The following is a 56,250-nucleotide window of genomic DNA, read 5'->3' on the forward strand; positions in this document are numbered from 1 at the left end:
GACCACGAAGGTCCCTCGGACGTTGGTCCGATGCATCCGATCGAAATCGTCGAAGTTCAGTTCTGCGACGGTGGAGAGAATCATGATTCCGGCTGCATGGACGACGACGTCGATGCCCCCGAACTCCTCCTCGACCGTATCGAACAGGGCCGCGACTTCACCTTCGTCGGCGACGTCGGCATGCACCGCGATGGCCCGACCGCCCGCTGCGACGATGGTGTCAACTGTTTCCTGGGCGCGTTGAAGGTTTCCTGAATAGTGCACGGCGACAGCCATTCCGTCGGCGGCGAGCTTCTCGGCAGTCGCTCGCCCGATGCCGCCGGAAGCTCCGGTGACGATGGCGACGCGGATGGTGGTGTCAGTCATGATGTAACTCCTGAACTGGTTTCGGGTGCATCGGACAGCTTGCGTAGCCACTCGCGTAGGAGGCCGACTTCGTTGGTGGAGAGGGAAGTTGAATCTACGGCGGCGAGTTGGGCATCGAGAGTGGATGCAACTCTGTTGAGGGAGGCGTCCGGGTGGGCGTCGGATTCGTCGATGATGGACGCGAAGATTCCGTCGCGAACTCGCTGTGACAGCGTCGGATCGGGGTACTGTTCCGGCCTTACGACGAGCATCAGAGCGACGCCCGCATTGGCGGACATCACCATCTGCGTAGCCACGTCGACCGACACGGTCAGAACGCCTGCCGCAGCGCATCGTTCGAGAACGGATCGAAGTAGCGCCTGGGCTTGCAAGGCGGTGTCGGCACTCTGGGCGGAAGGTGAGTGCATCAGTCGGTAATGAGCGGGATGTGCGAGCGCGAAGGCGGTATGCGCATCCCAGCCGGCCCGTAGATCGGCAACTGGGTCATCGGAAGGTGTTGCAGCGCGTTTGCCTTCGAGGTATTCGAAGAAACCTGCCTCGACGACGGCTGCGAGCAGTCCGTCCTTGTCGCCGAACTGACGGTAGAGCGCGGGGGCGCCGACGCCGGCCATCTCGCACACGGCGCGGGTGGAGATGTCACCGTTGGGGGAGGTGTTGAGCAACTCGGTTGCTGCTGCCAGAATCTTTGCTCTCGAACTCATGAAAACAACGCTAACATAAATGTGTAATCGTTGCTATCGCCGGTTTGGTCGTGCGAACGAACTACAGACACAGGCACCAGAACTTGATCAGATGAGTGAGCCGGTCCGGCCACGGTTCTGTGTGGAGTGACGGCTAGAGCCGTTCTGTTGTCACACTCTGAACGAAGGAATCCTGGTGATCGACTCGGAAACTACTGTTGCGCCGAATAATTCGCATTCCGGTTATCTGGGGTGGATTCTGCGGGTCGTCAGTGTCGTGGCGTGTGTTGCGGTTGCAACGGTCGTTGCCTCGCTGACGCTCGGGCCGCCATTCGCACGGGCCTGGGCACAGTGGGTTGCTCGTCATCTAGGTGGGGACTTCGAGACGGGAGTCGTTGTCGGATTTGTGACTGGGCTTTTAGGCATTGCTGTGACTTTGTTCGCAGCGCTGATGAGTTCGTTGGCGTGGCGGCGCCGAGGTGGCCCGGCATTTTCGCTTGGTATCGGTGCTATTGCCTTGCTTGCCGTTCTTCCTGGCGCAGTGAATTTGAGTATCGCGGTCGGTGCAGCAGGATCCGGGGTAAGGGCGGCGGGGAGGATCCTCGACGTCGACGGGCCGGCGTTTCGTGGAGCCTGGGTAGCCGGATCAGTGGCGGGACTGTCGCTGTATATGGTCGGGGCGCTGCTGTTAGGGAGGAGCCTTCGTTCGGCATTCGGGCCTGTCAGGCAGGTGGTGTCGCCGCCGCCAGGGGTGGTCGGCGGTACGAATGCCTTGGCCATCGTCGCACTGGTACTTGGAATCTTCGGTGGGGTTCTTGCTATTCCCGTGGGCCATGTGTCGCTGAACCAGATTCGCCGTTCCGGCGAAAGTGGGCGCGGATTGGCAGTGGCCGGCCTCGTTCTCGGCTATCTGTCGCTGGTCGTCATCGTAGGTGTCGTACTAGTGGCTGTGCCCGCGGCCTTTCGATAATTTGGGTCGCGCGTCAGAGTTGGGTGGGCTGGAGTGGCTCGATGTCGTAGGCGCGGGGTCCGAACAGGCTCGCCGTCCGGGTGCGAATGGACGGAAGTGCTTCGTAGAGGCTCCCGCCGAGGCGGTGGAGGGAGTTGAACGATCGCGATTCCCAAACCGGAAACTCTCCGTCGGTGTCGCGTGATGCTGTGTCCCACAGGAGGGCGTCACCGTTTTCGCTCCATCCGAAAACCTGCAGCGAGTCGGGGAGTGACCAATCGCCGTCGGGTTCGATCATCCAATCGAACTCGTCATCCTGTCCTTCTGTGTAGACCGAATGAAGATGAGCGGTGAGGTTGCGGGCGCGCCCTTGCCAGCCGTCGGCAAATCCGGGAAGGACGGGCGGATAGATGAGCCAGAGTCCGAAGGTCCGCGCCCACCCTGCGTGCCGGATGAATGCGCGATATGAATCGGGGAAGCCCTGCCGGTCGGGAAATCGAAAAGAATCCAAAAAGGTGAAATCTATGTGTTGAAGCGTCGGTTGGCCTTTTACCGTCAGCGCGTTGGGTCCCGTGGCAAACACGTCATCAACACTAGCAATGCGAGTCCGTGGGGGATCTCGGGCGGGAGGTCTTGGCTGGTTGTTCCCCGAGTTCGTCGGATCAAATACCTTCAATGACCCGCAAGATTCACCACCAATCGAATCACCAACTCGCCGTCCACCTCTCGGGTCCGTTTCTCGCAGATCACGTTCATCAATGCGGTGCCCTCATCGATGCCGAGTTGGTGTGTGAGTAGCGTGTCGATCGTGTCGTCGGCGCTCGTCAATGCAGCTGCAGCGGAGGCGAGTTGGTGGTTCGTGACTCCTCTGTTGCCCGTCAAGGCAACGCGCAGAGAGCCCCTGGTGAACGTCGTGATCGCGGGTGGTGTCGGTCCACCCGTGTTGGCTTGTCGCACCCCRGCGATGTCCACCCCGGGTAACAAATCGGACGTGGCCTTGGCCGGCACTCCACCAATCGGATGCACGGAGACAACTCGATCGCCGAGGCGTTCCAGAGCGGTGTCGATCGACGCTACTGTGCCGGCGCGGTGAGTCGCGACCAGCACGGCGACCGAGCCTGTGGTTTCGCGTACCCAGTTCTCGGTAGCGAGCGAGTTGACCACGGATGGAAAGTGATTTGTCGTCCACTCCATGCCGAGTTCGGTGCGGTGGACCATTACTACTCGGACGGTTGGGAAGAGAACGGAGGGTGCGAGGGCCGCAGCCAGATTTCCGATGAGACCGTCGCCGAAAATGAGCAGCGTCCCTGGTGACTCACGGGAGAGGCAGGAGAGCGCATACCTGACGACGGCGTACGGTTCGACGAGAGTAGCGCGTGCGCTGGAAAGTTCCAGTGGCAACGGCGTGACCAACCCTCCACTCACCGCGGGCACGCCGATGATGACGCGTTGTTGAAACAACCCCTCGACGTTGTGGCCGAGAAGAAACGATGAATCATGCGGATGCGTCGGGTTGACCACGACTCGATCACCTACCTCGAAGCCGGTGACGCCGTCGCCCACTTCGACGACGCGGGTAGCGCCTTCGTGGCCGACGATGGGCGAGGGGTCGTCCCTGTCTCCGCGCACAATCTGAATGTCAGTCCCGCACAGGCTGACTTTCTCGGGGGCGACGAGAAGTTCGCCGGGTCCGGGAGTTGGAGTCGGCCGCTTTTCGACGCTCGACCGACTGCCCCTTCTCACGATTGCGCGATGGGTGAGTTGCGTTGTCATGAATCCTCTTTCACAGCTTGCTTACGCGGAGGCGACCGGCGGCAATATCGTCGGCACCGGACAGGGTGTCGATGTCGTGAGGACGGCACAGGTATATCGTCTTACGGATTCTCTCGGGAGTCAGTGACGTGTCCGCGTACGATCGCACCGAGGCGAGTTGGGAACAAAGTTCCCTCTCGTACATCTCGGACAGACCTTCGGCGAGCCCGCCACCGATCCCGATGCGATCCAGTCGTGGATCGAGGGCGATCATCGTTCTGACCAGCTCGGCGATCGGCTCGACGACCACGCTCAACAGAAGTGATGCACCAGGGGCGCCTGACTCGAGTGCTGGACCGAACGAATCTCTGTCATAGGGCAATTCGAGAGCCGAGGCGACAGCAGCCAACGCCGAGCCGGACGAGATCGCCGCGACATGTCCGATGCCTCCACATGCGCAGGGCAACTGTCGCACTGTATCCGGCCCCGACGTCACTGCACGAAGGTGGCCGACCTCACCTTGCAACCCCAATGCGTCCACTGGAATCACTCCCTCTCTTGCATCAGCTATCCGCAGTGCGATCCCGCTGCTGATGGTGAGGTAGGCGATGCGCCGATCGGTGGGACGTGTAAACCCACGAGCGAATGACGCCAACCCTGCCGTCACGTCGTTCACGAGTGTCCATCGAACGTCCGGGCGGTGGGATTCGAGGAGGCGCAGCAACGGAATCTCACCGGCAGGAGTGCCGCCCCACAATGGGCCGGATCCATGGGCGACGCCCTTCTGTTCGTCGAGCGCGGCCCCGCACGCCATGTTCACTGCGGCACCCGGCGGTAGATATCGATCCAGTGTCTCGATCAGCTCGCGCAGGAGTTGATCGGGAGTGGCAGACGGTTGTCGGAGCACGCTGGGCGATGGCAGCCGTTCGGTTCGCTCACCGCTGCGGATGCGTAGCCACGTACCTCCCAGATCGACCGATACGGTATCCGTCATAGTTCCGGTACCACGTCGATTACGAGCTCCGATCTCTCTCGGGAGAGTCGTAGTGAAGTAAAATTATTCACTCTCAAAAGGTTTCGTCCGGGCTCGGCTCCGATTGCAACGCATGATGCGCCGGAATCGGCCGCAGCAGCCATGCCGGCCGAGGAGTCTTCGAATACGGTGCAGGAGTCGGCGGAAACCTTCAAGCGCGCCGCCGCTGCAAGAAAGCCCTCGGGATCTGGCTTGCCGGCGCGCACGTCCTCAGCGCATACCGACGCGTGTGGAAGCGGGAGGCCCGCTTCAGTGAGCCTTCGCACCATCATCGATCGAGGGGCCGACGTGACAATCGCCCATTGCTCCCGGGGCACAGACGCCAGAAAGTCCTTGGCGCCGGCGATGGCGCGAACTGGATGCGAGTTCTGCTCTTCGCTTTGCCTGATCCAGTTCAGTTCGGATTCGACGTTTGCTCGATTACCGAGAACCCGAACGATGATGTCGGAAGCGATGCGGCCTGGAAGTGCCTGCGCTACCACCGCCCGATCAACGCCGTGCCGGTCCGCGAATTCGAACCAGACAGCCTCGATCGACGCCTGCGAATCGACGAGGGTTCCGTCCATGTCGAACAGCAGTGCCGAGGTCGAAATGGATTGTCGAATCAAGCTGGGCCGCAGAGTCATAAGACGGCCACCCGACTCATTCCCAAACTTTCGCCGGCAATGCGAATCAGATCGAGATCGTGGTCGGTTGAGCGGCGCAGTCGCTGGTCGCCAGGATCGGTATCGAGCACAATCGTCTGTGCACCGATCTCAGACAGAAAATCGATGTCGGCACGTATCTGGTTGATGGTTCCGTACCCGAGTGGACGGTTTGGTGATTCGACAGATCTTTCGGTGGGGAGAAAGTAGATGCGGGGGACGAACTCACGCCCGGGGGCGAGTGAAGCGACTCCAGCGATGCATAGGCCCCGGGTAGGGTGCAATGGGTGCCATGCAGTGCCTAATCTGTTGGTTCGGTCGATCGCAGCGGGTCCGTTGCCGCCGATCCACAACGGAGGGTGTGGTTGCTGCAGCGGTAGAGGTCCGTTGTGCACGCGATGTGTTCCGGCCGAGCCCGGTGCGTCGTATGTCTCCGACGTCCACGCTGCGATCAGGGTTTCGAGAGTGGTATCCGTCAGTCGGCCTCGACGTGTGAACGGAACGCCGAGGACGTCGAAAGCCTGTGCAGTCCAGCCGACCCCGATGCCCACGATCAACCGTCCGCCGCTGAGTCGATCAATCGTCGCGGTCGCGTGGGCGAGGTGGGCCGGGTGTCGGTGACTGCCGATCAGCACGCCGCTGCCCAGGCGAATCGACTCGGTACCCGCTGCGAGCCAGGACAGCGTGGCCAGGCACTCGTAAAACGGAGCGGGAGAGCGGCGATTCGCGTCGTCGGTCAACACCACGTGATCCGAGAGTAGGACATTGTCGAATCCGGCAGCTTCCGCTGTCCGGGCCCACGCGAGAATCCCCTCGGGGTCGATCTGCGGCCCGAAGTTGGGGAGATTGATTCCGTACTTCACAGCGAACTCGGAATCAGTCGCGCGGCGCCCCCGTGGCGGAACGTCAGGAAGTTTCCCCCGTTGGCGGTCAAAGGGCGAGGGGCCTCCTGCCGGCCGATGTGGTGCTCGAACAACTCGATGTTCAAGTCGCCGACGGATACCATCGCCATCCGGGACGTTCCTTCGACGTCGAGATCGAACTGTGCCGTCATGAACCCGCGATCCGCTGCGATGTCGGTGCGGAGCACCTCGGTTCCCGAATGGGCGGTCACCAGACGCGCTATCGCGGCGTCGAGGTCCGGGACGCTGTAGCCCGTGTGATCCAAACCGCGGCAGGTCGGGAGAAGGGCTGACGCGATGTCCTCTCGTCTGTGGTGGAGTCGGGCCTGGGTCTCGTGGAAGTATCCCGGCTCCTCGGGCCACTGCTGAAGTTCGAAGAGATCGCCCCACGGCGACCGGAAGTACACCCACTTGTTGCCCGCAATCGGACCCTCGGGTACCTCGATCACGTCGCCGAGGACTGTCACGTCGCTTCGCGAATCAAGGTAGCTCACAGCGAGTTCGATATCGCCGACAGTGAAGCAGAGATGGTTGGTACCGATGTCGACCAACCGCGGTGGGGGTTGATGGGGCCAATCCGCTGATACGAAATCCACGACCCCCGACAATCCGATCGGTACGGAGACACGTCCGGGGTATCTTACGACGCGGTTCGCACCCAGGAGTGAAGCGAAGAAGTTGGCGGCGGCGTCCGCATCGGGAACGGTGACACCGACTGTGGACAAGGCATCTTCGACATTCGCGGTCACGGTCATGGGATCAGCAGTACCTTTCCTCGGGTTCCGCCCGCGGCCAGCAGAGCGTGGGCTTGGGGTGCTTCGTCGAACCGGAATGTTCGGGCGACAGGGACGGTGACCGAACCGGTCGATACCAGTTCGGCGAATGATTCGAGGCCCGAGCCGTCCTCGTCGACATAGCTTTTCGCCGGTGTGATTCCACGTTGCGGTGCGGGTTGCTCGTTGTCGTCGATGGAGATGAAGGCGCCGTCGTCTCGCACACTGTCGACGGATTCGGCAATACCCGCCGTGTCGACGATGGCGTCGTACTCCTTCTGCGGCAGGTCGACGGGACTCGCTATGACCCGGCTGAGGCTGAGGGCCAAGAGTTCGTCAGTGTCGCTCTCGCGAGCGAGGGCTTCGACGCGGTGTCCCCGCGAGATCAGCAGCGCCGACGCTATTCGGCCCACCGCGCCGGCAGCACCGGTCACCAACACCGTGGATTCTGGTGCAAGGTCGAGTTTCTCGAGGCATTGCACAGCGGTGAGCGCTGCGAGTGGGATCGCAGCAGCGTGCTCGAGGGTGACGTTCGACGGAGCGGGTGCGAACAAGGACTGGTCGGCGGTGACGCGTTCGGCATAGGTTCCGTAGCGGTGTGCCGGTTGCGCGATCATTCCGATGACGCGGTCTCCTGGCGTGAAGCGTGTTACCGCGGATCCGACTGCGATAACAGTTCCGGAGACGTCCCATCCCAATACGGCTGGGAAGTGCAACTCGATGGGCAAGAACCCCGAACGGGTCTTCAGATCGACAGGGTTGACGGCAGCGGCTGCAACGGAAACAGTGACGTCTCCGGGGCCGGATGTCGGCTCGTCAACCTCGGTGAGAGTGAGAACGCTTGGGTCGCCGATGGCTTCGATTGCGATGGCTTTCATGCGATTCCTTTCATGAGACCTTGCGTTGGAGAATGATCGACGGCGTAGCGGGCATTCGCTTCGGCTGCAGTCAGAACCAGTCCGCCGTCGACGGTAACGGTGGTCCCCGTGAGATAGCTCGAACCGGACCCGGCGAGGAACGCCGCGGCTGCTGCGACCTCGTGCACACCGGCCGGACGCCCCAACGGGATAGCGGGGCGATCGATGTCCGCATACGAGGATTCGTCATCGATGCCGTTCATCGCGGTGGCGGTTTCTCCCGGTGCGACGGAATTGACGCGCACTCCGTGGGGCGCGAATTCGAGGGCGAGGACACGACTCGACGCCGCCAATGCGGCCTTGCTGGCGCAGTAGATTGCACCGCCGGTGATGGGGACCGTGTCATGGATCGATGTGATGTTGACGATCGATCCTGCGATACCTCGCGCGATCATCCGGCGCCCCACCGACGAGGCCAACGCAAGTGGGGTGATCGAATTGACGGCCATGACCTCGCGCATTCGATCGATGGCGAGTGCATCTGCGGGTGATCGATCGTTGATTCCGGCATTGTTTACCAGGCAGTGGATCTCACCCAGTTCATCTGTGCATCTCAGAACGGCGTCGACTGTCGATTCGGCATTGCGCAGGTCCAGTTGCAGGGGAACGACGTCGATGCGGAACTGCGCATTTAGTTCGCTCACCAACCGTGCGATGCGATCGAGACCATTGCCGTATCCGAGGACGAGGTTGTGACCCTCTTTCGCAAGCGCGAGCGCGATTGCCCGGCCGATACCACTACTCGCTCCGGTTATCACTGTGTATTCGAGCTCACTCAACAGAGATCACCACCTTCGGCCGTGTCCTGTGGCCTTCGAGACGATCGAATGCGGACTGTGCGTCGGTCAGAGGAACCACACTGTCGATCAATGCGGTCAATGCCGGGCGAATCAGCGGGAACAGTTCCGCGGCTCGGCGGTAGTGATCTACCCCGTGACGTACTCCGATGATCGAAATGCCGGCCAGCGCAACCGCTCCGGGATCGATCGATTCCGTGTGCGCCGCGACGCCTACGAGGATGCACTTGCCTCCCGGACGGAGAACGCGTACGGCGGTACCCAGCGCACCGGCGCCGCCAGACGCCTCCACGACCACGTCGTACTGCCCGGTCAGGTGTGTGGCATCGGTGAAACTGTGTGTGACGGTGCCGGAGTCGAGGTGTTCGATCGACCGGGGTTCGAGAACGTCGACGGTGATCGGGTATCGACTCAGCATGGCGATGGACAAGCTGCCGATCGTGCCCGCGCCGACGACGAGAACCCGATCACCCGGCGACACCGAAGCAGCGTCGAGCGCCTCGAGCACCGTCACGAGCGGCTCGATGAGAACGTGCTCCGGTTCGACTGTGACGCGACCGAGTGAAACGACCGTGCGCCGCGGCATGCGGAGGAATTCGGCTGCGGCACCAGGATGTTCGTATAGCCCGACCTCACGCAGATCGGAGCATTGGTTGCGTCGTCCGGCCCCGCAGGCCGAACACGCCTGGCAGAAAATCATCGTGCTCCCGGTGACTACGTCACCCGCCGACAGATCGTGAATATTCGGGCCGGTCTGCTCTACGGTGCCCACCCATTCGTGCCCGAAGTGATGCGGAAACGACGTAAGGCCATCAGTGAGGTATGACGACGTGCCGTGCAACAACTCCAGATCCGTACCGCACAGACCGACATAGGCAACCTTGACGACGACATCGTCAGGCCCGCAGTTGGGACGGTCGATCGTCACGATCGACACGGAACGGGGAGCGTCGATCATCGCAGCTCTCATGGCTTTCACGTCACGCTCCGAGCAGTGCGCCGACTGACGAACAGCAGCAGTACTGCGCCCGCCGCGAGGACTGCCCCGATAGCAGGCAGGACTGCAACGCTGTTGCCGCCGGACAGAGCGATCGAGCCGATCCACGCGCCGGCAGCATTCGCAAGTTGGAATCCTGCAATGTTGACCGTGGCAGCAAGGTGCGGGGCTTCGCTTGCAGCACCGATGAGTTTCGAGGCGAGCGGCGGAATAATGGAAAAACCGGTAGCACCGAGTACGAACATCCAGGCGAAGGCAAACCAAGACGTTGCGCCGAAGACGAAGAGAGCGAGAAGTGCCAACGCGAGCGCGGTCAACGCGATGTACAGCGTTTTGTCCAGGTCCTTGTCTGCGTAGTAACCACCGAGTTGATTGCCGACAACAGACCCGACGCCGAATACGAACAACACCACCGTCACCGTCGACACCGAGATGCCGGCATGCTCGGTGAGATACGGCGAGATGTAGGTGAACACCACGAAAAGCGCTGCCTGACTGAGAGCGGTCAGCCCGATCGCCCACAGAACTGGGCCCCGGGTGAACACCCGTAGCTCTGAGCTGACGTTGCCGGTCTGGTGCGAGGGAGCGGCGTTGCGCGGCGAGGCGATCAGCGCAGCGGTGACCAGCAGTTGGAAAACGGCGATGATCGCAAAAGACCAGCGCCAACCCAGTTGTGTACCGATGAGAGTTCCCAAGGGGACGCCGAGGACCGTCGCCAGGTTCAGTCCGAGGGTGACGCGGGCGATCACACGCCCTTGGAATTCAGGCGCCACCAACGACGTCGCCAGCACCAGGCACAGAGCGAAGAACGTCGCGTGTGGCAGAGCAGTGATGATCCGAAATATCACCATGGTTGCGAAGTTCGGTGCCAGCGCAGTTCCGATGTTGCCGATGACGAAGAGAGCCATCAGAGCCGCGATGAGAGGTGTCCGCGGCACCCTGGTGGTAGCGATCGTCAGTAGAGGGCCACCGATGACCACTGTGACGGCATAGATGGTGACGAGCAGTCCGGCTGTGGAGGTGCTGACCTCGAGGTCGGTGGAGATGTCCGGAAGTACGCCGGCCACAAGGTATTCGACAGTGCCGACGCCGAACACTGCCAGGAGCATCCAGATTATTGCGGCATTCGCGTTGGTAGAGCGAGCCGTTGTCGTCAATTCGTGCGGAGTTTCGACCACCATGGCCTATCCCTTCTCGTATCCGGTGTATTCGACGACTGCGCATCCCCATGTGAACCCGACGCCGATGCCGGTGAGCATGATCCGGTCTCCGGGGTGCAGGGCCTTGCTGCGGCGGAGCAGGTCGAGGCCCAGTAGTGGGTCGGCAGCACCGGTGTGGCCGATGGTTCTGCCGAGTTCGACCAAGGTCTGCTCGGCGCGGATCTTCAGCGGCTCGAAACATTGTTTGCGGAGTAGGACGTTGCCGAAATTCGGTACGATCCAGGTGGCGATGTCACCGTGATGAGTGGCGGCATCACCCAAAGCTGTTTCAGCGCATCGAGACAGAGCGGCCGCGTTGCGTGACCAGAACTCGTCGATGGAGTGAGTCTCGGTGAAGCCCCCCACCCGTGCTCGGAGATCGATCGGGTCGGCGGTGCCGTAGACAGGCATGCTTGTGCGCTCGTGCCCGCGGTGCATCTGCTCGAGGTGTGCATCAGTGACTACGGAAGTCGAAAGAATACGAAAGGGACCCGGATCCGGGCCGATGACAGCAGCGGCCGCGCCGTCTCCGTAGGCGAGACCGCTGTCGGAATTCCACCGGTCGAACAGGGGGAGACGCCAAGCGTCGGATGCAGTTACCAGGCCTTTGCCGTGTCCGTCGAACCAGCGGCCGATCAGTTCGATTCCGACGATTGCTCCGGCGCAGGCTGTTCGGATCTCGATCGGCAGGCAGTCGTCGATGCCAAGTTCGTTCTGAATGTAGGCGCCGCAGTTCCACGCCTCCAGGCCGTTGTGCAGAACCACTGCATGCACGAGTAGGTCGATTTCGTTGCTGCTGATTCCGCTGTCGGCCAACGCAGCTCTGCCTGCGAAGACTGCCATCTCCGGCGCGGATTCGCCGATATCAGGGTCCGACACTGCAACCGAAGTCTGTCCGGTCTTCTGCTGTTCGACGGGATCGAACCGTCCTTCGGTCACCATGTCGGAGGCTTGTTCCCGCCTGTCCGGTAGGTATGAGCCGAAGCCTTCGATGTAGAGGCCGCCCCACCTCATGACGCGACCTTCGTCACCGACGTCTCACGGACGCGTAGCTCGTCGCTCTTCCTGTTCAAAAGGGCGGAGGCAGAGTTGATTCCGTCGATCGTGACATCATTGACGAAGTGGTGTCCACCGATCCCGACCGGCAAAGGCAGCCGTTGCCGCCCGTCCCGATGACGCACTGTGTCGGCCAATGCGGCGCCGAGGACGCCCGGTGTGGACAAGACGTCGTTCCAGGTGGGAAGGCCGAGGCGCCTCATTACAGTCAGGACGCGATCAAGTTCAGCTTCACTGATACTTCCCCGCAAATAACCCAGTGCAGACGTCAATGCCATGTCGACAGCTACGGCTTCACCGTGCAGAAGTTCCGGTAGTGCTTCCATCTCGAGCGTGGGCGAGAATGTGTGGCCGTAGTCGACGCAGCGTTCGAGGCAGGATTCCCACAGATTGGGCTGCAGTTCCTCGAGCATCAGGTGGATCGACTCGGCGATGACTTGTGTTGCTGCTGTGTCGAGTTCGTCGGAAGAGCCCTGAAACCTGTCATCGATCAATCGTTCCCCGAAGATTTCCAGCAGTTCGAAGAGGTCGAGGGATTTGATCAAGGCCATCTTGAGTATCTCGGCAAGGCCGTTGGACAAGTGTCGGTTGTCGAGGGTACGCAGGAATGCTCGGTCGACAAAAGTTGCCAGGGCCGGTGCATACGTCCCCAGTCGATTCTTGCCCATGCCGTAGTTGACTCCGGTCTTGACGCCGACCCCGGCGTCGACGAGGCCGATCAGTGTGGTGGGGACCCGGATGTACGGCGTTCCGCGGCGGTAGACGCTCGCGGCGAAACCGACAATGTCGAGTAGAACACCCCCGCCGATCGCGATTACCGGCTCCCTGCGTCGGTCGATGCCGAATCCGTTCATCGCGTCGACCACCCGCACCGCAGAACCCCACTCTTTGACCGTCTCGTCGGCTCGCATCGGTACGAAGGATGCTCGTATTCCGTGGTGTTCGAAGTAGCCTCGAATTCTATCCCCGTGAATTCGGTCGACGTTCGCGTCGATGATGATCAAGCGTCGGTCTCCGCGGTGTAGCGACGCTGCGCTGCACCCGTCGAGTAGTCGAGTGCTGTCCTTGGCGAACAGATTTCGTGCGGCAATCACGTGATACTCGACCTGTTTGACCGCTTCGACCTTCCATGTCGAATCGGTGGCCGCGCTGTGGCTGAGACCCAGTTTGAATGAAGCGGCACTACGCATGTCGATCCCCCTGGACGGTGTGAAAGAGCGTTCGCGAGCTGTGTCAGCAGTACGGCGGTACTTCAGTGAACGAAATGAACTTTCGAGGAGAACAGTAGGACATTCGCATAGTGATCGCTACAAGAGTAGAATAGATCACATTTGGATCGGTAGATGCTGCGGAATTGGGAGGTTGCATGGCCGGGGTGCCGGGACAAGGGCGGAAGTTCGACGTAGACGCGGCCTTGGACAAGGCGATGTATGCCTTCTGGGAGCACGGCTACGAGGGGACATCCGTTGCCATGTTGACTGCTGCGATGCAGATAAATCCACCGAGTCTCTACAGTGCTTTCGGCGGCAAGGAAGGAGTGTTCTTTGCCGCCGTCGATCACTACAACGCGACTCGCGGCGACTTCATGGACCGGGCGTTCGCCGAAGAGCGCGAGGCATCCGAATTGATTCGCCGCCTCTTGAACGACGCGGCGTCCCATTACGCCGACGAGTCTTGTCCGGGTGGTTGTCTGATCATCAGCGCGGCGGTCAGCGTGACCGACGCCAACAGTCACATAGCAAACCGATTGCGCGACATGCGAAATGCCAACGTGGTGTTGCTGTCGCAGAGGATCGCAGCCGATATCGCCAACGGACTCATGCCCGCTGACTCCGATCCCGAGGACCTTGCCGAGTTCATCGGTGTAGTCATCCAAGGCATGTCTCAGCGCGCCCGAGACGGTGCAACACAGAGGCAATTGGAACTCGTAGCGAACAGGTCTTTCGACTCGCTGAACTTCTCGAAAGACCTCATCGGCTGAACAGATTTCAGTTGACGGTCGGGGGTCGAGCTGGATTGGGCGATGGAGAGCATCGAGGTCGGTCCTAGTGACCTTCTATCCCAATGTAATTCGTCACTGACCGTGATGGCTGTCGGTTCGTTGGAGGAAGGGGCGGGGCCAGGCGCCGAGTGCGAGAACGGCGAGGATCGTCTGGGCCAATCCAGTGGTGAAGAAGATGCCTTGCAGCGGCGACCAGACGAGGATCATGGCGATTTCGACGAAGATCCAGATCATCATCGTCAGGCCGGCGGCGGCGTGCAGGCCCCATGCCAGGCGGAACCTGTTGTGCTGAGCGAAGAGCGCGGCGGCTTGGATGCCTCCGACGACAACGCCGAGGAGGATTCCGGGCCAGAAATATGAAGGGAAGACGGTTCCCTCGATCCACTCAGGAGGCAGGCCCATCCCGCCGCCGATCGTCAGGCCCGCCATTCCTACGAGCGCAGAGAGCAGGTTTAGCCACGCGATGGCGGACAGACCGATCCGGAGACCCCGTGGAGGGAGCGATGTGGACGTCATGCCTGACAACGATAGAGAGGGTCAGTCGAGCCCGTCCATGTTCCTGCGCGTCGCCGCGCTGGCAGCGTCGGCATCACCCGCGACGATGGCTTCCACTAGATCTCGGTGGGCAGCGGCTTCGTCGTCGATCGATTCGGGGTCTCGCGCCGCGACGTCGGTGATCACGTCCAGGGCCGAGTTGCGGAGCGTTTCGATGAATGAATCGAATACCATCGACAACACGCTGTTGTGCGCAGCATTCACCACGGCGCGATGTAGTTCCATGTCAGCGTCGACAAATTCTGTTGGTGTCGAGGCATTTTCACGGGCTTTGAGTGCTGCCCGTAACAGGTCGACGTCGGCAGAGGTCCGACGCATCGCAGCCAGGCGGCCAGCTTCCACTTCCAGAAGTCGGCGTACTTCGTAGACTTCGCGGCGGTCCGAGCGTTTGAGTTCTCGCTCGAGTTCTGTGACCGGAGTCGAGGACATGACGTAGGTGCCGGATCCTTGATGAGAGTAGAGCTGTCCTGACGCGATCAGTGCACGCACGGCTTCCCTGCCGGTCGAACGCCCGACTCCGAGGAGCGTGCTCAGATCCTGCTCGTTCGGGATTTTCGTCCCGACCGGCCACTCGCCGTCGCCGATGAGGCGCGCAAGTTCGTCTGCGGCTTTCTGTACCAGTGACTGCTGCTTGACCTGGCGCACTGCCATGTGTCTGCTCCTGACTGACTCGGTGAACCGCCGTGGAGCGGCCCACCGAGTGACACTTCATGTCCTCCGATGAATCTTCAGACTACGGGGCTGTCTTCGGGTTATCGAAGGGCGATGACGTCCAGTTCGCGCTCCGTCTCGTCCTCCGGGTCGAGGCGTCGATCGCGCAAGGTGAATGCGATGACGGCTCCGACCAACAGCACTGCAGTTGTCGCCCCGATCGCCATGCGCGGTCCGAAGTGATCTGCCAGGTAACCGAACAGCGGAGAGGCGATGCCTCCCACTGACATTGCGAGTCCGAGGGTCACCCCACTTGCCGTGCCTGGGCGGTTCGGTAGGTAGTCCTGCGCCAATGTCACCTGTGGCGCGAAGGGCAAGAACATCGCGAATCCGAGACAGACGATTCCAAGTTCGGCAATTGCCACGTTCGGAGCCGCGGCGAGCAACGCCAGTGAAGGTACCGCAAGCAGGTAACCGAGTCGGATGGATGCACGTCGACCTCGACGGTCCGCGAGGACTCCGCCCAGTAGCGTGCCGGCCGCTCCCGCCAAGGTGAAGGAGGACAACACGATTGCTGCACTCGAGGATGATCCGTTCAGTCCGTTGAGTACGTACGGTGAGACCAACGACAGCGTGGTCACATATGGAATTGACCAACACACCGTTACCAGCACGAGTCGGGTGAACGAGCGCCAATCATCTGACACGGGGCCGTTCGCTGCTAGCTGCGAACTCAACGACTGGGCTGATTCGGCGTCCGTGCCCGTGCCGGCCGATCGTGATTGGGCGACGATCCACCAAATAGCCGCTACCACTGCAGGAACTGCGAGCAGGTAGCCGCCGGACAATCCGAGCGAGCCGACCACGAGCGTGACGAACGGTGGCGCCAGTGAGGCTCCCAACGTGCCGCCCACGGAGAACACGCTCATGGCCTTCTGCGAGTGACCTCCAGCTCCGCGTGCCAAATTTGTGGCGGGCGGATGGTATGCGGCAATGCCGATGCCGGCCAAAGCAATTGCCAGCCAAGTAACGATGTAGGTGGTGCTCATCGCGGCCACGACAATTCCCGTTGCGGCCGTCACAAAACCTGTGGGTACCAGCCAATTCCGGCTCTTTCGATCGACCAGCATGCCGAATGCGGGTTGCACGACACTGGATAGTCCGGTCGCGGCGAGCGTGATTCCGGCAACCGCGGAGTAGGAATATCCGCGTTCCAGCATCATGAACGGCAACAGTGCAGGTACAGCCCCCTGGTACAGATCGTTCACGACGTGTGTGCCGGTGAGAAACGCAACTTGCCCCTTCTTCATCTCCTTGGGCATCCCTTCGTTCAGGTCTTCAAGTCCTCAGGTCCTCTGAGGACTTGAAACCTACATGAACCCACGGACGCACGGTTGTGTTGGAGACCTGGATCTCATTCACAACGACTGCCTAACTCGCAGCAGTCGCGGCATTGCGGGCGGCGAGTTGTGCGAAAGCGTGGGTCAGTTCTGCCGGGCCGACGACATCGATATCGGTGTCGAATCGGTTGAAGGAGGCTGCCAGCGCCGCCCAGGACCATGATCCGGCTTCGAGGCTGCACTGGTCGGGGCCAAGATCTTCGACGGCGCCGTCCTCGACAAAGGGAAGAACATAACTGGCTGGTCGATGGAGAACGACCTTGCCGTGGCACGGCCATTTGTTGATATGTTCCGATCCCTTGAAGCGCGCGGCCACGTATTCGCTCACGTCACCGCCGGGGATCCCCTTCGGTGTGAACCGCGGGCCGTTCGGGGTGCGTGGAGTGATGCGATCGGCGCGGAAGATTCGCCAGTCGTCTCGCTCGAGATCCCACGCGACGAGGTACCAGCGACGCTTGGAGGTCACCAGATGATGTGGCTCCACGCGGAGGGGGGGTGTTATTTCGATGTTGTCAGTTGAGCGGCCGTTCGAGTAGTCGAAGCGGAGCACCTCGCGAGCGCGCACCGCTGCGGAAATCGCTACGAGCACCTCAGGGGACACCGAGTCTGCGTCGCTGGAATCGGTCGAAATCGTGGTGAACGTGAGTGCGTCGAGGCGATGACGCAGGCGCGACGGCATCACTTGTCGCACGGTGGTCAGCGCACGCACTGCGTCCTCTTCGATGCCGACGCCGGTCAGCGTCGCCGCCTGCAGAGCGACTGCCAAGGCGATGACCTGATCGTCGTCGAACAGCAGGGGTGGTAGCTCGCTGCCGGCGTCGAGTCGGTATCCGCCGTCCGGGCCCATGGTCGCCGCAATGCTGTAACCCATCTCCCGGAGCCGGTCGATGTCGCGGCGGACCGTGCGGTGGCTGATGTCGAGCCGCTCGGCGAGTAGAGCGCCCGGCCAGTCGCGCCTCGTCTGCAAGAGGGACAGCAGATTCAAGAGCCGAGTGGTGGTCGCCATGTCGTGAGACTACGACGAGTCTAGGACGAAAACAGTCCTATACGGCTGTGAGAGTCGACGTTGTCAGGGAAAACCCGGGCGACGTTCGTACTAGGAGCAGACATGAGCATCAAGACAACGACCCACCTCAACTTCCGCGGAGACGCCCGCGCGGCTCTGGAGTTCTACCAGTCCGTCTTCGGTGGCCAGGTCACGATCGCAACCTACGGCGACTTCGGAATGCCCAAGGATGTGCCTGGCGCTGAGAACATTGTGTTCGGCCAAGTCGAAACCGCGGACGGCTTCAGCGTGATGGCGTACGACATCCCAGGACAGTCGGGCGGTTCGACCGCCAATGCCGGCACGACGCACCGTGAGAACGGCACCACGATCACCGACCAACCGTTCTTCGTCTCGGTTCGCGGTGAATCGCTCGAAGAGGTGCAGGGTTACTGGGCCAAACTCTCTGTCGGTGGATCCATCATCGAGGGTCTTGCCGCGGCGGCGTGGAGCCCCGGATTCGGCATGCTCACCGATGCGTTCGGGGTGACGTGGATCCTCGACGTCGCTGCCGGCGAAAACCCGGCCTGATCATTCAGACGACAAAGCCGCTGGCACCGAAAGGTGTCCAGCGGCTCCAGCGCGTCGGTGCCCGTCTTGCGCCTCTCGGCAAGTGGCCACTCGAAGTGGCAATTCTGGGGTGGTACCCGGGGCAAAGAACCGAACACCGACACCATCTACAACGAACCTCTGCGGAGAGTTATTCCAAGCTGACTTGTGCCGCGGTCAATCGTGGTCCTGCTCATCGCTCAGCTCCAGCAGAGCTGGCGACAACGGCTTCGATTCTCTGAGGTGCGCGTCGTAGCACCTCGAGGATTGCCTGGGTATCGAGATTCCCTGGTCAGTAGGCGAAGCACGAGAACGGCTCAGGCCCTCATCTCGGTGTGAGATGGGGGCCTGAGATGAGGATCTGAATCAGCCGGTGACACCGGTCAATTCGTTGGGGGCGTGATCGAGGGTGGTCTCGGTCAGGATGCTGCCGTCTTCGAGGTCGACGGCGATCAGCTTCTTCGACGTGGGATCGGTGACGTACGCGGTGTGGTCTTCCACGAAGAGTGCCGGCCTGGGCTCTTGCCACTTGGTGGGCTCGGTCCATGCGTCGATGACGGCGATCTTCTTGGTGACGACGCCGGTGTTCGGGTCGATGACGTGGATGGCGCCGTCGGTGCCGAGCACCAGTGCCTCTCCGTGCGGTCCGCGGCCGAGTGAGCGGAAGGTGTAGCTGGTGCCGAGGTCGACGAGCTTGAGTTCGGACGTCGTCGTGTTGGTCAGCGAGACCCGTTGCGGACGTTCGAGTTCGGCGTCCTTGTCAGTCTTGTAGTCACCCAGGACGATGTCCGACTCCTCCGAACCTGCTTGATTTCCGATGCGGCCGTATGCATCCGGACTCTGGACCTTGGTGATCGCTCCGTTCTTGTACACGAGCAACCCGTCCTGGCAGCCCAGTACGATGGCTTCGCCGGCAGCGACTGCTTCGCCGTGGACACCGGGGCACTGTTCGTTGCGCAGGATTTCCTTGCGGTCGGCATCGAGGATTGCAATGCCGTTGCGGGACTCCGAATTTCCGATGGTCGTCAACAGGCTGCCGTCGGCAAGTGCGACCGCAACGCCGTGATGGGGTTCTGGCGTGGTGTACGTCTCGACGCGAGGTTGGCGCTTTGCCAGTTGCGCCGGATCGAAGATCTCGACGAGTCCCGAGCCGTCGTTGAAGAGGACAGTCTTTCCGGCATGGCGTACAACGTGTCCGGGTTCGTTGGCTGCGAACTCGACCTCGGACATCGCGGGATCGGCTGTGTAGTAGTGGGAATGGTCGCCGTGGGCCGAGGACCACGTGCCGGTATCGAGCACCTTGAATGCCTCACCCGACGAGATCATGACGTGGCGACCGTCGCCGGCCGGGTTGAGTCGCGTGAAGCCGTCGATCTTGGTCTCGCCGACCACGTCGAGCGACGTTGCATCCAGCACCAGGACGCCACCGTCGTAGGAGACTGCGAGACGCGGTGTTGCCGAGGCTTGTTCGGTGGGTGCGGACGCGGTTGTCGTGGTGGTCTCCGGCGGGGCCGAGTCCTTGTTGTCGGACGAGCAGCCCGTAACGAGGGCGAGTGAGAGGCCAACTGATGTGGCAAGGGTGAGGCGCCGCGACATGCGGGTGTTGAGGTGCATGGGTATAGATCTACTGCTTAATGTAAATGATTGTCAAAGTCGAGTATGCGAATGTTCGCATGTCGGGCGTGGGCACCGCGCTCGAGCATTCGCGAGCCGATGACCCCGAACACGAGTTCCCAGAAAGGGCGTTCCGATATTGAGCGGTTGAGAACATGCCTGCGATTCTTTTGCCGCGTACGGAATCAGCCGCGTCGAACGCCTCGACATTGGATCATGGCCGTCGGCGTCAGTCATGACCCAGGATTCCAGGGCTGGCAGCAGGCCTGGGCATAGTGTGTATTCCCGCCCAGGTCGGCCGGTGTTCGAGTATGTGGGTCCTGATGTCGGCCTGATGCCGAGGACTCCGAATTCGGTGTTGATCAGGAATCCGGAATCGCTCAGTATCGATCCGAAGGTCTCCGTCAGCGAGTGCATGGTCGAAGGGCATTCCATGCGCCACAGCGTTGTTGGCTGCCGCGCACGCGTAGTAGCCGAAGGGGCTGCGTCCGAAGGATGGCGCGTACGCGACGTAGCGACGGCTTAAAGGACCATGTCTTTGGCCCACTGATCCAACTCGAGCAAATTGGCGCCGACGGCGCTTCCGCTTTTAGTTCCAGTGCAGGTTGGGCGGCGTGGTTTTCATGCTCCAGTGGGCCCGTGCCTCGCGACGGGGAAGCCGGTTTGGTGGCTTGAATTTGAGGTTCGTCTACTGCTCTCGGGCCGTCGCTCGTTCCGAGTTCAGGTGAGGTGGCGGCTGGGAGGCGTCAGCGTGGCTTCGACGCCCCATCAGGTAAAAGGCGATAGTGGCCGGCGTGATGGTTGCGAGCGCAACGTAGGACATGGCACTGACTGGAGACGGTGCGGGGAAGAAGATTCCGTTGAGATAGATCCATGAGGTTGCGACGGCACCGGCGATCAGTGCTGCGATTGTCACGGCGGTGGCTGCGCGCTCGCGGAAGAGGAGCATCACGGCGCCGATGCTGATGACGACGTATGGGCTCACCCAGAAATAGACGACCAGAGTTGACACTGCGTTATAGATGGAAGGAAGTGGGCCCGTGGCGCCGATCACCAGAGTGCAAATGCCGAAGAGGCCACCGAGAATGATCAGCAGGATTGCGGAAACAGGACTGTGGAATCGAGAGTGTATGCGTGTGAACCTTTGTGGTAGAAGCTTTTCGGCTGACAGGGTGGCGACGAAGCGGGATCCGTAGTTGACGAATCCGATCAGTGCGGCGAAGGTCGCTACGGCGACAACGAGGTCCGTCATTTGTCCCATTGCGGTCGGTAAGCCCGCATTCTCGGCCAGGGCGGCGGGGGATGATGTGCCGGAAAGGATTTGGTCGGACGTCTCCGTGATTCCTGGTGCCTGTAGGAAGGTTGCGATCACGTACAAGGTTCCAAGCACAATGGGGACACTCATCACGGCGGCCGGCACATTCTTCTTCGGGTCGCGGGTCTCGGCGGCCAGGGCCGCGCTCCCCTCGAAACCGACCAGGAACGCAGTTCCGGATGCGATGCCGGCCACGATCCCGCTGACGGACGCGCCCTGAAGAGTCAGTTGTTCCTGCAGATGTAGACCAGTGTGAATCGCACTCGCCCCGGTAATGGCCAGCAACAGTGGAAGACAAATCGCAGTGAGTAGGACCGCGATTACGATCGAAACATCTAGGCCGCGACAGGTGATCGCCGCGACAATTGCTGCGGAGGCGAGGTAGATCGCGATTTGTGCAGGGCGATCGAGGCCGCCGTTGATGCCGATAGATTGCAGGAAGCTACCGCTGTACGCGCCGATGACCAGCAAAATGCTTGCGACCATCGCCAGATACCCGAGGAACAACGAGGCTGCGATCAGTGACTGTGCCCATCGCCCGAATACTTCGCCGGCGTAGGAGTAGAGCGATCCGGAGGCGACATACCGGCTAGCGAAGACGGTTACTGCTCTGCCGACGCAGATGACTGTCAGCGCTGCGAGCAGAGCAGCGACCCAACCACCGAGTCCTGCGTTGAGTACCAGCAGCATTGGAAACGACGCCATGCCGACGGCAGGGATCATTGACGAGATGGCCAGCGAGGTCAGTTGAAGGCGGCTGAGATGGCCGGATTCAAGGTTGATGGACTCCGTATCAGTCTGTGCTACAGCATTATTCGACGAGTGATTCATGTGTGCGTCCTTGAATTTGTGCACTGTCGAGTGCGGGCAGGGGCTGTATGCCGGGATCGGCCGCGATCGCGCGTGTGAGGATCGGGATAGCCCTCAGGAGATGGTGATGTCAGTCACATGACTGAGTCGATCGACTGAGATTAGCTTCGCCCTTGCTGTTCGTCAATGAGTTCCGGGAAATTCCTTGAATGCAGCTGCGGGATTCGGATGATGACGGGCACGACTGCGGCCCGGCGCTGTCGATTGCAACGCCGGGCGGGAAACGGGAAAACTCTAGTGGGGCGGGTGGATCGAATCGATGATGCCGACGATTGCGGACGAGATGGCGTCGAGTTCGGGTGCGCTCACTCCGGTCGCGCCAGTTGCGAGATTTTGCATGTAGATTCCGTCGATTGCGCCGATCGTGTAGCGGGCGAGCAGTGTGGCGTCGCTGCCGGCGATGTCGGTTGCGTGCCGAAGCTCATCGGCGAAGGCGGATATGTACGTCGTGTAGCTGGCTCTGGCGAGTTCGGCCTTGTCCGGATTGCGCAGCGCCCACAGCAGCAGCTCGTATTGGGCGATCGGGACGTCCCGATCGGCGTGGAGAAGATCTTGGAAGCGTTCGAGCAATGAACGGATGATCTCTTGACGTGTCCAGCCAGTTGTCGGTACCAGGCGTGATCCCACTGTGGTGGCACGAAACATGTCGTCCACGGCGGTATAGATCTCTCCTTTGCCGTCGAAACTGTAGTGCAACGCAGCGAGGTTGACTCCGGCTTCGTCTGCGATGCGGCGGGTGGTCGCCGCGGCCAGTCCGTCGCGAATGATGACTCGGGCGGCGGCCTTGACGATCGCAGTCCGCCGCTCGGATGCTGTCAGATACGCCATTCGCTTTACCGTTCACCTTCTCGTTGTCGTGGGACTCCAGGGGTCGAGCGTATCGATGTCACTCAGCGTGCGTGACACCCTGGTCGATCCTTTATCTGCCCGGTGCGTTCCGGGTGCGTCGTTGCCACTCTTCGGGATCTCTTGCAGTTTGCCTATTGACGCTAGCTCCGATCCGCCATAATCTCAGTCACATGAGTTAGTCATGTGACTGACTTCATTGCTCGACTATAGCGCTTGGCAGATCACACCAGGGCGAGAGCTGCGACATCGCACAAAACCGCGTCTCTCTGACGCGCAACCAAATCGCTTGCCCCATGCCCCGAAACTGGAGGGACCACCCCATGACCGACATCCGAGAGCGGGTGGATACAGATCCACCGCGACCCGATGAATCCCATACCCGGTGTGCGCCCGACGTCGCCGTCACGATGGAGTTCGACCCACCCCCGTTGGTACGAGCTGTCGTGACCCGCCTGCGCGTTGCTCTCGATTCCGACTCAGGCAGGAAAGCTCTCGAGGCAATGCCCCCCGAGGTCGACCTGCAGTCGACCAGTGATCCGCAAAGCGCGCGATTGACTCGAACAGCAACCGGCGTGCACGTCAGTAGCCCCGAGGGGTCGACAGTTCCTGTTGTCGGAATCAGCGTCGACGAACTGGCGATATCCGAGGACGAGCCCCTGGCGGGCACTGCGAATGTTGCCGCGTTAACCCCTCTTATCGAACCAGAGCCACCGACGCTGGACATCGCAGCGTGTGAATTCTGGGAGAAAGCTTCGGGCCTGCCTGGAATGCCCGGATTGTCATTGGCTGCTCTCGACACGGGCGCAGCCGTGCACGTGGGGCCGACAACGGATGCGTATGAAATTCACGGGCTCGAGATGGATCTACGTCGACTGCTAGCGGGTTTCGAGTTGTTCGTCTATTCCCTGCGCGCAGGGAAGTTCTACATCAAAGGCACGAACCGACAATTGTCGGTCGTCGCGGGAGCATCAATGAAGGCGGTCCTCCATGTCTGACACGACGAACCTCGGTGAATGGATCGGCAACAATTCCGTTCGCACGATTCGCGCACAAACCGTGACGTTGGATGGTGCCTTGGTCGGAAAACATCTGTCACCCAAAAAGTTTGAGTCCGGAGCGCAATCGGGCTGGGGATTCGCTGATATCGCCCTCGCAGTCGATCTCGGGAACACCGCTCAGCTCGGATTCGATTTCGGTGATTGGCGCGGTGAGATGCACGACGTCTTCCTTCGTCCCGACCTTACGACTCTGTCAACCGACGCATCACTACCAGGTCTCGCCACGGTGATGTGTGATCTGGTCGATCAACACGGGGCACCGCTTCCGGTGTGTTCGCGATCCACGCTCGCACGTGTGGTCAAAGAGCTTGCCGAGCTTGGATTTACAGGTAAGGCGGCCGTGGAGATCGAGGCCACGGTGTTCGAAGAGTCGATCGAGCAGGCCCGCGAACAGCGTTTCACGAACCTGCATCCACTCGGCGGTACCCAGGGCGCGATCTACCTGTTGAGCAGATCACGGGACTACACGACGCTCATGGACGCAATAGCTGACCGCATCGAACGGGCCGGAATCCCTTGGGAAGGCTGGGCAGACGAGTCCGCGCACGGCCAAATCGAAGTAAATCTCCCACCGACCGACATTCTCACCGCAGCGGACTGGTACGTACGAACGAAGCAGATCATGCGGGAAGTCGCCTACGAGCACGGTCGCACCATCACCTTCATGGCTCGGTGGTCGCCGGACCAGTTCGGGCAGGGCGCTCACATCAACCTTTCGCTTCAACAGGACGGACGGAACGCCTTCTTCGATGAAGTTGAGCCCTCGCGCCCGTCGGAGACGATGCGGAACTTCATCGGTGGCGTCCTCGACACAATGGCGGCGGCCAGTTCTTTCCAGTATCCGACCGTGAACTCATACCGCAGAATCGCAGAATTCGACGGACCTCCCACCACCGTCACGTGGGGTGTTGACAACAAGAGTGCGGCCGTTCGAGCCGTCTGCACGACCGAGAAGCTCTCTCGTGTCGAGTATCGCGTCCCGTCGGCGGACGTGAACATCTATCTGTCGATGGCATCGTTCCTTGCCGGCGGTCTGATCGGTCTGCGCGATCACAGCGATCCTGGCCTCGAATGCACCGTCATGGCCTGGGGATTGCCGCCGGGAACCCCGAAGTTGCCAGCCAGCCTCTCTCGAGCGATCGCGGAATTGAGTGGCGATGTAAACCTGACGGAGGTTTTGGGGCGAGAGCTGGTGGAGTACTGGATCGGCACGCGCCGGTGGGAATGGTTGCAGTTCTTCACCACTGGGGGAGACCCGGCCGCAGGAGTCTCCGACTGGGAGCTCGAACGCTACTTCGAGCACGTCTGACAACGAGGACAGGTCTGAAGATGAAAGCAGCAATACTGAACGCTGCCCCTGGTCGGCTCGAGTTCGAAGAACTCGACATCGACGTGGCCGGACCTCGAGAAGTTCGCATACGTACAGCAGCCGTCGGGCTGTGTCATACCGATCTGCACTACGTGGACGCGCTCTGGCGAACAGAACTTCCGGAGGTGCTCGGTCACGAGGCATCGGGCATCGTCGAATCGGTTGGGTCAGACGTCACGGCTGTAGCGCCTGGCGACCACGTCGTGACGTGCATGACAGCTTTTTGTGGCCGATGCCGATACTGCATTGCAGGTCGACTCACCCTCTGCTCCAATCATTCCCGCCTCCGCTCGCGGCCCCAGCCGGCGTTGACGACCAAGGCCGGGCGCGCAGTGGGACGAATGGGTGGCATCGGTGGATTCGCCGAACAGATGCTCGTGCACGAGAACAGCGTCGTCCGCGTCGACGATTCGGTACCTCTCGATCGCGCGAGTTTGCTCGGGTGCGCCACCATCACCGGCGTCGGGGCGGTCTGGCACAGTGCTCGCATCGAACCAGGGTCGTCGGTTGCCGTCATCGGTTGTGGAGGCGTGGGGCTTTCGGTAATTCAGGGCGCCCGGCTAGCCGGCGCGGCCCGGATCATCGCGATCGATGTGGACCAGCGAAGTATCGATCAGGCTCTTCGAGTCGGGGCGACTGCGTCAGTGAACGCGGCTGAGATCGAACCAGTCGACGCCGTACGCGCGTTGTGTCCGGGTGGGGTGGACTACTCATTCGAGGCGATCGGCCGCAGAGTCACTGTCGAGCAGGCATTCTCGATGCTCGCTCCCGGCGGAGTGGCCACGGTCCTCGGCATGGTTCCTGATGACGAGCCGCTGCGGATCACAGCGTCGGAATTGTTTTTCCAGGAGAAGCGATTGCAAGGCTCCCTCCTCGGGTCGAACCAATTCCCGACCGATATTCCGCGATTGGCCGAGCTGTACGTCCAGGGCCGACTCGAACTCGACGAGATGATCTCGTTGCGAGTCCCCTTCGGCGAGATCAACACAGGAATCGCAGCGCTTCGTGAAGGAGGGGTGAATCGTGTCGTCGTCGAATTCGCCTGAGCGTGCGCGTCGCCCATTGATCGGAGCGACCGGTCGGCGCTCGAGCGCGGAACGCCTGGCCGTCGAACCTCGGTACCGCCATCTCGAGTTCGACATGCACTACTCCGATTTTCCCACCCGGCTGTCGTCCGAAGGCGCCCTGGTCGTCCAAATTCCCTATGAGGCAAGCGGAATCGACCTGATTGAGCGGCTCGACGGAATAGTCATCTCTGGTGGGCAGGATGTTCACCCCGAAACACTGGGTATCGACGCCGCGCCCACCGACCCGGACAGTGACCCGCGTCGAGATGCGTATGAGATCGAATTAATATCGGGTGCAGTAGAACTCGGTACTCCACTGCTGGGTGTCTGTCGCGGGATGCAGATGCTGAATGTGGCATTGGGAGGCACGCTCGTGCCTGATCTTCCGACCATAGACATCAACCACAAGTCACCAGGACTGGGCATAGCCGAGGAGACCCACCCCGTACGGATCGCCACTGATTCGACGGTGTTCGAGATATACGGCGCACACGTAGAGGTCAACTCCTTGCACCACCAAGCAGTGGACCGGCTCGGCCCGGGCCTCACTCCCAGCGGGTGGGCTCCGGACGGTGTCGTCGAAGCGGTGGAGATGCGCGGGAGACCGATCGTCGGCGTCCAATGGCATCCGGAATGGCGCCGGAAGGACCCCGTCTTCGCTTGGTTGGTCCAGGTCGCTCTCGCGCGAAAGGAAGTGCTCGATGGAGTTGCATGAATACTCGGACATGGACGCCACGGATCTGAAATGTCGACTCGACCGGAAAGAAGTAACCCCTGCTGAAGTGCGCGAAGCCGCACTAGCTGCAATCTCCCACGTCGACACGCACCTCGGTGCCACCGTCGGTCCTCCACTCGACCCACCACCGACGTATTCCACATCCGGTCCTTTCAGCGGAGTTCCGTTCGCGCTCAAAGATCTCCTGTGCACTGCGGCGGGGATAGCGAACGAGAACGGTAGCGCAGCAACCGCAGGCTATATCGCCACACGTGACTCCGATCTGATGGCTAGGTGGCGCGCTGCCGGACTGTCCGTGACCTGTCGCACTGCCACACCAGAATTCGGATTCAGCGCAACGACGGAATCGGCAGTGAACGGTCCTACCCGCAACCCCTGGAACCCACAGCGGGTCGCCGGTGGATCCAGCGGTGGCTCCGCGGCGCTCGTTGCCGCCGGGGCCTTGCCGTGGGCGCACGCCAACGACGCCGGCGGATCCATAAGAATCCCTGCCGCACTGTGCGGGGTGGTGGGACTCAAACCGACCCGCGGGCTCGTTCCACCCGGCCCGGATTCGGATGAACCGCTCTTCGGCCTCACGACTGAGTTCGCGGTCACCCGGACAGTTCGCGACGCCGCCGCGTTGATGGACGTAGTGCACGGCAGCGCACCGGGGGACCGGTACTTTCAGCCGCGTCGAAGCCCCGGCCACTACAGCCGAGCAGTCGGCCGGCGACCGAAAGGCCTCCGGATCGCTGTGTCGACCGAATCACCTGGCAGTCGTCACGCTGCGGACCCCGCCGTGACAGCCGAGGTGATGCGCATCGCGCGCTTGCTCGAACAGTTCGGCGGCCACGTCGAGATTGCGGCACCAGATGTTGACCCCGAACTGTTTCGGGATCTCAATCTCACTTTCTGGTCTGCGTCGATCGCAGAGTCCATGCGCGCACTGACCGGAGTACGCGCCATCGAGGACATGTACTCCTCGCTGGAGAGCTCGACTGCCGCCATGGTTCGTCACGGATTCACCGTGGAATGGGCGGACATCGCCCGCGCCCGCCGCTACCAGAATCACCTGACCCGTGGCACGGCGAGCTTCTTCGAATTCTTCGACCTCACTCTCACGCCCACCACACCGACGACCGCCTGGCACGTCGGCGAACTCGACTCCAACCGGCGGGGTATCACCGCCGGCGAGTGGGTGGACACCTTGGCGAAGTACTCGCCCTTTACTGCCATCTACAACGTCACGGGCCAACCGGCTATCTCCATCCCCACAGGAATGTGTGACGGACTGCCGATCGGAGTGCAGCTCGCCGCAGCTCCCGGCCGTGACGATCTGTTGCTTGCCGTGGCCGCGCAACTCGAGGAAGCCGTCCCATGGGCAGGCCGCGTCCCACCGATTCATGCCGGCAAGCCGCTCCTCCCAGAAACGGAAAAAATGCCGACCCTCTACTCGGAAACGGAACGCACATGAACACCCGCGAGGAATGGACACGATTCGCGACGTCAATCGAAGCGCCATCGGCTATGTGGCTGAACGGTCAATGGTTCAACGGTGACGGGAGTGAGCGCCACCATGTCTTATCCCCGCATGACGACACCGTCGTAACCAGTGTCCCGCTGGCCACTCACGCCGACGTCGACAGAGCCGTCGAAGGTGCTCGCGCGGCGTTTCTCGATGGCCGGTGGGCGAGGATCAGTGCGCGCGAGCGTGGTGCGGTACTGCAGCGGTGGGCAGAGCTCGTCTACGAGCACCGCGACGAACTCGCTGCGCTCATCACACTCGAGATGGGTAAGCCGATCCAGATGGCACGTGATATCGAGCTGCGCGCCGTCGAGAACACCTTCCGCTGGTATGGAGAACTGGCTGACAAACTCTACGACGAGTCGCCACGCGGCCTGATCGATGCGGTCGCGTTGGTGAGCAGTGAGCCGGTGGGGGTGGTCGCGGCGATCACCCCATGGAACTTCCCACTCACTCTCAGTAGTTGGAAAATCGCCCCTGCGTTGCTTGCAGGCAACAGCATGGTCATCAAGCCCGCTACACAGTCACCGTTGTCCTTGCTTCGCTTGGCTCAGCTGGGTTCGGCTGCAGGACTTCCCGACGGCGTGCTGCAAGTTGTCACAGGTAGCGGTGGACAGGCCGGAGCTGCCCTTGCTCGCCACAACGGCGTCGACTGTCTCACCTTCACCGGATCACCGGACGTCGGCAAACAGCTGCTGATCTACGCGGGTGAGTCGAATGCGAAACCCGTGCATCTCGAACTCGGCGGCAAGAGCCCACAGTTGGTATTCGCCGATGCTCCGGACCTCGCCGTTGCAGCGCGCACCGTGGCGTGGGCAATTACCTTCAACGCCGGACAGATGTGCACTGCAGGTGCTCGCTTGTTGGTCGAGGAAACGATCGCGGATCAATTCGTCGCCGAGGTCGTTTCGGAAATCAAGCGCTGCACTGTCGGTGACCCTTTCGATCCCGATACCCACATCGGGCCCGTCGCGAGTCGGGCGCATCGCGCGGACGTCCTCGAACACGCGAGAACTGCTCACACAGAAGGCGCAACGCTCGCCCACGGTTCGCTGCAGGAACGAGCAGGTTCGGGGGCGTACCTGGATCCGATCGTGTTCACCGATGTTCAGGCCGAGCACCGCCTGTTCCTCGAAGAAGTTTTCGGACCGATCCTCGCAGTCACCCGTTTCACTGACGACGCTGACGCCGTCAGGTTGGCTAACGCCACACCGTTCGGTCTCGGAGCGGGGGTGTGGACGTCGAATCTCACACGAGCCCACCGGCTCACGCGCGAAATCGACGCAGGTCTTGTCTGGGTGAACTGCTACGAGGAAGGGGATCTCTCCGTCCCCTTCGGCGGTCGCAAACTCTCAGGCCACAGTGTGGACAAGAGCATCCATGCACTCGACAAATTCACGTCGACGAAGTCGACGTGGATCCATCTCTGAACAAAGGCACAGCACATGTCATCACGGGTCAACGACGGCCACATCGCGATCATCGGAACCGGGTTTTCCGGGCTGTGCATGGCGATCGAACTGAAGAAGAAGGGCATCGACGACTTCGTCCTGTACGAACGCGCCGACGATGTCGGCGGAACCTGGCGCGACAACACATACCCAGGGGCAGCCTGCGATGTGCCCAGCGTGTTGTATTCCTACTCCTTCGCTCAGAACCCGAACTGGACCCGTATCTTCCCGCCATGGTCGGAACTGCTCGACTATCTCAGATCTGTTGCTGCGCAGTATGATTTGCTGCCGCACATCCGCTTCGGTGTCGAGGTCTCCGAAATGCGGTTCGGCGAGGACCGGCTCCGGTGGAACATCCAGTTCGCATCCGGCGAATCAGTGACGGCTGCCGTTGTCGTCAACGGCTCAGGGGGCTTGAGTAATCCGTACATCCCGCAGCTACCCGGACTGGAATCATTCGAGGGTGCCGCATTCCACTCCGCCAAGTGGCGACATGACCTCGACATGTCGGGAAGGCGTGTCGCGGTGATAGGTTCTGGCGCCAGTGCGATCCAGTTCGTCCCCGAAATCGCCCCGCACACCGAGACCCTGCATGTGTTTCAGCGATCACCCAACTGGGTCATGCCACGTGGTGATGCCGCGCTGTCGCCCGCCACCCGCGAAAGATTCTCACGGCGTCCTTATCGTCAACGGTGGCTGCGATGGCGGACCTACTGGGCATTCGAAAAGCTCGCCAGCGCCTTCCTCGGAAATCGCAAACTCGTCGAACAGTACCGATCCCAGGCGCTCGCCAATCTTCAACAGCAAGTGCCGGATTCGGACTTGAGGCAGAAGGTCACCCCAGATTACGATCCCGGCTGTAAACGTCGCTTGATATCCGACGACTGGTACCCCGCGCTGCAACGGGAAAATGTGCACTTGAACACCTCGGGGGTTTCCGAGATCCGCCCGCATTCGATCATTGACTCAGAGGGAGCGGAACACGAAGTCGACACCCTGATCTTCGCGACCGGATTCCAGGCAACCAGCTTCCTGGCACCGATGAAAGTATTCGGCCGCGAAGGAGTCGAACTCTCCGACAGTTGGCGCGAGGGCGCCGCAACAAAGCTCGGGCTTGCATCCGCCGCGTTCCCGAACCTGTGGTTCCTCAACGGCCCGAATACCGGTCTCGGTCACAACTCGATCATCTTCATGATCGAAGCACAAGCCAGATACATCGCTTCGGCAGTGCAGTACATGCGCCGAAAAAGTATCTCTGCCCTCGAACTCGATCGCACCGTCCAGACAGGCGGCTACGCCGCCATCCAAGAACGCATGCGCCGAACTGTATGGGCATCGGGTGGCTGCGACAGCTGGTATCAATCCGCTGACGGTCGAATCGACACCCTGTGGCCGGCCAGCACAATCGAATACTGGTTGCGCACCAGGCTATTCCGCAAGTCCGACTTCCATGCACTGACGACAGGCAAAGGATGAACAACATGGACGTATCAATACTCGGCACCGGCTTGATGGGAACAGCTCTCGCTCAGGCGCTCATACGCAGCGGGACAAAGGTGACGGTGTGGAATCGAACCGCCGACAGAGCGTTACCCCTCGCTGCGGCTGGAGCTACAGTCGCCGAATCTCCACAATCTGCGATTGCGGCCAGCCCGCTAATCGTCATCAGTCTCCTGAACTACGAGATCGCCAAAGATGTCGTTACAGAAGCAGATTCGATTGCCGGAAAAATCATCGTCAACACCGCAACCGGTACGCCGGAGGAAGCGAACCAGTTCGCCGAGTGGATCGCAGGACGAGGCGCTCGGTACCTCGACGGAGCCATAGCTGCATACCCGGAGGACATCGGAACCGAAAGTTCAGGGATCAACTATTCCGGAGACGAGGACGTGTGGGAGGACGTCCAGAGCCTTCTGACACCCATCGCCGCCCAATCACGATATGTCGGAGCCCGTCCCGGTGCCGCCAACGTGATCGACGCGGCCATGGCAGGCGCATTCTTCAACGTCGCGCTCGGTGCCTTCCACGAAGCAGCAGCGTACGTGCGGTCCGAGGACGTCGCGATCGCGGAGATGCGCCACAGTTTGCACCTGTGGACCGACAAACTTCTCGAACTCCTTCACGAAGCACTCAAAGCGTTCGAATCCGGAGAGTACGAGACCGATCAGGCAACCTTGAACGTATACGCAGCCGCAGTAGAAGCCTGGCAACAATCGATGCAGCGAGCAGGCCAACGCGCCGCTCTGATGACGGCGAATCTCGACAACTTGCAACGTGCATGCGCAGCCGGGCACGGGGACAAGGGCATCTTCGCCCAAATCGAAACACTCTCCGCCAACCCTCAATCCGCAATCTAAGGAGACATCAATGACAACCATGGCCAATCACCTCACCGCCCTGCCCTCGACAACAACAGTCGACGAGATCGTCGACGTGATCCACCGCGACGGCGGTGTCATCGTCGAAGATTTCCTCGACACCCCCCAGCTCGACGAGCTGCGCGCCCAACTTGGCCCCGTCCTTGAAAGCACCGGCTACGGAGAAGACGAATTCTTCGCCGGAACCCAAACGCGAAGAGCAGGAGGGCTGTTCGGTCGGATCGACCTCATGCCCCAGATCGCGCTCCACCCGCTCTACTACGGGGCCGCCAAGAAGATCCTTCAGGTGCCCCTGTCCGTCTGGGTCGGAGACGACCAGATCGAAATCACGCCTGATATCCAGATCGGTGTCACTCAGGCAATCGAAATCCACCCTGGGCAGGGTGCCCAGCGTCTTCATCGAGACGACACGAGCTTTCTGTGGCGCCACCCCGACTACGGACGCGAGGGCCGACTGCAGATCATGGTGGCGGTCAGCGATTTCACAGCAGAAAACGGCGGCACCCTCGTCATACCCGGAAGCCATCGGTGGGACGACCAACGAGGCCCGAAACAAGCCGAAGCGGCGCCGACCGTGATGCGGGCCGGTGCTGCCCTCATCTGGACCGGTTCTACGTACCACGGCGGTGGTAACAACTCGTCCGAGGCGCCACGGACCGGCTTGACGATGGCATTCGACCTCGCCTGCTTACGTCAGGAAGAGAACCAATACCTGTCAATCCCGCGTGAAAAACTGCTTGATCTTTCTGAAGAGGTACAGCGACTGCTCGGCTGGGGGTCCGGAGCGAACCTGATGGGTTACGTCGAACGGGGCGGTCAGATGATCGACGCACACGTTCTCCTCGAAAACGGCGCCGTCGAACTCCCGACTGCCCGCTGAACCCTCGATTCTGCACGTCGCTTGCCACCCGCAACCCAACTCGCACAGTAGTTTCTGGGTTTCGAATCGAGAAACATATCCGTCATGGGCGTACTCCAGCTGATTCACCTTGACATCGTGTGTCTCAGGTCAGGACTAGGCAATTGCCTAGTCCTGACCAAGGGTGCAGTGTTCGTACCGCGTGAGCTACCGGTTCTTGAAGAACGAGACGTCGTCGTTGCCGATGAGGTCAGGGACCGTCCAGCCGTCGAGGTCGTATTCACTCAGACACTGCTCGGCCAGTCCCTTCATGGAACTTGCGTGTCCACGATTCTGGGCTGCGAACAGCAGTTCCGCCTTGACGTTTTCGTGGTTGCCGGAGTAGTTGCGTTCGTAGAGTTCGTGGCGCCCGCCGAACTCGGTGCCGATCGAATCCCACAGCGCCTTCATGACTTTCACCCGGTCGACGGCGGTGATGCCGTCCGAACCACGAACGTACTTGTCGAGGTACGGGCGTACGTCCGGGCTCTTGAAGTCGAGTGAACTCGAGGGCAGGTAGATCAGGCCCGACGCGACGTCCTGTTCGATGATCTCCTTGATCCGCGGGTACCCCTGGATCATGAACATTCGATAGGTGAGGCCGTACTCGAGCTTCGGTATCACCGAATCGCCGACCCACTGTTCGGGATCGCGTGCCATCGATTCGGTCAACGACCAGAAGAGGTTTCGCCACCCGATTACTTCACCGACACGGGTCTGAACTCCGCGGAAGCCGCCGGCGCCGGTGGCTTCGAGTGCTTTCATCAACAGGCCGGCGATGAAGTCGAGCTTGACGGCCAGGCGAGTGCAGCCCTGAAAGGTGAAGCGCGGCAGGAAACCCGATTGAGGGAAGAATGCGTTGATCCGGTCGACGTCGCCGTACATGAAGACGTTCTCCCATGGAACCAACACCTTGTCGAAGACGAAGATGGTGTCGTTCTCGTCCATGCGGCTCGACAGCGGGTAATCGAACGGACTGCCCATCACCGCAGCATGTTCGGTGTACGAGGTGCGGCAGATCAGCTTCACACCCGGGGCGTCCATCGGTACCGTGCAGATCAAGGCGAACTGCTTCTTCTTGATCGGCAGACCGTAGTGAGCGATGAAGTTGTAGTTCGTGATCGCCGATCCGGTGGCGACCACCTTGGCGCCGCTGACGATCAAACCGGCGTCGGTTTCCTTCTCCACCTTCATGAAGACGTCGCCGACTTCGTCCGGTGGAAGTTGGCGATCCACCGGGGGATTGATGATCGCGTGGTTCCAGTACAGAACCTTCTCCTGCGATTCGCGGTACCAGCGCTCGGCGTTGTCCTGGAACGGTGCGTACAACTCCTTGTTGGCGTGGAGGGTTCCCAGGAAACTTGCCTTGTAGTCGGGGGAGCGGCCCATCCAGCCGTAGGTCATACGTGCCCACGTCGCGATGGCGTCGCGTTCCTTGAGTAGATCAGCCGACGACGTCGGAGTGCGGAAGAACGGCATGGTGACACCGCCGTTGCCCGTGTCCGTCGGAACGGTCAAGGCGTCCACGTGCTCGCCCGTGTGCAGAGCGTCGTACAGCCTTGCGGTCATGCGGATCGGATTCCGGAAGGCGGGGTGCGTCGTGACGTCCTTGACGCGATCACCGTGAAGCCAGATCTCGCGACCGTCCTGCAGGCTCGAGATGTACTCGTCGCCCGTCATCGGCCGGGTGGCGAAGTTCTTCGTGCGGTTGGCTTCGCTGTCGGCGGCCGGATTGACCTGTGGCGCTCCGGAATCTGCGGGGTCGACGCCGGTGGGAGGAATTTCGGTGGTCGTCATGGCAAAGCCTTTCAGATCGTTTGGGGTGCGGGCTGAAGATGAATCGGGGTGAAGGAAGTGGTGGCGTCGAACCATCCGCTGTGGGGGTCGTCCTGACTGCCGTTCCAGACTGTGGTCGACGAGGTGGTGCCTAGGTCGTGAAAAGTGCTTCGGTAGAACAGAAGCGGATCCTTGCCACTCGACTGCGCATCGACGATCTCACCGATGAAGATGATGTGGTCACCACCGTCGTACTCCTTCCACGGGACGCACGAGATGGTTGCTGCGGCGCCGTCGAGCAGGGGAGCGGTCGGTCCGTCGATCCACTTCGGTTCGGTGCGCTGCGGTCGGCCGGCAAAATGCATGGCCGTGTCCACTTGGTCGGCGGCAAGGATGTTGACGGCAAACGGCGCGTTGCCGAGGTAGCCGCACGCCTTGGACTTTCGCGTCATCGTGATCTGGCACAGGCGTGGTTCCAGGGAGATTGCCGTGAATGCGGTGACGGTGGCTCCGTGTGGTTGACCGTCGGCATTGGTACAGGTGATGACGGTGACGCCGCTCGCGAATTGGCCGAAGATGCCTCGAAGCTGATTTTGTTCCATGACCGGACCTCCTTGTCGGATGGCTGGTGAGTGAGGGTGCCGCGAAGTGCGGGAGGCGGAGGTGCTGGACGACTCGCGCCGGGAGTGAAGACGAACGTACGGCGAGCGCGGCGTTCGGTCGATCCGTACAGCGCGGTGTCTATCCGGATTGCGCACCCGATCGAAGCCTGTATCCGTTTCCTCTTGGAAGTGACCGGGGACACAGTGTTCAATGATGTTCAGCGCTCATGCTCGGCAATGTGGCTGGTCACGGGTTTGGAAGGTGAAGAAGGACGATGGTCGACTCCAAGATCGGTACAGCTCCCCGCGACTGGGACGAGGCGTGTGATGCGGTTTCGGACGCCTATTTTCCGCACACACTCACGCCGTTGTCACGGCACGCGGCCAGCGGAGTCGGGGTGTGCACCGCCGAGTTGGGACCGCTGAGGATCGCTCATATTCGATGGGGAGCAGACGTCGCGGTCGAATCCGAGCATCCCGGTGCCTACGGGGTGAACATCCCGCTCTCGGGCGAGCTCGAGTCGGTGTTCGCGGGCTCGCACGTGCTCTCGACGGAGGGCGTTGCGACGGTGTGTCCGCCCGACATCACCACAAGAATCACGCGGTGGAGCGCGGACTGCGAAATTGTCGGAGTCCGGATGGACCGTCAGTACCTCGACCGCGAGATGGAGAAGGTACTTGGCCGGCCCGGAATGCACTTGCCTGATCAGGTGGATCTTCGGGGAGACGACGGAGCCAGATGGCTGAAATTTGTTCGCTCACTGTCGGATCAGATCCTCGGCCCGGTCGGCGTGCTGCACAACGAACTGGTGGCAGCTCAGCTCTCCGGTGCCGTGGTCACGGCATTCGTCCTCGCTGCAATGCCCGAAAGTGAGGACGCGGTGCGACACGCCAGGCCGCGCATCGTCAAGCGGGTGCTCGACGAGATGCACGACGACCCGGCCCGCGTGTGGACCGCAGCAGAGATGGCCGAGGTGGCGGGCGTCAGCGTACGGAGATTGCAGGAGGGATTTCGGCAGTACGTGGGCCGGAGTCCGTCGGAATGCCTGCTCGACATCCGCCTCGAGCGGGTCCACGCAGATCTGGTGGATGCCGACGACTCGACGACGGTCACCGATGTCGCTGTGAGATGGGGTTTTACGCACACCGGACGATTCGCGTCGTCTTTTCGGCGTAAGTACGGTGTGTTGCCTTCCGAAGTATTGAGAAGTTAGCTCCGGTACCCCATGTCCGCGCTGAGCTGATTCGCCTTCTCGACGAGGAACGGTGCGACGTCGGTGCGAAAGGCTTCCGGGGTTGTGCGTCCGGCCGAGGTAGAACACGCTGCCACACCGACGACGCTTCCGCCGGCGTCGCGGACGGGGGCGGCGAGGGAAATCAGGCCGTCTTCCAGTTCCTCGGACGTGAGTGCATAACCCTGCTCGCGCACCACTCGAAGTGCGGTGTGGAATGCGCCTTCGTCGGTGATCGTGGTGGGTGTGAGGGCGTCGAACGTGGAGTTCGCGATGACTTTGTCGACGATTTCGGTTGGCGCCCAAGCTAGCAGGGCGCGGCCCATGGAGGTCGCATATGCAGGCACTCTGGTACCGACGCTGACGTTGATGCTCATGATCCGGCGTACGGGTACACGCGCGGCGTAGACCACGTCGACGCCGTCGAGCACGCCCAGCGACGCCGACTCGTGAGTGTGTTCTGCGATCTCCAGCAGGCGGGGGAGCGCCGCCTCGGTCAGGGCATGCGATGCAGAGAAGTGCTGGCCGATGCTTAGAACGCGCGGGGTGAGCGACCACCGACTGTTGTTGCCGGTGACGTATCCGAGTTTCTGCAGGGTGAGGAGGATACGTCGGACCGCGGGGCGGGAGAGGCCCGTTTCGGCGGCAAGATCTGCGAGCGACGGGTTGGGGTTCTTCTCGTCGAAGGCCGTCAGCACAGCGAATCCACGCTCGATGCTCTGGATGTAATCGCGATCGTTCTCGCTCACGGAATGACCTCTCATCTGCGGGTATGCCTGATCAGTGCCCTCGAAGGTTGACAAACCTTGTGACTGGGCGCACAGTACAAGCGTACGCACAGCGTAACAGATGTACGCAAAGCGTACAAACAGACTTGGGAAGCCGACTCAGCCCAGCAGTACGGCACCCACCCGGTAACAGCCACATACGGCCCCGAGGAGGACCACATGACCACTTCCGAGAGCCCCACCGCAGTAGGTTCGGGCACGGCCGCCACCGACAAGTTCCTCCAGGAACGAGTCAGCGCGGACACCCCGCCCGAGCGCGTCTCGGCCATCGCCAAGGACGTGCTCGAGGCACTTGCCGGCGTCATCGACAAGCACGGCATCACCTACCCCGAGTACCGCGTACTCAAGCAGTGGCTCATCGACATCGGCCAGTTCGGCGAGTGGCCCCTGTGGCTGGACGTCTTCCTCGAGCACAACGTCGAGGAGGTTGCGTACCGCGGCCAGCACGGCACCAAGGGAAGCATCGAGGGCCCCTACTACGTCGCCGACGCCAAGACGTTGCCATCCAAGTGTGAACTTCCGATGCGTGACAACGAGGTTGGATCGAAGCTGGTCTTCGAGGGCCAGGTTCGCGATCTCGACGGCAACGGGTTGGATGGGGCCACCGTCGAGCTGTGGCATGCGGACGACGAGGGCTACTACTCCCATTTCGCGCCGCACATCCCCGACGGTAACCTCCGCGGAACGATCGTTGCCGATGGTGAGGGGCGCTTCGAGATCACCACGATTCAGCCTGCGCCGTACCAGATCCCGACCGACGGCCCCACCGGCTGGTTCATCGAGAAGGCCGGCTGGCATCCGTGGCGTCCAGCGCACCTGCACCTCATGGTGAAGGCTCCCGGTAAGCGCACGATCACTACCCAGCTCTATTTCAAGGACGGTGAGTGGATCGAGAACGACGTGGCAACTGCCACGAAGCCCGAACTGATTCTCGATCCGAAGCCGGGTGCCGATGGAATCAACCGGGTCACGTACGACTTCGTGCTCGACCCGGCCTGATCCACAACTGTTCGAAAGAAAGTGATTTGATGACAGACCTGTCGATCGTCTCCATCGAGACGACCATCCTCGACGTTCCGCTGGTTCGCCCCCACAAGTTCGCCACCACGTCGATGACGGCGCAGCCGTTGTTGCTGGTCGCGATTCGCACATCCGACGGTGTTATCGGATATGGCGAAGGTGTCGTTCCGGGCGGTCCGTGGTGGGGCGGCGAATCGGTGGAGACGATGCAGGTCATCATCGAGAAGTACATCGCGCCGGTGGTGGTCGGCAGGCGCGTGGATCAGATCACCGCGATCATGGCCGACATCGAAAAAGTTGTTGCCAATGCACGATTCGCGAAGGCCGCCGTCGACGTGGCGTTGCACGACGCCTGGGCACGTAGCCTGGGAGTCCCCGTGCACACGCTCCTCGGCGGGGCTTTCCGCGAGAGTGTCGACGTCACGTGGGCACTGGGTGCTGCGCCGGCGGACGAGATCATCGAAGAAGCTCACGAAAAGCTCGAATCCCGGCTCAATTTCAGCTTCAAACTGAAAATGGGAGCACTCGACCCGGCGGTCGACGTCGCGCGCATCGTCAGCATCGCGCAGGCGCTCGACGGCCACGCCGGCGTCCGCGTCGACGTCAACGCGCGGTGGGATCGTTTCACGGCGCTGCGGTACCTGCCACAACTCGCAGACGGTGGAGTCGAACTGATCGAACAGCCCACTCCGGCAGACCAAATCGAGGTCCTCGCCGAACTCAGCAGGCTACTACCGATTCCGATCATGGCCGACGAGAGTGTGCAGACCCCACAYGACGCTCTCGAAATCGCCCGCCGGAGCGCCGCCGATGTCATCGCCCTCAAGACCACCAAGTGTGGTGGCCTCCAGCGCAGCCGCGACATCGTCGCAATTGCCAAGGCCGCCGGTATCGCGTGCCACGGTGCGACGTCCATCGAGGGTCCGATCGGTACCGCGGCTTCGTTGCACTTCGCGTGCGCCGAGCCCGGAATCAACTTCGGAACAGAGCTTTTCGGCCCACTGCTCTTCAGCGAAGAGTTGCTTCAGGAACCCCTGAAGTATTCCGAGGGTCAGTTGCACCTCCCCGCCGGACCTGGCCTGGGAGTCGAACTCAACATGGACGCCGTCAAGACCTGGACCAGGAACTAGAGGATAGAAGAACATGGCACTCTTTCACGTTCGAATGGACGTCGATATTCCGCGCGACCTGGATCCGGAAGTACGCGCCGATACCGTCGCAACGGAGAAGGCGTACTCGCAAGACCTTCAGCGACAGGGAAAGTGGGTGCATCTGTGGCGAATAGTGGGACAGTTCAGCAACATCAGCATCTTCGACGTCGAGTCGGCTGACGAACTCCATGAGATTCTCTGGAACCTCCCGCTGTTCCCGTACATGACCATCGAGGTCATGCCGTTGACGCAGCACGGATCTTCGATCAAGTAGAGCCTGCGCGGGCGGGCGGGTCAGCGTATTCCGTCGCRGCGCAATGCGACGGACACTGCGGCAGAGCGGGTATCGACGCCGAGCTTGGCGTAGATGTGCCCAAGATGGGTTTTCACCGTCGCTTCGCTGATGAAGAGTGCCTTGCCCAGCTCGCGGTTGGTCATCCCCTCGGCGAGCAGGCTGAGCAGTTCGGACTCACGGGCGGTGAGCGCTTCCTGCGGGCGCTGCATCTGCTGGACAAGACGAGAGGCCACAGTGGGAGAGAGAACGCTGCGCCCGGCTACAGCGCCGCGCACCGCGCCGAAGATCTCGTCGGGCGTTGAGTCCTTGAGTAGGTAACCGATGGCACCGGCGTCGACGGCTCGCACGACGTCGGCGTCGGTGTCATACGTCGTGAAAACCAGTACGGGAACATCGACACCGTCGCTTCGCAAGCGTTTGATCGCTTCTGCACCGTGCATGCCGGTGCCCATGTCCAGATCCATCATCACCAGATCCGGTGAGGCCGACGGTATCGCCGTGGCCGCCCCCTCACCGGACGATGCTTCGCCGACTACTTCGACGTCCGGCTGAGTGTTCAGCAGCGCTCTCAGCCCGGCTCGCACGACCAGATGATCGTCGACGAGGAACACGCGAATGGTGGTGGTCACCGGATCCTCCGTTCGAGAGGGAACTGGGCCGCGACGACGGTGCCGTCTCCCGGTGCACTTTCCACGGTGAACGATCCGCCGAGCTGTGCGATGCGACTTCGCATCGCACGTAGGCCGTATCCACCGTACCGAGAATGGTCGGCGAGCTTTCCCGGATCGAAGCCGACGCCGTCGTCGAAGATGTCCACGGAGACGGAGTCGTCGAGATACGTGATCGTCACGCCCGCCGTTTCGGCGCGAGCGTGGCGGGCGATGTTGGAGGACGCGCTCGAGACCACTCGCACGATGGCATGAGCTACGTCCGAGGGCAAGATGACGGCTTCACCGACGGTGCGGATCCGAACGGTCGGGACGAACTGGCGGGCGGCGGCCACGACCAAGGCGTCGAAGTCGCCCGTACCGCCCTTGGTCGGTGCCAGATCGTGGACGAGGTCGCGACTCTGCATCAGGCTCGTGCGGATATTCTCTGCCGCGGCATCGATATCGGCTCGAGACGGCGAACCCGTTGTATTCCAAGTTTGTTCGGCTGCCTCGAGTCGTAGAAGAGCGCTCGCCAGTCCCTGAGTAACGGTGTCGTGGATTTCGCGCGCGAGGCGCTCTCGCTCAGCGGCAACGCCGGCAGCACGTTCGGTATCAGCCAATGCAGATTGCGCTTCTGCTACCTGACGTAGAAGCCGAAGGCGTTCTCGGGCATCTCGTTCCATCTGCCCGTACGCCGCCGCGACCAGTGCCGCGGTGCACAGAGGTCCGAGCAGTGTCACCAATTCGGCACGACCGGTGACTCGGTAGAACGCGATTCCGGCGAGGACGCCCAGGATCCCGACGAGGGGGTAGGCGATCTTGCTCGGGTACAGACGAATACAGAGGAAGAGAATGGGGAACGCACACCACGCGAAACTCGGCGCAAGCCAGACCAGCGCTGCCCAGGTGCTCAGTACCGGCCACATCCACAGTCGTTGGCGAACCACATCTCGCGAAGACACCGTAGCCATGACGGCGTAGAGCAAGGCGAGGACCACGGCCAGGACGAGTACCACCCCGAACCGACCGCTGGTCCCGTGGACTGTGACGTACCGGACTCCTGACGTGGACAGCAGTACGAAGAACGACGCGTGGATCGCATATGCCAACGGGCCGCGCAGGCCGAGTTCGGCGTCGGCGTTCATGGCTCCGTTACTCATCCCTCGAATATTACGGAGGGCGCCAGGCCGTCGTATCAACCATTCGGATGATATCTGCACAACCAGACGGGGCACGGTTCGTCACCCGAGCGCCCGATGTGCGCACCCGCACTCGGACGCGACGCTGTAGTGGACGGTTTCGAACCATTCGACTGAAAGTGTGCCCGACATGAACCACCGCATTTACACACGACTTCCCCGTACGCTCGCTGTCGCCGTTCCGGTTGTCGCAATCCTTGCCAGCGCCGCGTGCTCGACCACCGACACACCGGTGGCGAACGCATCGAGCACGACGTCGATTTCTGCCACGCAGCAGCCTGCTGCGACTGGCGATTCGGCGATTGTCACTCAGAATCGACTCAGCGCCGACGCAGCAGTGAAGGCTGCTGGTGCGGCCCTGGCGAAATGCCGGGCGGACGGGCTCGGATTTGTCACCGTCTCCGTCGTCGACCGTGCCGGAAACGTCATCGCTATGGTGCGCGGCGACAACTCAGCCCAGCACACGGTGGAGGCCTCACGTGAGAAGGCGTACACCTCTGCAGCTTTCGGAGCCGACACCAGTGACCTCTCGCAGCGTACCAAAGGCGAGGGATCGACCATCGCCGACCTCCCCGGCACTCTCTTCCTTGCAGGTGGAGTCACTGTCAAGGCCGGATCCGCGTCGATCGCCGGCATCGGTGTCGGTGGTGCACCGGACGGAATGCAGGACCAAGCGTGTGCTGCCGCAGGTCGTGATGCGATCGCTTCGTCACTCGGCTGAGTGAGCGCATTCAGCGTGCTTCGTGAATTGTGCTTTTCGCCACCTGGATTCGCTCGGCACGACAGTTGTCTGATTGTTGCGATGACCTCGACTTTGTAACACCGGAGCCCCCGGAAAGGGACAAACACGTCGACAGTGGAACCGACGATGCACTTACCGAAGCGAGTTTCTTGATGCGCAGTTTCGGGGAAAGACACAACCTTGCAGAGAATCAGATTCAGGTTGCCCGAACGCAATACACGGCGGGCGCGGGTGCTCGTAGCGGCGTTGTTGTCGATCTTCCTCCTCGGCGGCATGTTCGGTCCGACCGCCGCGAGCGCTACTCCGGCGCACACGGCGCCATGGGGTGGTTACGACGAGTTGTGGGTCCCGTCTTCGATGGGAAACATCAAGGTTCAGGTGCAGTGGGCCGCGCGGGGCGGCAACGCCGCGTTGTACCTACTTGACGGTCTTCGCGCGCAAAACGACAGGAATGCTTGGAGTTTCGAAACCAACGCACTCGATCAGTACCGCAACGACAACATCACGTTGGTGATGCCGGTCGGCGGTGAGTCGAGTTTCTACACGGACTGGTACGCGCCGTCCAATTTCAATGCTCAGCCCATAACGTACAGGTGGGAAACATTTCTCACGCGCGAGCTTCCGGACTTCCTTGCAGGGTATGGTGTTTCACCAACCAACAATGCGATCATCGGGTTGTCGATGGGCGGAAGTGCCGCGTTGAACCTGGCGGGGCATCATCGGGATCAGTTCAAGTTCGCGGGCTCGCTGTCCGGCTACATCAATATCTCGGGCCCGGGTATGCGTGAGGCGATCCGCGTAGCCATGTTCGACGCCGGCCGGTACAACGTCGATTCGATGTGGGGTCCGCCGTGGTCATCCGGGTGGCTTCGCAACGACCCGTTCGTAAACGCGGAATCGCTTCGCGGACTGTCGATGTACATTTCGTCGTCCAACGGCATCCCGGGACCGTACGATCATCCGTCTGCGCCGATCGATTACTTCCACACGGCGACAGGTATGGGGCTGGAGGCGCTCTCCTGGGTGCACGCGCGTGCATTCGAAATTCGTCTGAAATCCATGGGAATCCCAGCGACGTACAGCTTTCCGCCCGCCGGGATTCACTCCTGGCCGTATTGGTCTGCTGAATTGTGGATGGCCAGAGGACAAATCCTCGACACCATGAACGCCTGGTGACGCAGATGTGAGGATCTCTCCGGACTGGCGTATGCGTCAAGTCCGGAGAGATCTCGCTCAGAAGGTGATGATTCCGCGGAGGTTGCGACCGGCATGCATGTCGGCGAAACCGTCGTTGATCTGGTCGAGGCTGTACCGGTTGGTGATGAGTCCGTCGAGTTCGAGCTTGCCGCTGGTATAGAGATCGATCATCCAGGGAATGTCGGCAGTGGGATTGGATGCGCCGAACAAGGATCCTTGAATTCTCTTCTGGTACAGTGTGAGTTCCATCAGGCTCACGGGAATGCCGATGTCCGTCATCTTCCCGAGGCCGGTGACGACGCAGGTTCCTGCCTTGCGGATCGACGAGAATGCCTGCGCGACATGTTCTCCGGTGGTGACGCCGACGGTGACGATGGCGGAATCCGCGCCCTGGCCGTTGGTGAACGAGCGCGCGATGTCCGTGGCTTCCTCCATGGTTGCCACGGCATGGGTGGCGCCCAACTTCAATGCACTGTCGCGCTTGAACGCAACCGGGTCCATCGCGATCACGTGGGCGGCGCCGGCATGCGAGGCGCCCTGCACCGCGTTGATTCCGATTCCGCCGACGCCCATGACGATGACCGTCTGCCCGGGGTACACCTGAGCGGAGTTGACCGCGGCACCCCAACCGGTTCCGACGCCGCAGCCGAGCAGACACAAAGCGTCGAGTGGCAGGTGCTTGTCGACTTTCACGGCCGAGAGAGTGCTGACCGTGGTGTGTTCACTGAAGGTGGACAGGCCGCAGGTTTGTGCGACTGGCTGACCGTCGAGAGACATTCTGTAACTAGAGGTTTCGCCGGGCCTGCTGCCGGTCATGATGGCAGCACCGTTGTCGCAGAGGTTCTGGATTCCGCTTGCGCACCAACGGCAGCGGCCGCAGGCGGCGAGGAACGAGAACACGACATGATCGCCCTCGGACCATCCTTCGGTGTTCGGCCCGACCTCGACGACGATTCCGGCGCCTTCGTGTCCGCCGCAGATGGGATAGCGGCCGACTCCGTGGTCGCCGCTGGCGATGTGATCGTCCGAGTGGCACAGGCCGGAGGCGACCATCTTGACAGTGAGTTCGCCGCTGCGGGGTGAATCGAGTTCGAGGTCGACCACCTCGTATGTGCCTGGTGCTTGGCGAATGACGGCTCCACGAGTGCGCAAGTTGTCTCCTGAGGTGAGAGTTGTTCTTCGGCTACCTCAGTTGTCTACTCGAGAGTTCAGGACGGGCTCGAGGCCCATCTCACTGATCGGACGTTTCGTATTTTTCGGATTCGTCCGGGGTTCGTCCCAAGATGGCGAGTTGCAGTTCGGTGAGCAGTCGTGTGTCCGGCTCGTCCAACGAAATGCCCATGATCTGTTCAGCGCGCCGAATGCGGTAGCGCAGCGTGTTCGGATGTACTTTCAGAGACGAGGCGGCCTTCTTCACATCCCCGAAAGTTGTCAGGTAGGCCGTGAGCGTGAACTGCATGTCAGAGGTGTTCTTGTCGTCGTAGGAGACGAGTCTGTCGATACGAGGGTCTCGCAATCGCTCGTGATCGGCAACGAGGTCGAGTATCTCGCCCAGCAATACCGCGGTGCGTGACGCCGCGAGTGTGGTGACCTTCGAGGTTTCGTGATCATCGGTGGTATCGAGCACGCGGTCCACCTCTCGACGCGCCTCGGGTACGCCGTGCAACCGCGCGATCGGGACCGCGACTGCGGCGCGCACGCTGATGCCCGCACGGTCCTCGACTACTCGCACGGTGTCGTAAGCCCAGTCGCTGACAGCGACCTCGTGGTCGGCCTGAGGGAACAATACGTAGATCCGGTTGTCAATGATCGTCGTGACCGCGTCGCTGCGGAATGCGCTGGCGCGCAGGCGCAAGGCGTTGGTGATTCGATCGAGATTCGATCCGGGCGAGAGTGATGTCGCAAATCCGATGACCGCAGACGGTCCGTCGGTGTTGATGCCGAAAGAACCGGCCAGCGAGTGCATGTCGACCCCACCGGAGCGAACACCGAACAGCCTTTGCACTTGGGCATTCTCGCGGCTGGAGGCGTCCAAGGTACGCATGAGAATGCGTGCGGCGACCGCCGCTGCACCCCGCAATACCGCTTGGGCGTCGTGGGAAAGAGGTTCAGAGGTGCGCTGCACCCAGATGCTGCCGAGATTGTGTTGGTGTGCAACAGAACCCGTCGGCGCTGACAGGTCCGGGCGGGTGATGCTCACAGCCAGCCTCTGCGCGGCGCCGATGCTCGGCTCGGAGGGCAGACTGATGACCTCGTCCGATCGCCTGAGATGCTCGAACACGCCTATGCTCTCTATCCATTCGGTGTATTCGATCGGCCACTCCCGGCCGAGTATGGAGAGCTGACGGAGTTCGTCTTCGCCTTCGTGAGCAGAGGAATATGCGATGACATGGAGTGCCGTGTCGTCGATCGTCACGAGTCCGCCAGTCAATTCGGCGATCGTTTCCGAGAGCGCGAACAGATCCGAATCACCACCGGCCACGGCTCCGGCGACGGCCCGCGAACGGTACATGCTCTGTGTCAGAAGCCGTAGTACGAGCGAATAGACGTGCCCGGAACTAGCCTGCGGATGTACCGCGGCCACTGCGATCCCGATGTTACGTGCGGCGGTGAGAACCGTCGTCGCCTCGCGCGCATTCTTGACGAGCAGAAGCTTCGGGCGACGCCTCGCCGGCCTGCCTTCGAACTTTCGCAGCCACTGCGTCAACGTCGATTCGGGAACCCCTACGGGGAGGTAGATGTCGGAGATCGCACCACGGCTGTCGGTGCCGTCGATATCGGAGGACTCGACGAGGGCGATCGAACGGATTTCGACATCGAGTCCATCCGGGCTTTCCAGAAGTTCGATCACGGACTTGTCCGTGGAATGCATGAGGGCGCCGAGGGTGGTGCCGACACTCGGCCCGTTATTCCTCGGACCTGTCGACGCTTGCGGGAGGGCTACAGAAAGTGGCTGCACATTTGCTCCTCGGCCGGTGGGTCATTACAGGCTAACCCCGACAGACGAAATGCAGAATAAGGAAATAGGGGACAAATTTATTCGTCAGGCATGGTGATGCCGAGTTCCTGCACCTTTTCGGCGACTGCCTCTGGAAAAACGTTCTTGAACAGATAAAGGTCTTGTCCGATCACCCAACCAGGTGCCAACGCCGTCGCATATCGCTCGAAGTATCCGAGTTGTTTACCGAAAAGAACCAATTCCTCGGGACTCGCAACACCCCACTGCTTGCCCAATTGAATCAGTGCCATGATCAATTCACTGAGCTTGAGTTCACCGAGGTCACGGCCGAGAATCGGGGCCAGGGCCGTTGCGACCTGCATACCGAGCTGATCGTCGTCGACTTCGTAGTCAGTTGCATATCCCAAGGATCGAATTCCGCGGGCGACACGGGCGAAATCACCGTCGATGAGGGTGGCTCGGAACATGTCGGAAAGGATGGATCTCCAGGTCTCGGGAAGGACGCCGACGATGCCGAAGTCGAGCATCGCTATCCGGCCGTCGTCGAGGACCCACAAATTTCCCGCGTGGACATCTCCGTGGAACGGACCGTGAACGATGACCGATTCGAGCCAGACCTTCACTCCGCGTCGGATCAGCATGCGGGCTTCGTCGATGCCGTCCGGACCGGCGACGAACCGATCCAGTGGAACGCCGCGCATGCGTTCCATACAGATGACGCGGGGACCACAGTAGTCCCAGTACACCTCCGGTGTCGTGACTCCTTTGTTGTCACCGAATGTGCTGATGTTGTTCCGGAATGTGGTCTGCCGGTCGGCCTCGACCGCGCTGTTCAACTCCGTCATCGTTGCATTGTGCAGATCGCGAATGATGGCGGTGGCATTGGCAATTCGAAGGAACTCGACAAACTTCTCGAGGATGTTCGCACCCCAGTACGCCGCCCGCAGGTCGATCAGCATCCGCGCATAGATGTCCGGACGCTGGATCTTGATGACGGCCTCGCGGCCATCGTGCAGAACGCACGCGTGTACCTGCGCTACCGACGCGGCCGCGAGAGGTACGTCGTCGAATTTCGCGAACAGGTCGTCTACGGAGTATCCGAGGTCTTCGTGCACGACGCTTCTGGCCTGCTCGGCAGGAAATGACGGAACGTCGTCGAGGCAACGTAGGCATGCATTGGCGACGGGGGCCGGGAACAGGCCGGACGACGACGCGACCAGTTGACCGAGCTTGACGAAGGTGGGACCCAGCGCGATGAAGCCGTCGACCATCCCGTCAGAGGCAGCGTCAGCCCACGTGCGTCCACGCTTGCGGAAAGGCCACACGATCAGTGCCAGCATGATCGACGTCGACAACACGACGGCGATGATCGCGGAACGCCACAACTGGGCGAGGCCGAAGCGTTCGAGGTCCGGCATGTGGACTTCGAGGGCAGTGGCGGGCACTCCTGACGAGTACGGCCCGACAGGTCGCGTTGGATCCAGCACAGCTCTCCCTCGTTCTACGAGCGCATCCAGCATTTTGCCGTGAGATCACTTACGCGACCCCTTCCGTTAGTCAGTATGCCAAGTCACACATAACTGCCGGAACCGCCTACGCGTTCAGCCTACGATCGGTGAATGCGTGAGCACTTGATCCCGATCGGCGAGGTTGCAAAATCGTTCGGAATTGCGGCGTCGACCTTGCGCTACTACGAGGATGAAGGACTGCTGTCCGCGCGGTCGCGAACTGGCGGCAAACGCTGGTACGGGCAGCGTGAGCTGCGCCGGCTGGCATTGATCCGGATGTACACCGAGACGGGAATGTCCTTGGAACAGGTGCGGTCCTTCATCGAAACCGACACCACGTCCGACCAGTTCTCGACGGTTCTCGCAGATCAAGTGTCGACACTCGAGGCACAGATCGCCGCTGCTACGCGAGCGAAGCTGATTCTCGAGCATCACCTGACGTGTCGGCAAGAGCGTCCGATGCAGTGCCCGTGGTTGCTCGAGCAGCTCGACATACGCGTCGAAGCGGCGCTTGACTTCAAGTTGACTTGAACCTTCATAGTTAGGGCGCACTTACCGCCCTATCCGGAGGTTGACCATGTCGGCACGACGATGGCTGCCGCTCATCGCCGCATGCATCGGAACTTTCCTGTTACTGACGTACGCCACCATCACGACAATCGCAGTGCCGGCCATCGCAGTCGGTTTGGACGGCAGTACGGGCGCGATGTCCTGGGTCGTCGACGCCTACACGCTGGCTCTTGCCGCGCTTCTGGTGGGCATGGGCGCACTCGGCGATGCGTGGGGACGTAAACGCCTCTACATCTGCGGACTGGTCGTGTTCCTGGTTGCAACGGCCGTGTGCGCGATTGCTCCGGACGTCACGGTTCTGGTCGTTGCTCGCGGCGCGCAAGGAATTGCCGGTGCGGCGATGTTCGCGACGCTCCTGCCTCTGCTCGGCGACGCATATTCGGGCCGCGATCGTCACGTCGCCTTTGCCGCGTGGGGCGCCGTCGCTGGATTGGCGGCGGGAATCGGGAACGTTGCGGGAGGACTGCTGACGCAGTTCTTCGACTGGCGTGCGGTCTTCTATTTCGGAATCCCCGTGGCCGCAGTAGCGCTCGCAATGGCTGTGTTCTGTTTCGCCGACAGTGAGCGCGGCGACGACAACATCGACTGGGCCGGAATCGTTTTGTTCACCCTCGCTGCCGTTGCCGCGGTTCTCGGCGTGACGTGGGGCGGCGACATCGGGTGGGCTTCGTCATCGACAGTTCTTGCCTTCCTGATCGCAATCGGTACGCTGACGGCGTTTGTGTCCTGGCAGCGTCGAGGCAGCAGTCCGATGCTCGATCCGGCATTGTTCCGATCCCTGAAATTCGACGGCGTCCTCGTCGCTGCGTTCGGGTACTACCTCGCGGCCTACGGCCCGCTCGTAGTCCTTTCATTGTGGCTGCAGAACGGGCTGGAACTGTCGGCATCGGCGGCCGCACTCGTGCTCTCGATTCAACCGCTCGCTTTTGTCTTCGTGTCGGCGCTGTGTGGATCACGGCTTCAGCGAGTCGACCTTCGACTGTCGCTCGGATTCGGGACGGTCCTCTGCGGAATCGGTTGCGTGGCCATGCTGTACGTTCTCGCCGAGCCGGTCTGGCCCGCGCTGATCGCCGGGCTGATTCTGACCGGTGTCGGTTCCGCGATGGTGTCGCCGGTGCTGCCGGGTGCCGCGATGTCGGACGCCCCGGCAGAGCGCGCCGGGACGGCTTCGGCGACAGCCAACTCGTCGCGTCAATTCGGGCTTGCCGTCGGAATTGCGTTGTGCGGCTCTCTCTTCGCCGGTCCGGACGAGTTCGCCTTGCTGTGGCCGTTGGTCTTCTGCGCCGGCGTCGGAATGCTCACGGGTTTGGTATCGATCCTTCTCTTTTCTCGTTCGTCAACTCCTGCAACAGTTCAACCAATCGCCGAAAGGGCACACACATGACCACGCTGTTCACTCCACGACCGCACCGGCGTCTCGAGATGGACTGGAATCGCCGCAGGTTCCTCGGCGCTGCAGCAGGATTGGCTGCTGCGCTGGCAGCGGCCGGTTGCTCGCGTTCGGGCGCAGATGCCGGGGGTGAAGGCGATGCAGGCTGGTCCTTCACCGATGATCGCGGCAACCTGATCGAATTGGATTCACCGCCAAGGACATTTGTCACCTACACCGGTATCGCGGGTGCTCTCTGGGATTACGGACTGGTGCCTGTCGGTGTTTTCGTGGCGCTGACACGATCACCGGGATCAACGGACACCAGCATCTCCGGCAACTTGGATTTCTCGAAGATCGACATGGTCGGGCAGCTCTGGGGACAAGTGGAACTCGAGAAGATCGCTGCGCTGGAGCCGGACGTCGTCATCGTCCCTCAGTTGCGTGGTTCGGCACTACTAGACGAGGCGAACTTGGATGCGGTGAAAGGCTTGTCGACAGTACTGTTCGTGGAAACGGCAGCAGGAACCATCGACCGAACTGTGCAAGAGATCGTGGAACTGGCCGTGGAACTCGGAGCGGACCAGGATATGGAGGCTCAGCGAAAAGACTACGACGCTGCGCGTGCGCGGATCTCCGAAGTTGCTTCTTCGCTGAATAATTCACAGGTTTTGTTCGCGTCCGCAGATCCGGACACGATTCGTGTCAGTCTTTCGGGATTCCCGATCCTCGCAGACCTGGCGGGATTGGGACTTGCCGTCGTCGATCCGGCCGAGGGATCGTCGGTCTACGTCGAGAAACTGGCTTGGGAGATGGCGGACCACTATCCGGCCGACATGATCTTCCTCGACGATCGCCCGTCCAGTTTGCAACTGGATACGCTCGGAACCAATCCTGCGTGGTCCAACTTGCCCGCGGTGAAGGCGGGAAGGATCGGGACCTGGAATCCGGAACCCGTGCTCAGTTATGCCGGGATCGCCCGTACGTACAACAATCTGGCTGACCAGCTGCTGGCATTCTCACATTCCTGACCGCCGCGTCGTCTACGACGTATGGACCTCTTCACCGATCTGTCTGCTCGAGTTGATTCCCTCGATTGGCCTGCGCTGATCGAGGGAATCAACTCCAGTGGGTGTGCCCAGACGGCGCCGATACTCGACGAGTCGGAGTGCCGCGAAATTGCTTCCTGGTACTCGGACGTCGACCGGTTCCGGAGCACCATCGACATGGCTCGATACCGCTTCGGCCAGGGGGAGTACCGGTACTTCGGCGATCCCGTACCGGAGCCGATCACGGCTATGCGATCCGCCTTCTACCGACACCTCCTGCCCGTGGCGCGGGAGTGGGCGTTCAAGCTGGGCGAGGGTGCACCGTGGCCGGATTCATTCGAAGAATGGATCGATCAGTGTCACGACGCCGGTCAGAATCGCCCTACCCCGATCCTTCTGTCCTACGGACCTGGTGACTGGAATGCATTGCATCGGGACTTGTACGGAGAGTTGGTGTTTCCCTTGCAAGTCGTGATCGGGCTCGACAGACCTCGCATCGACCACGCCGACGGCGAGTTCTTGCTCGTGGAACAGCGGCCGCGCGCCCAGTCGAAAGGGACGGTGACAGTTCTCGAGCAAGGTCACGCGTTGATCTTCACCACGCGGGATCGACCGGTGCAGAGTTCGCGGGGGTGGTCGAGAGCCCCTGTGCGACATGGTGTCAGTGTGGTGCAATCCGGCACGCGTCGAACATTGGGATTGGTGCTTCATGATGCCGAGTAAAACGTACACTCTCCGCGACGCTCGCAACAAACCCTACGAGAGTTCGACGCCCGGTGTCCTTGGCGGGCACCGGAAAACGAAGATCTACGGTCGACTCGACTGTCGAGGGGCTGCGCAGGCAATCGCGCGTGGTGGGTATGTCGCCAGTCGGGTGTTCTTCGCGGACGAGCCGACCGCGATTGCGGCCGGCTATCGCCCCTGTGCTGTCTGCATGCCCGAAGGTTACGCAACCTGGAAGGCAGTTGCTACGCGCCGAAGCGGTCGCGGTACTCCTTCGGAATGAGCGGCTTGTCGCCGCGGACCTTCAGCTGCTGGACAGCCCAGGTATTGCCGTCCGGGTCGGCGAATCCGAAGAAGGTGCCCCCGTCGCGCTCGTCGAAGACGGTGACCTCACTGGCATCGACGCCGCGGTTGATGAGCTCTTGGCGAGCCGTTGCAGCGTCGGCCACGACCAACTGCAATCCCTTCAACGAACCAGGGGCCATCTCGGTTTGCGACGGCAGGTTGCCGATGACGATCGAGCAGCCCGAACCACGCGGAGTGAGCTGGGCGACCGTCATGTGTTCGTTGACGGTGTGGTGGTCGAGATCGAAGCCGACCTTGTCACGGTAGAACTCGATGGAGCGGTCGAGGTCACTGACGGGAACGATGACTACTTCGAGGGTCCAGTCCATGAAACTGCCTTTCGCTGAAGAGGTTCGGGCAAACAGGTGGTCAGAGTTGCGCGACGATCTTGTCCAGGCGTTCGTAACCTTCGGTGACGCCGAGCTCCATATTGCTCTCGATCATTCCGTCTCGCGCTTCGAGGCTCGGATATACGGAATGGCCGGAGAGACGGGTGCGTCCGTTGCCCAGGTCCTCGAACGTGATCGATTCGATGCTGACGACGTCGGGAAACCCCTCGTATTCGAAGGTTTGGATGGCAAAGTCGTTCTCGCGAACAACGTGAAATACACCGTTGAACCGGAACTCTTCGCCCTCGGGGTTGCGATGGACGTACTTGTATCGACCGCCGCTCACGAACTCGTATTCGTCGATCTCCATCTCGTATCCGTTGGGGCCGAGCCACTGCTTCACCAGTTCGGGATTCGAATGAGCTGCGAAGACGGCACTGACGGGTGCGTCGAATTCGCGGGTGATGTCGATGTACGGCACGCCCTCAGGAGCCGTGATGGTGACGGGATTGGTGGTAGCCATGGCTAAGTCTCCTTCTGTGTGGTGCTGAGTAGGTGATCGAGCTTGCGGAACTGTTGTTCGTGGATCAGTCGATAGCGATCGATCCAGGCGGTCAAAGCCTCGAGAGTTGCGGCGTTGAGATGTACCGGCCGCCTCTGGGCTTCGCGGCTGCGAGTGACCAAACCCGCGGCTTCGAGTACCTGAATATGTTTGGAGACGGCCTGTTTCGTGATCTCGAATGGCTCGGCCAACTCGTTGACCGTTTGGGGACCGGTGCTCAGGCGGGCGATGATCCGCCGTCGTACCGGGTCGGCAAGCGCCATGAACGCTTTGTCGAGGCGCTCGTCTGCCCCTGGATCCACGATCACTTGTCAACCATCTCCTTTATCAACCAATCTGTTGATTACGATACGAGCCTAGGCGGAGGGTGTCAATGCTTCGAAACCGATTAGCGTGGATTTCATGAACGCTCTGATTCCTCGGCCACGAATGGAAGTGGCGCCAGGGGCGATTCTCGTTCCGGATTGGCTCAGCATCGAACAACAGCGCACCTTGGTGGCCGAGTGCCGACGGTGGGCGACCGCGCCCGTGCCGATGCGCTCGGCCGTCGTCCCTGGTGGGCACAAGGTGTCGGTGCAAACAGTCTGTCTCGGTTGGCACTGGCAGCCGTACAAATACACGCGCACCGCCGACGACGTGAACGGTGAACCGGTTGCCGCTGTGCCCGACTGGCTCGTTGGCCTCGGCCGTAGCGCAGTTGCCGCGGCCTATGATGATCCGACTGTGGGGGAGCGGTACACGCCGGACACTGCGCTGATCAATTTCTATGACGAGGGCGCTCGGATGGGTATGCATCAGGACAAGGACGAGCGCTGCGACGCTCCCGTCGTCTCACTGAGCGTCGGGCAGAGTTGTGTCTTTCGATTCGGGAATTCCGAGAACCGGAACAAGCCGTACACCGACGTCGAACTCCATTCGGGTGATCTCTTCGTCTTCGGTGGGGAGTCTCGGTTCGCGTATCACGGAGTGCCGAAAGTTATTGCGGGAAGTGCAATTCCCGACATTGGTCTGCCGTCCGGGCGGCTGAACATCACCCTGCGGGATACCGGAATGTCGTGACTGTCTCACCCCTGCTGTGCCACTGGTGCAGTCGGGTCGAAGTCTGCGCTCGAAGGTCCGTCCCCGACCATCTCGATCAACTCGGTCGACGGTGGAGTTGGCAGCGTGCGCCAGCGCTCTCGTTCGAGGTTGTGGGGTTGTGTCTCGTTCATGCCCTCATTGTCGACTTCCGGCTCCGATCCACCAGTCGGGGATGGGCCGGGTGCAAATCGGTAGGCCGTTGAGGTTGACCCGACCCGGAGGGCAACTGCGATCGATTCCTCACGGAATCTCATGCCTAGCAGACCCTCACGTGTGGGTCATTGCTGCGATTCCAGCGTCCATGCGGGCTGGTCGGTCACTTCCGGGCCGTCGTGCAGCACCCAAACACACGGCTCGGAGATGTAGGTGGCAGCATCGGTGAACCAGTATGTTTCGTCGGGTGCCCAGCCCGCGATGACGCTCGCCGTGTCGGCATCGACCTCGATCGCGGTTCCTGCCGCCGCCAGGTATCCCGTCACGGTAAGGTGCACTCCCTCAAAACTTTCCGCGACCTGCACCCAGTCCGGGATGACCCACCTGCCTGATCGGCCGGTAGTCCGGTACCAAACCTGCCGCATTTCTGCGGTGACCTCGAGTGGGAACCGTCTGCACAGCTCCGACCAGGCTTGTGCACTGTCGATCTCGTAGATACGTGCGCCATTCGGTGGCCGCAATGCTCGCACGACGGCCCGTTCCCATCCCATGCTGTCTTCGATGAACCACAAGCCCGCCGGAGTCCCGTCGAACAGCGCCCTCGTCGAACCCTGCGTGGGTGGATTCGACCACCAATAACCTGACCAGTTCGCCGCGGGATCCACCGGGCGGTCACGTTCAGCTCTCGCTTCCGATTCCAGGGTGCTCGTGCGCCACTCGCTGAGGAGTTGTTGCGCAGCAGGCACCTCGCGTGTGTCCGGAGATTCCTCGCCTCGGCTCATGATCGACCATTGGTCGGGCGCGGCAAGCGGGCTGCTCCACCATTGCGCCTGTTCGGATCCGGCAATGTGCTCCGCGACGCGTCGAAGCTCATCTTGCATAACCTCGGTGGCGACGAGGACGTCTTCTCCGTCGGGTTCCTGCCAGTAGCGTGCCGCATCGACGGCTTCTGCGAGGGCGGAACGTAGATCGACGGCGGTGACGTCGGGGAGCGAGATTTCCGAGAGGCTACGCGCCACATCCTCGGCGGTGACTATTGTCCGCCGGGCCTCTTCGGCGCCCGGGCCGAACAACACTCGGGAGGTGCCTTGCCCGACGTCGAGGTGATAAGCCGCCCGGTGAGCGCTGATGCGGAACATGCCGTCGCCTGGCTCGGGCCGCAGGGCGCGTTCGGCGTCGATCGCGTACGCGAGCAGCATCCGGCGCCCGCGCGGTCCCGACAGCAAAATATCCGCAGTGAGCATCTGTTCTCCCGTTTTCTGGTTCAGATGACGGTAGCTGAGGTCGGCGAGATGGAGAGGTTTCTCCCGTGATGTCAGAGCTCCTGGCCGGTTCGTCGCGCACGACGTAGATCGTCACGCGCTGCATTCGGCGGCGAAGGTGGACGGAAGGGAACCCCCGGCTGCTGCCAGTCGCGTGAACGCGGCCATTGTTGGTGGGCGCGACCACTGCCGTCATTGTGCAGCCATCGTTTCGTCCATCAGTGCTCGCACTGTTCGTCTGTAGTGACAGCGCAATAGGTCCTGTTCATTGCGCAGGATGATCCCGAATGAGAACTGAAGAGTTTGGGAG

59 protein-coding genes are annotated in these 56,250 nt (G+C 61.4%); 25 read left to right on the forward strand and 34 right to left on the reverse strand.

The features are described 5' to 3' along the window. A partial coding sequence (locus tag AC1DWA_RS15725) for an SDR family NAD(P)-dependent oxidoreductase (protein ID WP_477846427.1) occupies positions 1-366 on the reverse strand: 366 nt, incomplete at its 3' end. Beyond that, entirely contained in the window at positions 363-1,067 is a 705-nt protein-coding gene (locus tag AC1DWA_RS15730; protein ID WP_019745664.1) for a TetR/AcrR family transcriptional regulator, read from the reverse strand. The genes AC1DWA_RS15730 and AC1DWA_RS15725, both read right to left, overlap by 4 nt. Before the next feature lie 175 nt (positions 1,068-1,242). Between AC1DWA_RS15730 and AC1DWA_RS15735 the strand changes: the two genes are divergently transcribed. Continuing rightward, positions 1,243-2,016 carry a DUF4190 domain-containing protein gene (locus AC1DWA_RS15735; protein ID WP_019745663.1) on the forward strand — a complete coding sequence of 258 codons (774 nt, stop codon included), beginning with the start codon at positions 1,243-1,245 and terminating at the stop codon, positions 2,014-2,016. 13 nt (positions 2,017-2,029) lie between these two features. Here the strand turns inward: AC1DWA_RS15735 and AC1DWA_RS15740 are convergent, their stop codons facing one another. The 12 genes from AC1DWA_RS15740 to AC1DWA_RS15795 form a co-directional block, all read right to left on the reverse strand. Continuing rightward, positions 2,030-2,506 (reverse strand): SMI1/KNR4 family protein, encoded by a 477-nt coding sequence (locus AC1DWA_RS15740; protein ID WP_024487502.1) that lies wholly within the window; start codon positions 2,504-2,506, stop codon positions 2,030-2,032. Positions 2,507-2,667: 161 nt separating this feature from the next. Further along, the gene (locus AC1DWA_RS15745; protein ID WP_019745661.1) at positions 2,668-3,768 is read right to left on the reverse strand and encodes an alcohol dehydrogenase catalytic domain-containing protein; all 1,101 of its coding nucleotides are present in this window, start codon (positions 3,766-3,768) and stop codon (positions 2,668-2,670) included. Between the two features lie 10 nt (positions 3,769-3,778). Beyond that, the gene (locus AC1DWA_RS15750; protein WP_019745660.1) at positions 3,779-4,741 is read right to left on the reverse strand and encodes an ROK family protein; all 963 of its coding nucleotides are present in this window, start codon (positions 4,739-4,741) and stop codon (positions 3,779-3,781) included. After that, positions 4,738-5,406, reverse strand: a complete 669-nt coding sequence (locus tag AC1DWA_RS15755; RefSeq protein ID WP_019745659.1) for an HAD-IA family hydrolase — start codon at positions 5,404-5,406, stop codon at positions 4,738-4,740. The genes AC1DWA_RS15750 and AC1DWA_RS15755 overlap by 4 nt, the downstream gene beginning before the upstream one ends. Beyond that, a complete protein-coding gene (locus tag AC1DWA_RS15760; protein WP_019745658.1) occupies positions 5,403-6,287 on the reverse strand; it encodes a TIGR03619 family F420-dependent LLM class oxidoreductase in 885 nt (294 codons plus the stop codon). Before AC1DWA_RS15760 ends, AC1DWA_RS15755 begins: the two co-directional genes overlap by 4 nt. Beyond that, positions 6,284-7,081 carry a VOC family protein gene (locus AC1DWA_RS15765; RefSeq protein ID WP_019745657.1) on the reverse strand — a complete coding sequence of 266 codons (798 nt, stop codon included), beginning with the start codon at positions 7,079-7,081 and terminating at the stop codon, positions 6,284-6,286. Before AC1DWA_RS15765 ends, AC1DWA_RS15760 begins: the two co-directional genes overlap by 4 nt. Beyond that, a complete protein-coding gene (locus AC1DWA_RS15770) occupies positions 7,078-7,977 on the reverse strand; it encodes an NADP-dependent oxidoreductase (RefSeq protein WP_019745656.1) in 900 nt (299 codons plus the stop codon). Before AC1DWA_RS15770 ends, AC1DWA_RS15765 begins: the two co-directional genes overlap by 4 nt. Next, entirely contained in the window at positions 7,974-8,795 is an 822-nt protein-coding gene (locus tag AC1DWA_RS15775) for an SDR family oxidoreductase (protein WP_019745655.1), read from the reverse strand. The genes AC1DWA_RS15770 and AC1DWA_RS15775 overlap by 4 nt, the downstream gene beginning before the upstream one ends. Continuing rightward, the gene (locus AC1DWA_RS15780; RefSeq protein ID WP_029537130.1) at positions 8,788-9,783 is read right to left on the reverse strand and encodes a zinc-dependent alcohol dehydrogenase; all 996 of its coding nucleotides are present in this window, start codon (positions 9,781-9,783) and stop codon (positions 8,788-8,790) included. Before AC1DWA_RS15780 ends, AC1DWA_RS15775 begins: the two co-directional genes overlap by 8 nt. A gap of 5 nt (positions 9,784-9,788) precedes the next feature. Continuing rightward, positions 9,789-10,991, reverse strand: coding sequence for an MFS transporter (locus tag AC1DWA_RS15785; protein WP_477846428.1), 1,203 nt, complete (start codon positions 10,989-10,991; stop codon positions 9,789-9,791). Positions 10,992-10,994: 3 nt separating this feature from the next. Continuing rightward, entirely contained in the window at positions 10,995-12,023 is a 1,029-nt protein-coding gene (locus AC1DWA_RS15790; protein WP_020971052.1) for a 3-oxoacyl-ACP synthase III family protein, read from the reverse strand. Then, on the reverse strand, positions 12,020-13,255 hold the full coding sequence (locus tag AC1DWA_RS15795) for a sedoheptulose 7-phosphate cyclase (RefSeq protein WP_021345782.1): 1,236 nt from the start codon (positions 13,253-13,255) through the stop codon (positions 12,020-12,022). The genes AC1DWA_RS15790 and AC1DWA_RS15795 overlap by 4 nt, the downstream gene beginning before the upstream one ends. 176 nt (positions 13,256-13,431) lie before the next feature. Here AC1DWA_RS15795 and AC1DWA_RS15800 point away from each other — a divergent pair, with 176 nt between their 5' ends. After that, positions 13,432-14,046 (forward strand): TetR/AcrR family transcriptional regulator, encoded by a 615-nt coding sequence (locus AC1DWA_RS15800; RefSeq protein ID WP_477846429.1) that lies wholly within the window; start codon positions 13,432-13,434, stop codon positions 14,044-14,046. 93 nt (positions 14,047-14,139) lie between these two features. On the opposite strand, the gene AC1DWA_RS15805 is transcribed toward AC1DWA_RS15800, so the two are convergent. The 4 genes from AC1DWA_RS15805 to AC1DWA_RS15820 all read right to left on the reverse strand — a co-directional run bounded on the left by AC1DWA_RS15805 (position 14,140) and on the right by AC1DWA_RS15820 (position 17,679). Continuing rightward, positions 14,140-14,583 (reverse strand): hypothetical protein, encoded by a 444-nt coding sequence (locus AC1DWA_RS15805; RefSeq protein ID WP_020909394.1) that lies wholly within the window; start codon positions 14,581-14,583, stop codon positions 14,140-14,142. 21 nt (positions 14,584-14,604) lie between these two features. After that, the gene (locus AC1DWA_RS15810; protein WP_070385245.1) at positions 14,605-15,273 is read right to left on the reverse strand and encodes a FadR/GntR family transcriptional regulator; all 669 of its coding nucleotides are present in this window, start codon (positions 15,271-15,273) and stop codon (positions 14,605-14,607) included. A gap of 101 nt (positions 15,274-15,374) precedes the next feature. Next, positions 15,375-16,583: an MFS transporter gene (locus AC1DWA_RS15815; protein WP_477846430.1), complete on the reverse strand. Its 1,209-nt coding sequence runs from the start codon at positions 16,581-16,583 to the stop codon at positions 15,375-15,377. 121 nt (positions 16,584-16,704) lie between these two features. Further along, on the reverse strand, positions 16,705-17,679 hold the full coding sequence (locus AC1DWA_RS15820; protein WP_477846431.1) for a helix-turn-helix transcriptional regulator: 975 nt from the start codon (positions 17,677-17,679) through the stop codon (positions 16,705-16,707). A gap of 102 nt (positions 17,680-17,781) precedes the next feature. On the opposite strand from AC1DWA_RS15820, the gene AC1DWA_RS15825 reads away from it, so the two are divergent. Then, on the forward strand, positions 17,782-18,249 hold the full coding sequence (locus tag AC1DWA_RS15825) for a VOC family protein (RefSeq protein WP_019745645.1): 468 nt from the start codon (positions 17,782-17,784) through the stop codon (positions 18,247-18,249). 384 nt (positions 18,250-18,633) lie between these two features. Here AC1DWA_RS15825 and aztD read toward each other — a convergent pair whose 3' ends face one another. Beyond that, positions 18,634-19,881 (reverse strand): zinc metallochaperone AztD, encoded by a 1,248-nt coding sequence (gene aztD, locus AC1DWA_RS15830; RefSeq protein WP_069145466.1) that lies wholly within the window; start codon positions 19,879-19,881, stop codon positions 18,634-18,636. Positions 19,882-20,182: 301 nt separating this feature from the next. Here aztD and AC1DWA_RS15835 point away from each other — a divergent pair, with 301 nt between their 5' ends. Continuing rightward, positions 20,183-20,407 (forward strand): hypothetical protein, encoded by a 225-nt coding sequence (locus AC1DWA_RS15835; protein WP_477916815.1) that lies wholly within the window; start codon positions 20,183-20,185, stop codon positions 20,405-20,407. 162 nt (positions 20,408-20,569) lie between these two features. Here the strand turns inward: AC1DWA_RS15835 and AC1DWA_RS15840 are convergent, their stop codons facing one another. After that, on the reverse strand, positions 20,570-22,027 hold the full coding sequence (locus AC1DWA_RS15840; RefSeq protein ID WP_037136700.1) for an APC family permease: 1,458 nt from the start codon (positions 22,025-22,027) through the stop codon (positions 20,570-20,572). 273 nt (positions 22,028-22,300) lie between these two features. Then, on the reverse strand, positions 22,301-22,894 hold the full coding sequence (locus tag AC1DWA_RS15845; RefSeq protein WP_019745642.1) for a TetR/AcrR family transcriptional regulator: 594 nt from the start codon (positions 22,892-22,894) through the stop codon (positions 22,301-22,303). Between the two features lie 341 nt (positions 22,895-23,235). On the opposite strand from AC1DWA_RS15845, the gene AC1DWA_RS15850 reads away from it, so the two are divergent. From AC1DWA_RS15850 to AC1DWA_RS15890, 9 genes are read left to right on the forward strand one after another with little or no spacing between them, the layout of a single operon-like run. Further along, positions 23,236-23,910 (forward strand): hypothetical protein, encoded by a 675-nt coding sequence (locus AC1DWA_RS15850; protein ID WP_019745641.1) that lies wholly within the window; start codon positions 23,236-23,238, stop codon positions 23,908-23,910. Next, positions 23,903-25,282, forward strand: a complete 1,380-nt coding sequence (locus AC1DWA_RS15855) for a glutamine synthetase family protein (protein WP_019745640.1) — start codon at positions 23,903-23,905, stop codon at positions 25,280-25,282. Before AC1DWA_RS15850 ends, AC1DWA_RS15855 begins: the two co-directional genes overlap by 8 nt. Positions 25,283-25,302: 20 nt before the next feature. Further along, the gene (locus AC1DWA_RS15860) at positions 25,303-26,388 is read left to right on the forward strand and encodes a Zn-dependent alcohol dehydrogenase (protein WP_019745639.1); all 1,086 of its coding nucleotides are present in this window, start codon (positions 25,303-25,305) and stop codon (positions 26,386-26,388) included. Beyond that, complete coding sequence (locus AC1DWA_RS15865; RefSeq protein ID WP_477846432.1) at positions 26,366-27,124, forward strand: gamma-glutamyl-gamma-aminobutyrate hydrolase family protein; 759 nt, start codon at positions 26,366-26,368, stop codon at positions 27,122-27,124. The genes AC1DWA_RS15860 and AC1DWA_RS15865 overlap by 23 nt, the downstream gene beginning before the upstream one ends. Continuing rightward, positions 27,111-28,601, forward strand: coding sequence for an amidase (locus AC1DWA_RS15870; protein ID WP_230091019.1), 1,491 nt, complete (start codon positions 27,111-27,113; stop codon positions 28,599-28,601). The genes AC1DWA_RS15865 and AC1DWA_RS15870 overlap by 14 nt, the downstream gene beginning before the upstream one ends. Further along, a complete protein-coding gene (locus AC1DWA_RS15875; RefSeq protein WP_477846433.1) occupies positions 28,598-30,082 on the forward strand; it encodes an aldehyde dehydrogenase family protein in 1,485 nt (494 codons plus the stop codon). The genes AC1DWA_RS15870 and AC1DWA_RS15875 overlap by 4 nt, the downstream gene beginning before the upstream one ends. A gap of 15 nt (positions 30,083-30,097) precedes the next feature. Beyond that, positions 30,098-31,579, forward strand: coding sequence for a flavin-containing monooxygenase (locus AC1DWA_RS15880; protein WP_477846434.1), 1,482 nt, complete (start codon positions 30,098-30,100; stop codon positions 31,577-31,579). A gap of 5 nt (positions 31,580-31,584) precedes the next feature. Beyond that, positions 31,585-32,460: an NAD(P)-dependent oxidoreductase gene (locus AC1DWA_RS15885; protein WP_020971038.1), complete on the forward strand. Its 876-nt coding sequence runs from the start codon at positions 31,585-31,587 to the stop codon at positions 32,458-32,460. Between the two features lie 10 nt (positions 32,461-32,470). Beyond that, on the forward strand, positions 32,471-33,361 hold the full coding sequence (locus AC1DWA_RS15890) for a phytanoyl-CoA dioxygenase family protein (RefSeq protein ID WP_020971037.1): 891 nt from the start codon (positions 32,471-32,473) through the stop codon (positions 33,359-33,361). Positions 33,362-33,547: 186 nt separating this feature from the next. Here AC1DWA_RS15890 and AC1DWA_RS15895 read toward each other — a convergent pair whose 3' ends face one another. After that, positions 33,548-35,176, reverse strand: a complete 1,629-nt coding sequence (locus AC1DWA_RS15895) for a 4-hydroxyphenylacetate 3-hydroxylase family protein (RefSeq protein ID WP_020971036.1) — start codon at positions 35,174-35,176, stop codon at positions 33,548-33,550. Positions 35,177-35,187: 11 nt separating this feature from the next. After that, entirely contained in the window at positions 35,188-35,757 is a 570-nt protein-coding gene (locus AC1DWA_RS15900) for a flavin reductase family protein (protein WP_477846435.1), read from the reverse strand. A 275-nt stretch (positions 35,758-36,032) separates the two neighbouring features. Between AC1DWA_RS15900 and AC1DWA_RS15905 the strand changes: the two genes are divergently transcribed. Next, a complete protein-coding gene (locus tag AC1DWA_RS15905; RefSeq protein ID WP_047889028.1) occupies positions 36,033-36,971 on the forward strand; it encodes an AraC family transcriptional regulator in 939 nt (312 codons plus the stop codon). Here the strand turns inward: AC1DWA_RS15905 and AC1DWA_RS15910 are convergent. Further along, positions 36,968-37,738, reverse strand: a complete 771-nt coding sequence (locus AC1DWA_RS15910; protein WP_060938243.1) for an IclR family transcriptional regulator — start codon at positions 37,736-37,738, stop codon at positions 36,968-36,970. The two genes, AC1DWA_RS15905 and AC1DWA_RS15910, sit on opposite strands and share 4 nt — an antisense overlap. Positions 37,739-37,936: 198 nt before the next feature. Here AC1DWA_RS15910 and catA point away from each other — a divergent pair, with 198 nt between their 5' ends. From catA to catC, 3 genes are read left to right on the forward strand one after another with little or no spacing between them, the layout of a single operon-like run. Beyond that, positions 37,937-38,776: a catechol 1,2-dioxygenase gene (gene catA / locus AC1DWA_RS15915; protein WP_021331787.1), complete on the forward strand. Its 840-nt coding sequence runs from the start codon at positions 37,937-37,939 to the stop codon at positions 38,774-38,776. Between the two features lie 29 nt (positions 38,777-38,805). Continuing rightward, positions 38,806-39,927 (forward strand): muconate/chloromuconate family cycloisomerase, encoded by a 1,122-nt coding sequence (locus tag AC1DWA_RS15920; RefSeq protein WP_019745627.1) that lies wholly within the window; start codon positions 38,806-38,808, stop codon positions 39,925-39,927. A gap of 13 nt (positions 39,928-39,940) precedes the next feature. Beyond that, the gene (catC, locus tag AC1DWA_RS15925) at positions 39,941-40,222 is read left to right on the forward strand and encodes a muconolactone Delta-isomerase (protein WP_003940264.1); all 282 of its coding nucleotides are present in this window, start codon (positions 39,941-39,943) and stop codon (positions 40,220-40,222) included. Positions 40,223-40,242: 20 nt separating this feature from the next. Here the strand turns inward: catC and AC1DWA_RS15930 are convergent, their stop codons facing one another. Next, complete coding sequence (locus AC1DWA_RS15930) at positions 40,243-40,872, reverse strand: response regulator (RefSeq protein WP_477916817.1); 630 nt, start codon at positions 40,870-40,872, stop codon at positions 40,243-40,245. After that, positions 40,869-42,038, reverse strand: a complete 1,170-nt coding sequence (locus tag AC1DWA_RS15935; RefSeq protein WP_308372542.1) for a sensor histidine kinase — start codon at positions 42,036-42,038, stop codon at positions 40,869-40,871. The genes AC1DWA_RS15930 and AC1DWA_RS15935 overlap by 4 nt, the downstream gene beginning before the upstream one ends. 184 nt (positions 42,039-42,222) lie before the next feature. Here AC1DWA_RS15935 and AC1DWA_RS15940 point away from each other — a divergent pair, with 184 nt between their 5' ends. After that, complete coding sequence (locus AC1DWA_RS15940; RefSeq protein WP_428691062.1) at positions 42,223-42,813, forward strand: GlcG/HbpS family heme-binding protein; 591 nt, start codon at positions 42,223-42,225, stop codon at positions 42,811-42,813. Positions 42,814-43,014: 201 nt separating this feature from the next. Beyond that, positions 43,015-44,010 carry an alpha/beta hydrolase gene (locus AC1DWA_RS15945; protein WP_020971029.1) on the forward strand — a complete coding sequence of 332 codons (996 nt, stop codon included), beginning with the start codon at positions 43,015-43,017 and terminating at the stop codon, positions 44,008-44,010. A 57-nt stretch (positions 44,011-44,067) separates the two neighbouring features. Here the strand turns inward: AC1DWA_RS15945 and AC1DWA_RS15950 are convergent, their stop codons facing one another. From AC1DWA_RS15950 to AC1DWA_RS15960, 3 genes are all read right to left on the reverse strand, one after another. Then, positions 44,068-45,183 (reverse strand): NDMA-dependent alcohol dehydrogenase, encoded by a 1,116-nt coding sequence (locus AC1DWA_RS15950; RefSeq protein ID WP_477846436.1) that lies wholly within the window; start codon positions 45,181-45,183, stop codon positions 44,068-44,070. Positions 45,184-45,262: 79 nt separating this feature from the next. Further along, a complete protein-coding gene (locus tag AC1DWA_RS15955; protein WP_477846437.1) occupies positions 45,263-46,990 on the reverse strand; it encodes a PucR family transcriptional regulator in 1,728 nt (575 codons plus the stop codon). 77 nt (positions 46,991-47,067) lie between these two features. Then, on the reverse strand, positions 47,068-48,477 hold the full coding sequence (locus tag AC1DWA_RS15960) for an ABC1 kinase family protein (protein ID WP_308371319.1): 1,410 nt from the start codon (positions 48,475-48,477) through the stop codon (positions 47,068-47,070). A gap of 132 nt (positions 48,478-48,609) precedes the next feature. Here AC1DWA_RS15960 and AC1DWA_RS15965 point away from each other — a divergent pair, with 132 nt between their 5' ends. Genes AC1DWA_RS15965 through AC1DWA_RS15985 form a run of 5 tightly spaced genes read left to right on the forward strand, consistent with a single transcriptional unit; the run spans position 48,610 to position 52,492 of the window. Further along, positions 48,610-49,029, forward strand: a complete 420-nt coding sequence (locus AC1DWA_RS15965) for a MerR family transcriptional regulator (RefSeq protein WP_007729752.1) — start codon at positions 48,610-48,612, stop codon at positions 49,027-49,029. Positions 49,030-49,075: 46 nt separating this feature from the next. Beyond that, positions 49,076-50,452 (forward strand): MFS transporter, encoded by a 1,377-nt coding sequence (locus AC1DWA_RS15970; RefSeq protein WP_477846438.1) that lies wholly within the window; start codon positions 49,076-49,078, stop codon positions 50,450-50,452. Next, entirely contained in the window at positions 50,449-51,468 is a 1,020-nt protein-coding gene (locus tag AC1DWA_RS15975; RefSeq protein WP_477846439.1) for an ABC transporter substrate-binding protein, read from the forward strand. The genes AC1DWA_RS15970 and AC1DWA_RS15975 overlap by 4 nt, the downstream gene beginning before the upstream one ends. Before the next feature lie 21 nt (positions 51,469-51,489). Beyond that, the gene (locus AC1DWA_RS15980; RefSeq protein WP_477846440.1) at positions 51,490-52,209 is read left to right on the forward strand and encodes a 2OG-Fe(II) oxygenase; all 720 of its coding nucleotides are present in this window, start codon (positions 51,490-51,492) and stop codon (positions 52,207-52,209) included. Next, positions 52,199-52,492, forward strand: a complete 294-nt coding sequence (locus AC1DWA_RS15985) for an Ada metal-binding domain-containing protein (RefSeq protein ID WP_477846498.1) — start codon at positions 52,199-52,201, stop codon at positions 52,490-52,492. The genes AC1DWA_RS15980 and AC1DWA_RS15985 overlap by 11 nt, the downstream gene beginning before the upstream one ends. On the opposite strand, the gene AC1DWA_RS15990 is transcribed toward AC1DWA_RS15985, so the two are convergent. The 3 genes from AC1DWA_RS15990 to AC1DWA_RS16000 are packed head-to-tail and all read right to left on the reverse strand — an operon-like array spanning position 52,455 to position 53,753. Beyond that, the gene (locus AC1DWA_RS15990) at positions 52,455-52,883 is read right to left on the reverse strand and encodes a VOC family protein (RefSeq protein ID WP_070795573.1); all 429 of its coding nucleotides are present in this window, start codon (positions 52,881-52,883) and stop codon (positions 52,455-52,457) included. The two genes, AC1DWA_RS15985 and AC1DWA_RS15990, sit on opposite strands and share 38 nt — an antisense overlap. 40 nt (positions 52,884-52,923) lie before the next feature. Further along, positions 52,924-53,406 (reverse strand): SRPBCC family protein, encoded by a 483-nt coding sequence (locus AC1DWA_RS15995; protein WP_019745615.1) that lies wholly within the window; start codon positions 53,404-53,406, stop codon positions 52,924-52,926. Positions 53,407-53,408: 2 nt separating this feature from the next. After that, complete coding sequence (locus AC1DWA_RS16000; protein WP_021331798.1) at positions 53,409-53,753, reverse strand: ArsR/SmtB family transcription factor; 345 nt, start codon at positions 53,751-53,753, stop codon at positions 53,409-53,411. Between the two features lie 94 nt (positions 53,754-53,847). Between AC1DWA_RS16000 and AC1DWA_RS16005 the strand changes: the two genes are divergently transcribed. Next, a complete protein-coding gene (locus AC1DWA_RS16005; protein ID WP_477846441.1) occupies positions 53,848-54,504 on the forward strand; it encodes an alpha-ketoglutarate-dependent dioxygenase AlkB family protein in 657 nt (218 codons plus the stop codon). A gap of 5 nt (positions 54,505-54,509) precedes the next feature. On the opposite strand, the gene AC1DWA_RS16010 is transcribed toward AC1DWA_RS16005, so the two are convergent. After that, positions 54,510-54,656 carry a hypothetical protein gene (locus AC1DWA_RS16010; RefSeq protein ID WP_189637336.1) on the reverse strand — a complete coding sequence of 49 codons (147 nt, stop codon included), beginning with the start codon at positions 54,654-54,656 and terminating at the stop codon, positions 54,510-54,512. Between the two features lie 147 nt (positions 54,657-54,803). Next, the gene (locus tag AC1DWA_RS16015) at positions 54,804-55,922 is read right to left on the reverse strand and encodes a hypothetical protein (protein ID WP_477846442.1); all 1,119 of its coding nucleotides are present in this window, start codon (positions 55,920-55,922) and stop codon (positions 54,804-54,806) included. Between the last annotated feature and the right edge of the window lie 328 nt (positions 55,923-56,250).

It is taken from the genome of Rhodococcus sp. P4_F3_2 (assembly GCF_056401335.1).

Excerpts from the sequence above, each read along its gene's own strand:
- AC1DWA_RS15815 (WP_477846430.1), bottom strand. The coding sequence starts at position 16,583 with ATGAAGAAGGGGCAAGTTGCGTTTCTCACCGGCACACACGTCGTGAAC.
- AC1DWA_RS15895 (WP_020971036.1), bottom strand. The coding sequence starts at position 35,176 with ATGACGACCACCGAAATTCCTCCCACCGGCGTCGACCCCGCAGATTCC.
- AC1DWA_RS15860 (WP_019745639.1), top strand. The coding sequence starts at position 25,303 with ATGAAAGCAGCAATACTGAACGCTGCCCCTGGTCGGCTCGAGTTCGAA.
- AC1DWA_RS15970 (WP_477846438.1), top strand. The coding sequence starts at position 49,076 with ATGTCGGCACGACGATGGCTGCCGCTCATCGCCGCATGCATCGGAACT.
- AC1DWA_RS15730 (WP_019745664.1), bottom strand. The coding sequence starts at position 1,067 with ATGAGTTCGAGAGCAAAGATTCTGGCAGCAGCAACCGAGTTGCTCAAC.
- AC1DWA_RS15935 (WP_308372542.1), bottom strand. The coding sequence starts at position 42,038 with ATGAACGCCGACGCCGAACTCGGCCTGCGCGGCCCGTTGGCATATGCG.
- AC1DWA_RS15890 (WP_020971037.1), top strand. The coding sequence starts at position 32,471 with ATGACAACCATGGCCAATCACCTCACCGCCCTGCCCTCGACAACAACA.
- AC1DWA_RS15755 (WP_019745659.1), bottom strand. The coding sequence starts at position 5,406 with ATGACTCTGCGGCCCAGCTTGATTCGACAATCCATTTCGACCTCGGCA.
- AC1DWA_RS15900 (WP_477846435.1), bottom strand. The coding sequence starts at position 35,757 with ATGGAACAAAATCAGCTTCGAGGCATCTTCGGCCAATTCGCGAGCGGC.
- catC (WP_003940264.1), top strand. The coding sequence starts at position 39,941 with ATGGCACTCTTTCACGTTCGAATGGACGTCGATATTCCGCGCGACCTG.
- catA (WP_021331787.1), top strand. The coding sequence starts at position 37,937 with ATGACCACTTCCGAGAGCCCCACCGCAGTAGGTTCGGGCACGGCCGCC.
- AC1DWA_RS15810 (WP_070385245.1), bottom strand. The coding sequence starts at position 15,273 with ATGGCAGTGCGCCAGGTCAAGCAGCAGTCACTGGTACAGAAAGCCGCA.
- AC1DWA_RS15765 (WP_019745657.1), bottom strand. The coding sequence starts at position 7,081 with ATGACCGTGACCGCGAATGTCGAAGATGCCTTGTCCACAGTCGGTGTC.
- AC1DWA_RS15750 (WP_019745660.1), bottom strand. The coding sequence starts at position 4,741 with ATGACGGATACCGTATCGGTCGATCTGGGAGGTACGTGGCTACGCATC.
- AC1DWA_RS15795 (WP_021345782.1), bottom strand. The coding sequence starts at position 13,255 with ATGCGTAGTGCCGCTTCATTCAAACTGGGTCTCAGCCACAGCGCGGCC.
- AC1DWA_RS15805 (WP_020909394.1), bottom strand. The coding sequence starts at position 14,583 with ATGACGTCCACATCGCTCCCTCCACGGGGTCTCCGGATCGGTCTGTCC.
- AC1DWA_RS15905 (WP_047889028.1), top strand. The coding sequence starts at position 36,033 with ATGGTCGACTCCAAGATCGGTACAGCTCCCCGCGACTGGGACGAGGCG.
- AC1DWA_RS15885 (WP_020971038.1), top strand. The coding sequence starts at position 31,585 with ATGGACGTATCAATACTCGGCACCGGCTTGATGGGAACAGCTCTCGCT.
- AC1DWA_RS15995 (WP_019745615.1), bottom strand. The coding sequence starts at position 53,406 with ATGGCTACCACCAATCCCGTCACCATCACGGCTCCTGAGGGCGTGCCG.
- AC1DWA_RS15840 (WP_037136700.1), bottom strand. The coding sequence starts at position 22,027 with ATGAATCACTCGTCGAATAATGCTGTAGCACAGACTGATACGGAGTCC.
- AC1DWA_RS15870 (WP_230091019.1), top strand. The coding sequence starts at position 27,111 with ATGGAGTTGCATGAATACTCGGACATGGACGCCACGGATCTGAAATGT.
- aztD (WP_069145466.1), bottom strand. The coding sequence starts at position 19,881 with ATGCACCTCAACACCCGCATGTCGCGGCGCCTCACCCTTGCCACATCA.
- AC1DWA_RS15975 (WP_477846439.1), top strand. The coding sequence starts at position 50,449 with ATGACCACGCTGTTCACTCCACGACCGCACCGGCGTCTCGAGATGGAC.
- AC1DWA_RS15770 (WP_019745656.1), bottom strand. The coding sequence starts at position 7,977 with ATGAAAGCCATCGCAATCGAAGCCATCGGCGACCCAAGCGTTCTCACT.
- AC1DWA_RS15820 (WP_477846431.1), bottom strand. The coding sequence starts at position 17,679 with ATGGCGACCACCACTCGGCTCTTGAATCTGCTGTCCCTCTTGCAGACG.
- AC1DWA_RS15990 (WP_070795573.1), bottom strand. The coding sequence starts at position 52,883 with ATGGACTGGACCCTCGAAGTAGTCATCGTTCCCGTCAGTGACCTCGAC.
- AC1DWA_RS16015 (WP_477846442.1), bottom strand. The coding sequence starts at position 55,922 with ATGCTCACTGCGGATATTTTGCTGTCGGGACCGCGCGGGCGCCGGATG.
- AC1DWA_RS15940 (WP_428691062.1), top strand. The coding sequence starts at position 42,223 with ATGAACCACCGCATTTACACACGACTTCCCCGTACGCTCGCTGTCGCC.
- AC1DWA_RS16010 (WP_189637336.1), bottom strand. The coding sequence starts at position 54,656 with ATGAACGAGACACAACCCCACAACCTCGAACGAGAGCGCTGGCGCACG.
- AC1DWA_RS15985 (WP_477846498.1), top strand. The coding sequence starts at position 52,199 with ATGCCGAGTAAAACGTACACTCTCCGCGACGCTCGCAACAAACCCTAC.
- AC1DWA_RS15880 (WP_477846434.1), top strand. The coding sequence starts at position 30,098 with ATGTCATCACGGGTCAACGACGGCCACATCGCGATCATCGGAACCGGG.
- AC1DWA_RS15780 (WP_029537130.1), bottom strand. The coding sequence starts at position 9,783 with ATGAGAGCTGCGATGATCGACGCTCCCCGTTCCGTGTCGATCGTGACG.
- AC1DWA_RS15845 (WP_019745642.1), bottom strand. The coding sequence starts at position 22,894 with ATGGCGTATCTGACAGCATCCGAGCGGCGGACTGCGATCGTCAAGGCC.
- AC1DWA_RS15825 (WP_019745645.1), top strand. The coding sequence starts at position 17,782 with ATGAGCATCAAGACAACGACCCACCTCAACTTCCGCGGAGACGCCCGC.
- AC1DWA_RS15800 (WP_477846429.1), top strand. The coding sequence starts at position 13,432 with ATGGCCGGGGTGCCGGGACAAGGGCGGAAGTTCGACGTAGACGCGGCC.
- AC1DWA_RS15790 (WP_020971052.1), bottom strand. The coding sequence starts at position 12,023 with ATGAGGTGGGGCGGCCTCTACATCGAAGGCTTCGGCTCATACCTACCG.
- AC1DWA_RS15965 (WP_007729752.1), top strand. The coding sequence starts at position 48,610 with ATGCGTGAGCACTTGATCCCGATCGGCGAGGTTGCAAAATCGTTCGGA.
- AC1DWA_RS15785 (WP_477846428.1), bottom strand. The coding sequence starts at position 10,991 with ATGGTGGTCGAAACTCCGCACGAATTGACGACAACGGCTCGCTCTACC.
- AC1DWA_RS15980 (WP_477846440.1), top strand. The coding sequence starts at position 51,490 with ATGGACCTCTTCACCGATCTGTCTGCTCGAGTTGATTCCCTCGATTGG.
- AC1DWA_RS15875 (WP_477846433.1), top strand. The coding sequence starts at position 28,598 with ATGAACACCCGCGAGGAATGGACACGATTCGCGACGTCAATCGAAGCG.
- AC1DWA_RS15855 (WP_019745640.1), top strand. The coding sequence starts at position 23,903 with ATGTCTGACACGACGAACCTCGGTGAATGGATCGGCAACAATTCCGTT.
- AC1DWA_RS16005 (WP_477846441.1), top strand. The coding sequence starts at position 53,848 with ATGAACGCTCTGATTCCTCGGCCACGAATGGAAGTGGCGCCAGGGGCG.
- AC1DWA_RS15850 (WP_019745641.1), top strand. The coding sequence starts at position 23,236 with ATGACCGACATCCGAGAGCGGGTGGATACAGATCCACCGCGACCCGAT.